Source organism: Pseudomonas sp. HP_01 (assembly GCF_055284355.1).
Genome location: NZ_JBTOPV010000009.1, coordinates 57,442 through 110,745, shown reverse-complemented (window position 1 = coordinate 110,745; position 53,304 = coordinate 57,442). Strand labels below are relative to the sequence as shown.

Annotated in this window: 44 protein-coding genes and 1 pseudogene (1 of these 45 only partly in view); 29 read left to right on the top strand and 16 right to left on the bottom strand. The window is 60.3% G+C overall.

Going from position 1 to position 53,304, the window contains the following annotated elements; all coding sequences use genetic code 11:
• The first annotated feature begins 1,198 nt into the window (after positions 1-1,198).
• The 3 genes from coaD to ggt all read left to right on the top strand — a co-directional run bounded on the left by coaD (position 1,199) and on the right by ggt (position 3,853).
• Positions 1,199-1,678: a pantetheine-phosphate adenylyltransferase gene (gene coaD, locus ACYAR8_RS07485; protein WP_065991094.1), complete on the top strand. Its 480-nt coding sequence runs from the start codon at positions 1,199-1,201 to the stop codon at positions 1,676-1,678.
• A 99-nt stretch (positions 1,679-1,777) separates the two neighbouring features.
• Complete coding sequence (locus ACYAR8_RS07480) at positions 1,778-2,029, top strand: YfhL family 4Fe-4S dicluster ferredoxin (RefSeq protein ID WP_463579512.1); 252 nt, start codon at positions 1,778-1,780, stop codon at positions 2,027-2,029.
• Between the two features lie 81 nt (positions 2,030-2,110).
• Positions 2,111-3,853 (top strand): gamma-glutamyltransferase, encoded by a 1,743-nt coding sequence (ggt, locus tag ACYAR8_RS07475; protein WP_463579511.1) that lies wholly within the window; start codon positions 2,111-2,113, stop codon positions 3,851-3,853.
• Here ggt and ACYAR8_RS07470 read toward each other — a convergent pair.
• From ACYAR8_RS07470 to ACYAR8_RS07460, 3 genes are all read right to left on the bottom strand, one after another.
• A complete protein-coding gene (locus ACYAR8_RS07470; protein WP_074890189.1) occupies positions 3,835-4,170 on the bottom strand; it encodes a multidrug transporter in 336 nt (111 codons plus the stop codon). The two genes, ggt and ACYAR8_RS07470, sit on opposite strands and share 19 nt — an antisense overlap.
• A 177-nt stretch (positions 4,171-4,347) precedes the next feature.
• Complete coding sequence (mutM, locus tag ACYAR8_RS07465) at positions 4,348-5,160, bottom strand: bifunctional DNA-formamidopyrimidine glycosylase/DNA-(apurinic or apyrimidinic site) lyase (protein ID WP_074890186.1); 813 nt, start codon at positions 5,158-5,160, stop codon at positions 4,348-4,350.
• Positions 5,161-5,198: 38 nt separating this feature from the next.
• Positions 5,199-6,065 (bottom strand): HDOD domain-containing protein, encoded by an 867-nt coding sequence (locus ACYAR8_RS07460; RefSeq protein WP_463579510.1) that lies wholly within the window; start codon positions 6,063-6,065, stop codon positions 5,199-5,201.
• Positions 6,066-6,232: 167 nt separating this feature from the next.
• Between ACYAR8_RS07460 and ACYAR8_RS07455 the strand changes: the two genes are divergently transcribed.
• Positions 6,233-7,429 carry a class I SAM-dependent rRNA methyltransferase gene (locus ACYAR8_RS07455; RefSeq protein WP_074890181.1) on the top strand — a complete coding sequence of 399 codons (1,197 nt, stop codon included), beginning with the start codon at positions 6,233-6,235 and terminating at the stop codon, positions 7,427-7,429.
• Positions 7,430-7,747: 318 nt separating this feature from the next.
• Here the strand turns inward: ACYAR8_RS07455 and ACYAR8_RS07450 are convergent, their stop codons facing one another.
• Positions 7,748-8,206 carry an REP-associated tyrosine transposase gene (locus ACYAR8_RS07450; RefSeq protein WP_463579509.1) on the bottom strand — a complete coding sequence of 153 codons (459 nt, stop codon included), beginning with the start codon at positions 8,204-8,206 and terminating at the stop codon, positions 7,748-7,750.
• A 471-nt stretch (positions 8,207-8,677) separates the two neighbouring features.
• On the opposite strand from ACYAR8_RS07450, the gene ilvD reads away from it, so the two are divergent.
• Complete coding sequence (ilvD, locus tag ACYAR8_RS07445; protein ID WP_463579508.1) at positions 8,678-10,525, top strand: dihydroxy-acid dehydratase; 1,848 nt, start codon at positions 8,678-8,680, stop codon at positions 10,523-10,525.
• A gap of 143 nt (positions 10,526-10,668) precedes the next feature.
• On the opposite strand, the gene ACYAR8_RS07440 is transcribed toward ilvD, so the two are convergent.
• On the bottom strand, positions 10,669-11,133 hold the full coding sequence (locus ACYAR8_RS07440; RefSeq protein WP_074890173.1) for a DUF3429 domain-containing protein: 465 nt from the start codon (positions 11,131-11,133) through the stop codon (positions 10,669-10,671).
• Positions 11,134-11,275: 142 nt separating this feature from the next.
• On the opposite strand from ACYAR8_RS07440, the gene ACYAR8_RS07435 reads away from it, so the two are divergent.
• The gene (locus ACYAR8_RS07435; RefSeq protein ID WP_463579507.1) at positions 11,276-12,544 is read left to right on the top strand and encodes a DASH family cryptochrome; all 1,269 of its coding nucleotides are present in this window, start codon (positions 11,276-11,278) and stop codon (positions 12,542-12,544) included.
• 44 nt (positions 12,545-12,588) lie between these two features.
• Here ACYAR8_RS07435 and ACYAR8_RS07430 read toward each other — a convergent pair whose 3' ends face one another.
• Positions 12,589-13,644 (bottom strand): HAD family hydrolase, encoded by a 1,056-nt coding sequence (locus ACYAR8_RS07430; RefSeq protein WP_074890169.1) that lies wholly within the window; start codon positions 13,642-13,644, stop codon positions 12,589-12,591.
• Positions 13,645-14,001: 357 nt separating this feature from the next.
• Positions 14,002-14,514 carry a dihydrofolate reductase gene (locus tag ACYAR8_RS07425; RefSeq protein ID WP_463579506.1) on the bottom strand — a complete coding sequence of 171 codons (513 nt, stop codon included), beginning with the start codon at positions 14,512-14,514 and terminating at the stop codon, positions 14,002-14,004.
• Between the two features lie 254 nt (positions 14,515-14,768).
• Between ACYAR8_RS07425 and ACYAR8_RS07420 the strand changes: the two genes are divergently transcribed.
• The 3 genes from ACYAR8_RS07420 to ACYAR8_RS07410 all read left to right on the top strand — a co-directional run bounded on the left by ACYAR8_RS07420 (position 14,769) and on the right by ACYAR8_RS07410 (position 18,103).
• Positions 14,769-16,148 (top strand): DUF2868 domain-containing protein, encoded by a 1,380-nt coding sequence (locus tag ACYAR8_RS07420; protein WP_463579505.1) that lies wholly within the window; start codon positions 14,769-14,771, stop codon positions 16,146-16,148.
• Positions 16,141-17,526 carry a GTPase/DUF3482 domain-containing protein gene (locus tag ACYAR8_RS07415; RefSeq protein ID WP_463579504.1) on the top strand — a complete coding sequence of 462 codons (1,386 nt, stop codon included), beginning with the start codon at positions 16,141-16,143 and terminating at the stop codon, positions 17,524-17,526. Before ACYAR8_RS07420 ends, ACYAR8_RS07415 begins: the two co-directional genes overlap by 8 nt.
• 121 nt (positions 17,527-17,647) lie before the next feature.
• Positions 17,648-18,103, top strand: coding sequence for a YkgJ family cysteine cluster protein (locus ACYAR8_RS07410; protein WP_074890161.1), 456 nt, complete (start codon positions 17,648-17,650; stop codon positions 18,101-18,103).
• 151 nt (positions 18,104-18,254) lie between these two features.
• On the opposite strand, the gene typA is transcribed toward ACYAR8_RS07410, so the two are convergent.
• Positions 18,255-20,075: a translational GTPase TypA gene (gene typA, locus ACYAR8_RS07405; RefSeq protein WP_074890157.1), complete on the bottom strand. Its 1,821-nt coding sequence runs from the start codon at positions 20,073-20,075 to the stop codon at positions 18,255-18,257.
• A gap of 140 nt (positions 20,076-20,215) precedes the next feature.
• On the bottom strand, positions 20,216-21,670 hold the full coding sequence (gene thiI / locus ACYAR8_RS07400; protein ID WP_463579503.1) for a tRNA uracil 4-sulfurtransferase ThiI: 1,455 nt from the start codon (positions 21,668-21,670) through the stop codon (positions 20,216-20,218).
• A 332-nt stretch (positions 21,671-22,002) separates the two neighbouring features.
• Between thiI and glnA the strand changes: the two genes are divergently transcribed.
• The 7 genes from glnA (at position 22,003) to ntrC (ending at position 28,740) form a co-directional block, all read left to right on the top strand.
• Positions 22,003-23,409 carry a glutamate--ammonia ligase gene (glnA, locus tag ACYAR8_RS07395; protein ID WP_037018763.1) on the top strand — a complete coding sequence of 469 codons (1,407 nt, stop codon included), beginning with the start codon at positions 22,003-22,005 and terminating at the stop codon, positions 23,407-23,409.
• 167 nt (positions 23,410-23,576) lie between these two features.
• A complete protein-coding gene (locus ACYAR8_RS07390; RefSeq protein WP_108121011.1) occupies positions 23,577-24,026 on the top strand; it encodes a cupin domain-containing protein in 450 nt (149 codons plus the stop codon).
• A gap of 28 nt (positions 24,027-24,054) precedes the next feature.
• Positions 24,055-24,621, top strand: a complete 567-nt coding sequence (locus tag ACYAR8_RS07385) for a chorismate mutase (protein ID WP_463579502.1) — start codon at positions 24,055-24,057, stop codon at positions 24,619-24,621.
• Between the two features lie 126 nt (positions 24,622-24,747).
• Entirely contained in the window at positions 24,748-25,290 is a 543-nt protein-coding gene (locus tag ACYAR8_RS07380) for a DUF4124 domain-containing protein (protein ID WP_074890149.1), read from the top strand.
• Positions 25,274-25,918 carry a DUF4124 domain-containing protein gene (locus ACYAR8_RS07375; protein ID WP_074890146.1) on the top strand — a complete coding sequence of 215 codons (645 nt, stop codon included), beginning with the start codon at positions 25,274-25,276 and terminating at the stop codon, positions 25,916-25,918. The genes ACYAR8_RS07380 and ACYAR8_RS07375 overlap by 17 nt, the downstream gene beginning before the upstream one ends.
• 303 nt (positions 25,919-26,221) lie before the next feature.
• Positions 26,222-27,307 (top strand): nitrogen regulation protein NR(II), encoded by a 1,086-nt coding sequence (glnL, locus tag ACYAR8_RS07370; RefSeq protein ID WP_074890143.1) that lies wholly within the window; start codon positions 26,222-26,224, stop codon positions 27,305-27,307.
• Positions 27,304-28,740: a nitrogen regulation protein NR(I) gene (gene ntrC, locus ACYAR8_RS07365; protein WP_074890141.1), complete on the top strand. Its 1,437-nt coding sequence runs from the start codon at positions 27,304-27,306 to the stop codon at positions 28,738-28,740. Before glnL ends, ntrC begins: the two co-directional genes overlap by 4 nt.
• 138 nt (positions 28,741-28,878) lie before the next feature.
• Here ntrC and mgrA read toward each other — a convergent pair whose 3' ends face one another.
• Positions 28,879-29,916: an L-glyceraldehyde 3-phosphate reductase gene (gene mgrA, locus ACYAR8_RS07360; RefSeq protein ID WP_108121007.1), complete on the bottom strand. Its 1,038-nt coding sequence runs from the start codon at positions 29,914-29,916 to the stop codon at positions 28,879-28,881.
• A 127-nt stretch (positions 29,917-30,043) separates the two neighbouring features.
• On the opposite strand from mgrA, the pseudogene ACYAR8_RS07355 reads away from it, so the two are divergent.
• Positions 30,044-30,163 (top strand): annotated as a pseudogene (locus tag ACYAR8_RS07355) (3-ketoacyl-ACP reductase); the annotation flags it as partial.
• Positions 30,164-30,272: 109 nt separating this feature from the next.
• Here ACYAR8_RS07355 and betT read toward each other — a convergent pair.
• Together betT and epsC are read right to left on the bottom strand one after the other, a co-directional pair.
• The gene (gene betT / locus ACYAR8_RS07350) at positions 30,273-32,267 is read right to left on the bottom strand and encodes a choline transporter BetT (protein WP_108121006.1); all 1,995 of its coding nucleotides are present in this window, start codon (positions 32,265-32,267) and stop codon (positions 30,273-30,275) included.
• Positions 32,268-32,873: 606 nt separating this feature from the next.
• Entirely contained in the window at positions 32,874-33,818 is a 945-nt protein-coding gene (gene epsC / locus ACYAR8_RS07345; protein ID WP_416148415.1) for a serine O-acetyltransferase EpsC, read from the bottom strand.
• A gap of 215 nt (positions 33,819-34,033) precedes the next feature.
• Between epsC and ACYAR8_RS07340 the strand changes: the two genes are divergently transcribed.
• From ACYAR8_RS07340 to ACYAR8_RS07285, 12 genes are all read left to right on the top strand, one after another.
• On the top strand, positions 34,034-35,035 hold the full coding sequence (locus ACYAR8_RS07340) for a D-cysteine desulfhydrase (protein WP_108121005.1): 1,002 nt from the start codon (positions 34,034-34,036) through the stop codon (positions 35,033-35,035).
• 230 nt (positions 35,036-35,265) lie between these two features.
• Positions 35,266-36,063: a cystine ABC transporter substrate-binding protein gene (gene tcyJ, locus ACYAR8_RS07335; protein ID WP_074890133.1), complete on the top strand. Its 798-nt coding sequence runs from the start codon at positions 35,266-35,268 to the stop codon at positions 36,061-36,063.
• Positions 36,060-36,728 (top strand): cystine ABC transporter permease, encoded by a 669-nt coding sequence (tcyL, locus tag ACYAR8_RS07330; RefSeq protein ID WP_074890131.1) that lies wholly within the window; start codon positions 36,060-36,062, stop codon positions 36,726-36,728. Before tcyJ ends, tcyL begins: the two co-directional genes overlap by 4 nt.
• 3 nt (positions 36,729-36,731) lie before the next feature.
• Complete coding sequence (tcyN, locus tag ACYAR8_RS07325; protein WP_074890128.1) at positions 36,732-37,475, top strand: L-cystine ABC transporter ATP-binding protein TcyN; 744 nt, start codon at positions 36,732-36,734, stop codon at positions 37,473-37,475.
• Positions 37,476-38,046: 571 nt separating this feature from the next.
• The gene (locus ACYAR8_RS07320; protein ID WP_074890127.1) at positions 38,047-38,781 is read left to right on the top strand and encodes a hypothetical protein; all 735 of its coding nucleotides are present in this window, start codon (positions 38,047-38,049) and stop codon (positions 38,779-38,781) included.
• A gap of 496 nt (positions 38,782-39,277) precedes the next feature.
• On the top strand, positions 39,278-40,519 hold the full coding sequence (locus tag ACYAR8_RS07315; RefSeq protein ID WP_463579501.1) for an SfnB family sulfur acquisition oxidoreductase: 1,242 nt from the start codon (positions 39,278-39,280) through the stop codon (positions 40,517-40,519).
• 37 nt (positions 40,520-40,556) lie between these two features.
• Complete coding sequence (locus ACYAR8_RS07310; protein ID WP_463579513.1) at positions 40,557-41,762, top strand: SfnB family sulfur acquisition oxidoreductase; 1,206 nt, start codon at positions 40,557-40,559, stop codon at positions 41,760-41,762.
• Positions 41,762-43,126: an LLM class flavin-dependent oxidoreductase gene (locus tag ACYAR8_RS07305; protein ID WP_463579500.1), complete on the top strand. Its 1,365-nt coding sequence runs from the start codon at positions 41,762-41,764 to the stop codon at positions 43,124-43,126. Before ACYAR8_RS07310 ends, ACYAR8_RS07305 begins: the two co-directional genes overlap by 1 nt.
• A 276-nt stretch (positions 43,127-43,402) precedes the next feature.
• Complete coding sequence (locus tag ACYAR8_RS07300) at positions 43,403-44,197, top strand: MetQ/NlpA family ABC transporter substrate-binding protein (protein ID WP_463579499.1); 795 nt, start codon at positions 43,403-43,405, stop codon at positions 44,195-44,197.
• A 2-nt stretch (positions 44,198-44,199) separates the two neighbouring features.
• A complete protein-coding gene (locus ACYAR8_RS07295) occupies positions 44,200-45,318 on the top strand; it encodes a methionine ABC transporter ATP-binding protein (RefSeq protein WP_463579498.1) in 1,119 nt (372 codons plus the stop codon).
• Positions 45,308-45,952: a methionine ABC transporter permease gene (locus ACYAR8_RS07290; RefSeq protein WP_074890122.1), complete on the top strand. Its 645-nt coding sequence runs from the start codon at positions 45,308-45,310 to the stop codon at positions 45,950-45,952. The genes ACYAR8_RS07295 and ACYAR8_RS07290 overlap by 11 nt, the downstream gene beginning before the upstream one ends.
• Before the next feature lie 345 nt (positions 45,953-46,297).
• On the top strand, positions 46,298-46,924 hold the full coding sequence (locus ACYAR8_RS07285) for a class I SAM-dependent methyltransferase (protein WP_463579497.1): 627 nt from the start codon (positions 46,298-46,300) through the stop codon (positions 46,922-46,924).
• 78 nt (positions 46,925-47,002) lie between these two features.
• Here ACYAR8_RS07285 and ACYAR8_RS07280 read toward each other — a convergent pair whose 3' ends face one another.
• From ACYAR8_RS07280 to ACYAR8_RS07265, 4 genes are all read right to left on the bottom strand, one after another.
• Positions 47,003-50,149, bottom strand: coding sequence for an efflux RND transporter permease subunit (locus tag ACYAR8_RS07280; RefSeq protein WP_108120999.1), 3,147 nt, complete (start codon positions 50,147-50,149; stop codon positions 47,003-47,005).
• A complete protein-coding gene (locus tag ACYAR8_RS07275) occupies positions 50,146-51,216 on the bottom strand; it encodes an efflux RND transporter periplasmic adaptor subunit (protein WP_463579496.1) in 1,071 nt (356 codons plus the stop codon). Before ACYAR8_RS07275 ends, ACYAR8_RS07280 begins: the two co-directional genes overlap by 4 nt.
• Positions 51,213-52,352: an efflux RND transporter periplasmic adaptor subunit gene (locus tag ACYAR8_RS07270; protein ID WP_463579495.1), complete on the bottom strand. Its 1,140-nt coding sequence runs from the start codon at positions 52,350-52,352 to the stop codon at positions 51,213-51,215. The genes ACYAR8_RS07275 and ACYAR8_RS07270 overlap by 4 nt, the downstream gene beginning before the upstream one ends.
• 567 nt (positions 52,353-52,919) lie before the next feature.
• Positions 52,920-53,304: the final stretch of an ABC transporter substrate-binding protein gene (locus tag ACYAR8_RS07265; protein ID WP_463579494.1), read on the bottom strand. 650 nt of this gene lie beyond the right edge of the window; 385 of the gene's 1,035 nt are visible here — the last part of the coding sequence; its start codon lies beyond the right edge, outside the window; it ends in the stop codon at positions 52,920-52,922.

The following is a 53,304-nucleotide window of genomic DNA, read 5'->3' as shown; positions in this document are numbered from 1 at the left end:
GGCCTCTTCCCGGCTGAAGCCGGTCCCACTATTTGAACGCGGTCATCCTGTAGGACTGGCTTTAGCCGTGTATGCGTTTCGCGCTACACCGCAAATCTGATGGCGCCCACACCGGCCTCTTCCCGGCTGAAGCCGGTCCCACTATCTGAACGCGGCCATCCTGTAGGACTGGCTTTAGCCGGGAAGGCGTCTTGCGTCACACCGCAAATCTGATGGCGCCCACACCGGCCTCTTCCCGGCTGAAGCCGGTCCCACTATCTGAACGCGGCCATCCTGTAGGACTGGCTTTAGCCGGGAATGCATCTCGCGCCACACCGCAGAATTGAGGGTGCCCACACCGGCCTCTTCCCGGCTGAAGCCGGTCCCACTCTCTGAACGCGGCCATCCTGTAGGACTGGCTTTAGCCGGGAATGCGTCTCGCGTAACACCGCAAATCTGATGGTGCCCACATCGGCCTCTTCCCGTCTGAAGCCGGTCCCACTCTCTGAACGCGGTCATCCTGTAGGACTGGCTTTAGCCGGGAATGCATCTCGCGCCACACCGCAAATCTGATGGCGCCCACACCGGCCTCTTCCCGGCTGAAGCCGGTCCCACTATTTGAACGCGGTCATCCTGTAGGACTGGCTTTAGCCGTGTATGCGTTTCGCGCTACACCGCAAATCTGATGGCGCCCACATCGGCCTCTTCCCGGCTGAAGCCGGTCCCACTATCTGAACGCGGTCATCCTGTAGGACTGGCTTTAGCCGTGTATGCGTTTCGCGCTACACCGCAAATCTGATGGCGCCCACATCGGCCTCTTCCCGGCTGAAGCCGGTCCCACTCTCTGAACGCGGTCATCCTGTAGGACTGGCTTTAGCCGGGAATGTATTTGGCGTCACACCACAAAATGTGTGGCGCCCACACCGGCCTCTTCCCGGCTGAAGCCGGTCCCACTATCTGAACGCGGCCATCCTGTAGGACTGTCTTTAGCCGTGTATGCGTTTCGCGTTACACCGTAAATCTGATGGCGCCCACATCGGCCTCTTCCCGGCTGAAGCCGGTCCCACTATTTGAACGCGGCCGCACTGTAGGACTGGCTTTAGCCGGGAAAACGTCGCGCACTACACCGCAAAGCACCACTGCACGCTTCGGCAGCTTGGCCGGCTCAGCGTGCTGCGCTACCATCCAGTCCCCAACGAACTCCGACCAGGACGACGCGATGAACCGAGTGTTGTACCCCGGCACCTTCGACCCAATCACCAAGGGTCATGGCGATCTGGTCGAGCGCGCCTCGCGCCTGTTCGATCAAGTGGTCATCGCTGTCGCCGCCAGCCCGAAGAAGAACCCGCTGTTTCCGCTGGAGCAACGTGTCGCCCTTGCCCGCGAGGCGACCAAACACCTGCATAACGTGGAAGTCGTAGGATTTTCGACCTTGCTGGCGCACTTCGCCCAAGAGCAAAACGCCAACATCTTGCTGCGCGGCCTGCGCGCAGTGTCAGATTTCGAGTACGAATTTCAGCTCGCCAACATGAACAAGCAATTGGCCCCGGACATCGAGAGTCTTTTTCTTACACCGTCCGAACGCTATTCGTTCATTTCATCTACGCTGGTCAGGGAAATCGCAGCGTTAGGCGGTGATATCACCAAATTCGTACACCCCGCCGTGGCCCAGGCGCTGAGCGAACGTTTCAAAGCCTGAGGCCTTGCGTCGAGGTAAGGTGCATACCGAGCGCTAATGCGGCACAATTCGCCGCATTCGTTTTGATATGCCCCGGTGTCGACCGTGGCAGGAGTATCCATGTCCCTGATCATCACCGACGATTGCATCAACTGCGACGTCTGCGAACCCGAGTGCCCGAACGAAGCCATTTCCCAGGGTGAAGAGATCTACGTGATCAATCCCAACCTGTGCACCGAATGCGTCGGCCACTATGACGAGCCGCAGTGCCAGCAAGTCTGCCCCGTGGATTGCATCCCGCTGGATGAAAACCACGTGGAGAGCAAGGACGAGCTCATGGCCAAGTACAACCTGATCACCAGCAAGGTATAACCGAACGCATATCCCTGTCGGCATACGTGCTTTCGCCGAAGACACTGGCTTATAACGCCTGTTGAATTGAGCGAGATACGCATGATCTCTATGCTGGAACGGATACCTGTTTTGTCAGGCGCAGTGTTTTTGCTGTGCGCTTTTTCGGCCAAGGCCAGCCCCGATCACCCTGATCAGGCCGCCATTGCCAGCCCGCACCCCATCGCCACCGCCGCCGGCCGGGAAATCCTGGTCGACGGCGGCAACGCATTCGACGCCGCCATTGCCATCAGTGCGACCCTCGCCGTCGTCGAACCTTACGGGTCGGGCCTCGGCGGCGGCGGCTTTTTCCTGCTGCGCCAATCCGGCGACCCCGTTCAGTATCAGTTTCTGGACGCGCGGGAAAAAGCGCCGCTCAAATCCAAACCCAAGATGTTCCACCGCAATGGGATTCTCCAGCCGGACCTGTCCCTGAACGGACCTCTGGCGGCTGCGATTCCCGGGCTTCCCGCCGCGTTGGTCGAACTCGCCGAACGCTATGGGCGATTGCCACTTTCGATCTCGCTGGCGCCAGCCATCCGGGTCGCCTACCGCGGCTTCACGGTGGACAGCGTTTATCGAGAACGCGCCAGCTGGCGTCTGTTCGCGCTACGTAACAACAAAGAGAGCGCGCGCCTGTTCCTGCGCAACAACGACGTGCCGAATCTGGGTGACGTCATCACCCAGCCGGAGCTGGCGCAGACGCTGGAGCGCATCGCCGACAATGGCCGTCCAGGGTTCTACAGCGGTCTGGTGGCGCAGGCGATGGTCAGCGGCGTGCGTCGCGCAGGGGGCATCTGGAATTACCACGATTTCGAAGAATATGAAGTCATTACGCGTACGCCTCTGCGCTTTCAGATGGCCGACCAGCGGGAGCTGATCAGCGCACCGCCGCCCTCGGCAGGTGGCATCGCTCTGGCGCAAAGCCTGTTCATGCTGCAACAGCTACCATGGCGGGAGTCAGGAAAAATCCAGCAGGCGCATTTTGTGATCGAGACACTGCGCCGTGCTTACCGCGATCGCGTGTTGCTGGGCGATCCGGATTTCGTGCCCAACCCGGTGGCTCAACTGCTTTCCACTGACTACTTGCTGCAGCTGACCACCAGCATCGATCCCCACCGCGCCACGCCCAATAACACCCTGCCCCCCGCGCCGCGTTGGCGTGAGGGCGACAACACCAGCCATTTCGCCGTACTGGATAACCAAGGCAACGCGGTGACGGCGACACTCTCGCTGAATCTGCCGTTCGGCTCAGCGTTTACCGTGCCCGGCACCGGAATCATCCTCAACGATGAGATGGACGACTTCGCCATCGACCCCAAAAGTCAGGGCAACTCGGCCTCAGCCGGCGGTCACGCCAATGCTATCGAGCCGGGCAAGCGGCCACTGTCGAGCATGAGCCCGAGTTTCATCGAAGGCCCGCAGTCGCTCGCCGCTTTCGGCACCCCGGGCGGCAGCCGCATCCCCAGCATGGTGCTGCTGTCGATGCTGCAATATCTGGACGATCAACCGATTGCCAACTGGGCCTCAACGCCGCGCTATCACCACCAGTACACGCCGGATGTGGTCGAGTACGAGCCGGGCACATTCACGGAGAAGGAACTGGCGGACCTGCGCGAGCGCGGTTACGCGTTGAAGGAGACGGCGAAGGATTTCGGCAATCAGCAGGTGCTGTTATGGCACAAGAACAGTGCCCGGGTCGAAGCGGCCAGTGACCCGCGTGGCATTGGCGTTTCGACGACTTTCAAACCCGATGGCACGCTGAAACTGATGCGCGCCTGCGCCGATCAGTCCTGCTTGCCGTAACCGTCGCCGGTGCAACCCAGGCAGCGGACGAATGCCGCCTTGCCCGGATCCACGACCAGCGCCTTGCCGGTGCGGCCAATGCCGCCGCCCGCAGCGGTGAACGGCAATGAAACCACAAACAACCCGGCGCCAATAACAGTCGCGGCGATGAGAATCGGCCGCGCAATCAGCAGGTCGCCGATCATCGCGTAGGCGGGAGGGCTTTCGATTTCGTAGACGGGATCACCGCTGCCAGTCGCGTCTTGAGCCAGTACAGGCGTGATTTGCAAGCCGAAGAACACGGCCAGGGTGGCAGCAAGCATTCGAAACGGGCTCATGGCATGGTCCTTCAGGCTTAGGCAGGTATGGAGCTGTTCACTATAAACAGGGCGAGGGCTTCCGCAAGGGGCGGCGTGCCTCACTGACGACACACGCCTTGTAGGAGGGATCGGATAAACCGTAGCGATCGCGGGGCGGTCAGGGATTCCTGCCAACCGCGCTGCTGACGTCGGGAACTACTTCTGGCACTTCGGGCAGTAAACGCTTGCCCGTTGACCCAGCTTGACCTCACGCAACGTGGTCCCGCACACCTTGCACGGCTGCTCTCCGCGACCGTACGCGAACAGTTCCTGCTGAAAATAGCCGGGCTGGCCGTCCCCGCCGATGAAATCACGCAGCGTCGTACCGCCCCGCTCGATAGCTGCGGCCAGGATGCGTTTGATTTCAGTCGCCAGCTTTATATAGCGTGCCTTGGAGATGCTCCCGGCGGCGCGGCGCGGATCGATGCCGGCGGCAAACAGGGCTTCGGTCGCATAAATGTTGCCGACGCCCACGACGATCGCGTTGTCCATGATGAACGGCTTGACCGCCATCGCACGGCCGCGGGACAGCTCGAACAGGCGCAGGCCATCGAACAGGTCGGTAAGCGGCTCCGGCCCAAGGCGCGCGAGCAATTCATGGTTGAGCGGGTCGAGGCTCCAGAGCATCGCGCCGAAACGACGCGGGTCGGTATAGCGCAAGGCCAGGCCGGATTCGAGTTCGATGTCGACGTGCTCGTGCTTGAGCGGCGGCAGACCGGCGTCCACCAGGCGCAGATTGCCCGACATGCCAAGGTGACTGATCAAGGTGCCGACCTCCGCCTCGATCAGCAGGTATTTGGCGCGTCGCTCGACGGCCACGATTTTCTGCCCCGACAGGCGCACGTCGAGGTCTTCGGGGATCGGCCAGCGCAGGCGGCGATCACGCACGATCACGCGGCTGACGCGTTGGCCCACCAGGTGCGGCGCAATGCCCCGGCGGGTGGTTTCGACTTCAGGTAACTCAGGCATGGGGCAGCTCGATGAAGGGCGGGGGCCGGCGCGCAGGGTCAGTGCGCGCTCAGCTCGCGAATACTTTCCTTGAGGTTTTCGAAGTCGTAGTCGGACAAGCCAACGTAATCGAGAACCAGAGGACCAATGCTGTTCCACTCGTGGTCGACGGGCTCGTTGCCCAGGACGCGGTGGGATTCGCAGACATGCTCGGCCATTTTCAAGATGGCCAGCATGTTTTTCAGCGGCGCGTTGCGACCCGAGTCGTCCTTGAAAATCGCCAGCGCATTGTGGTGATTGGCGATCGCATTGCTGACATGTTCAGGCAGACGCCAGGACTTGGCGGTGAAATAACCGACAACGGCGTGATTGGTGTTCAGCACCCTATTCTCGGTGTCGACCACCCGACACTCGGCGGTGGTGTTGGAATACGCCTCTTCGAGTACGCTCATGTAGTCGGGGAAACGCTTGATCATCAGCGGCACGCCGCAGTCATGAAACAGGCCCAGCGCGTAGGACTCATCGACTGTTTGCGAGCCGATGCGCTTGGCGATCGTCAGACTGGTCATCGCAACGTCCTGAGCGGTATCCCAGAAACGGTTGAGCACGACGATGGTTTCATCGCTCATCTCGCCCTTGATCGACTGCGCGTTGATCAGGTTGATGACCGAGCGGCTGCCGAGCAGATTCACCGCTCGCTGAATCGAGGCGATTTTGTTGGTCAGTCCGTAATGGCTGGAATTGACGATCTTCAGCAGCGCGCCAGAGAGCCCCGGATCCTGAGCGATCAACCGGGCGATCGCACCCAGGTCAGGGTCGGGCATGTACTGCTCCATCTGCAAATCCACCATGATTTGCGGCTGGGGCGGAACGCTGATGCCTTGTAACGCCTGCTGGATCTGCTCGGACGTAAGCTCTTGGGACATAACTTCACACTCGGGGTCAGGGCACGATTCTAACCCCTCGCGCCCATGGGTCGACAACTGGATGACGATTCAACGGATCCGACGGACAGCCAGACGGTAATCGAGGACGGCGCGCCCACCAGCGGGTTCACGCGCTATACTCCCGCTCTTTTTTCCGGAGCGACGTCATGTCCCTGCCTAGCTTGCGCCTCAAGCCCAACGCCGATCGCCGTTTGCGCAACGGTCATTTGTGGGTCTACAGCAACGAAATCGACGTCGCTGCCACCCCGCTCAACGGCTTTGCTCCGGGCGCTCAAGCCATTCTCGAAGCAGCGGGCGGCAAGCCACTGGGCATCGTGGCGATGAGCCCGCAAAACCTGATCTGCGCGCGTTTGCTGTCCCGCGACGTCAAACTGCCCCTCGACAAGTCGCTGCTCGTTCATCGCCTGAACGTCTGCCTGTCGCTGCGCGAGCGTCTGTTCGACAAGCCGTTCTATCGCCTGGTCTATGGCGACTCCGACCTGCTGCCGGGTCTGGTAGTTGATCGCTTCGGCGACATCCTGGTGGTGCAGCTGGCGTCCGCGGCCATGGAGCAGCTCAAGGACGACGTGCTCGCTGCGCTGATTCAAGTGATCAAGCCAAGCGGCATTCTGCTCAAGAATGATTCCGCCGCACGCGACGCCGAAGGGCTGAACCGCTACGTTGAAACCGCGTTCGGCCTGGTGCCGGAGTGGGTCGCGCTGGAAGAGAACGGGGTGAAGTTCGAAGCGCCTGTGATGGAAGGCCAGAAGACGGGCTGGTTCTACGACCACCGCATGAACCGCGCGCGCCTGGCGCCGTACGCCAAGGGCAAGCGAGTGCTGGATCTGTTCAGTTACATCGGCGGCTGGGGCATCCAGGCCGGTGCGTTCGGCGCCAGCGAAGTGTTCTGCGTCGATGCCTCTGCCTTTGCCCTGGACGGTGTGGAGCGTAACGCGGCACTGAACGGCTTCGCGGAAAAGGTCACTTGCATCGAAGGCGACGTGTTTGAGGCGCTGAAGGAGCTGAAAGCGGCGGAAGAGCGTTTCGACGTGATCATCGCCGACCCGCCTGCGTTCATCAAACGCAAGAAGGACATGAAAAACGGCGAAGGCGCCTACCGCCGCCTGAACGAGCAAGCCATGCGCCTGCTCAGCAAGGACGGCATTCTGGTCAGCGCTTCCTGCTCGATGCACCTGCCGGAAGACGACCTGCAAAACATCCTCCTCACCAGCGCCCGCCATCTGGACCGCAATATCCAACTGCTCGAGCGCGGCGGCCAAGGCCCGGACCACCCGGTCCACCCTGCAATCCCCGAAACGCGCTACATCAAAAGCATCACCTGCCGGTTGTTGCCCAACAGCTGATAGCTGATAGCTGATAGCTGAGATAGCGTGACGTAACGAGCCGCCCACTCCTACAGGCCATCTGCAGAACCTGTAGGAGCGTGGCTTGTCCCGCGATCTGCCGGGAACCGGCAGCAAATCAGACGACGGTGATATGCCTGACTGAATGCATTGCAGGATTGCTGTCGCTACGCAACAGATCGCGAGCAAGCTCACTCCTACAGGTACCGTGCATTACATGTAGGAGTGAGCTTGCTCGCGATCCTGCTCTATCTGTAGGAGTGAGCTTGCTCGCGATCCTGCTCTATCTGTAAGAGTGAGCTTGCTCGCGATTCTGCGTTAAAGCCAAATCGCATCCCAAAGCGGATAATCTCCGATCCGTTTCGCCAATCCAGCTCGCAAGGGATTGGCAACGATGTATCTGGCCATCATCAAAAGATCGTCTTCCCGTCGTAATGCTCTATCGTGAAAACCTCTCTGCCAGACTTGCCTGTGCGTCCCTCGCGACTGATTGATTGCGCGAGCGCTTCGTGACTTCATACCCTGCAAAACCCGAGTTAATTCACCTCCCGTCAGTTCAAGCAACCAGTGGATGTGGTCGGGCATGATGACCCACGCTAACGAATCCGCCGCCCCCGAGAACTGAGCCGCGCGGAACTCGTTCACAACCAAACGTCCCAGCTTCCAGTCGTTGAAAATCTGCTCCCGGTTATGGGTAACCGAAGTGACGAGGTAAATCCGTCCCGACTCCGAAAACCTCCCGTTTCTTAGACATTTTCCACGCGGCAATTCCGGCATTAGTCGCTCCCGTTGGTGATTATCAGGAAGGCTAGAACAGTGCCTGAGGGGTAACCGCCAAACAGAGATTCCGGATGTGTCTACAAGATCCTTATCGCGAGCAAGCTCACTCCTACAGTGGTTCCGCACCGGACCTTGCAATCCCGCCGGGACCATTGATCGCGCGAATCAGCAGGCATCTTTGTAGGAGTGAGCTTGCTCGCGAATGCGATAAGATTCCCACCGAGCGTCTCGGCGGCCAGAAAGGTGAATCCACGGCCACCACTTCCCACCATTCCCTCCCGCCCCCACAGGTGTAGAATCAGCGCTATTCATCGCCAGTCATCCCCGGCGGGTTTATGAGCTCAGGCTGGGCGTACGGTGATCCCGTATCGTTCGGTTTCTTCGCTGCATCCGGTCACTGCCTTTTGCACACGACGTCACTAGAAGCTCACTCCCTTCCTCATTCAGCCGATTAGCCGGAGTGCTCCAATGCCTGATTACCGTTCGAAAACGTCCACCCACGGCCGCAATATGGCCGGCGCGCGCGCTTTGTGGCGTGCCACGGGTATGAAGGACGACGATTTCAAAAAACCGATCATCGCCATCGCCAACTCATTCACCCAGTTCGTTCCGGGCCACGTCCACTTGAAAGACATGGGCCAGCTGGTCGCTCGTGAAATCGAGAAAGCGGGCGGCGTCGCCAAGGAATTCAACACCATCGCGGTGGATGACGGCATCGCCATGGGCCATGACGGCATGCTGTATTCGCTGCCAAGCCGGGAGATCATCGCCGACTCGGTCGAGTACATGGTCAACGCCCACTGCGCCGATGCCATCGTCTGCATCTCCAACTGCGACAAGATTACCCCCGGCATGCTGATGGCTTCGTTGCGCCTGAACATTCCGGTGATCTTCGTTTCCGGCGGTCCGATGGAAGCCGGAAAGACCAAGCTCGCCAGCCACGGCCTGGATTTGGTCGACGCCATGGTCATTGCCGCCGACCCGACCGCATCCGACGAGAAAGTCGCCGAGTACGAGCGCAGCGCCTGCCCGACGTGCGGTTCGTGCTCCGGCATGTTCACCGCCAACTCGATGAACTGCCTGGTTGAAGCCCTGGGCCTTGCGCTGCCGGGCAACGGTTCGACGCTGGCGACCCACTCCGACCGCGAGCAGCTGTTCCTGCAGGCCGGGCGCACCATCGTCGACCTGTGCAAAACCTACTACAAAGACAACGACGACTCGGTCCTGCCGCGCAATATCGCCAACTTCAAGGCGTTCGAGAACGCGATGACCCTCGACATCGCCATGGGCGGTTCGACGAACACCATCCTGCATTTGCTGGCCGCTGCCCAGGAAGCCGAGATTCCGTTCGACCTGCGCGACATCGATCGCCTGTCGCGCCGCGTGCCGCAACTGTGCAAAGTCGCGCCGAATATCCAGAAGTACCACATGGAAGACGTCCACCGCGCCGGCGGCATCTTCAGCATTCTGGGCTCGCTGGCCCGTGGCGGCCTGCTGCACACCGACTTGCCGACCGTGCACAGCAAATCCATGGAAGAAGCCATCGCCAAGTGGGACATCACCCAGACTAACGACGAAGCGGTGCATCACTTCTTCAAAGCGGGCCCTGCCGGAATTCCGACCCAGACGGCCTTCAGCCAGTCGACCCGTTGGGAAACCCTGGACGACGACCGCGAGAACGGCTGCATCCGTAGCGTTGAGCACGCTTACTCGCAAGAAGGCGGCCTGGCCGTGCTGTACGGCAACATCGCGCTCGACGGCTGCGTGGTGAAAACCGCCGGCGTGGACGAGTCGATTCACGTATTCGAAGGCAACGCCAAGATATTCGAAAGCCAGGACAGCGCCGTTCGCGGCATTCTGGCGGACGAGGTGAAGGCCGGCGACATCGTGATCATCCGTTACGAAGGTCCGAAAGGCGGCCCGGGCATGCAGGAAATGCTGTACCCGACGTCGTACCTGAAGTCCAAAGGCTTGGGCAAAGACTGCGCGCTGCTGACCGACGGGCGTTTCTCGGGCGGGACCTCTGGCCTGTCCATCGGCCACGCTTCTCCTGAAGCTGCCGCCGGCGGCGCGATTGGTCTGGTTCGTGACGGCGACAAGGTACTGATCGACATTCCGAATCGCTCGATCAATTTGATGATCGACGACGCGGAAATGGCCGAACGTCGCGCCGAGCAGGAAAAGAAAGGCTGGAAGCCGGTTGAGTCACGCCCACGCAAAGTGACCACCGCCCTCAAGGCCTACGCCCTGCTGGCGACCAGCGCCGACAAGGGTGCTGTGCGTGACAAGGCGATGCTCGACAAGCTGATGCCATAAGCATCACCCGCACTGAAAAACACCCCGCAGGTCGGGGTGTTTTTTTGTCTGCCACCCGCTTGGAGTACGCAAGGCTCGAACATGGGTCGAGCATCCAGCCGGGCCTTCAATTTAGCCTCCAACAGAACCGGACACCGGCGGTTTCAGGAGCCAACCGCCACAGTGATCGCGCCCAGAAGCAGGCAAAGACTGGCGACCAACGTCAAACGCAGACGCATCGGCAAATACCAGTCGGGCAGCGTTGTGACTTTCACCAGGCGCCGGTCCTGCCAGTAGTGCGCGACGAAACCGAAAATCAACAACAACAGCCCCAGCGGTGCCGGCAATAACAGAGCGGGCCAGGCGATCAGCGCCGGGATGACACTCCAGATGAACCGCTCGCGACACTGTTCGGCATTCAGGCCTTGCAGGGTCATGGCGAAACCCCAGTGCAGCGCGCCCACAAAGCTCAGGATCACCGCCCCGTAAGCGACCAGCGCGTGCGTCAAGAATGGTCGGTATTCGACTGTAAACAGGATCAACAACAGCAGCCCAACGAACGGCAGCAAACCACCATAACCCAGCAAGGCGACATACCTTGGCGACGAAGACAGCGACAACGCTTTCATTTGAGCCCCTTTCAGTCATTTACTTGAAAGACTATGGCTCAAAAGTGCAATCCTGTTTAGCTTCTCTTGCTCGACCGGAAAAAGGACTACGTCCTGTCACCCACTGATCAAGGCCTTGATCCCTGGGCACTGAGACCTTTACATGAATACGTTGATCTATTGGTTCCGTCAGGACCTTCGGCTTGCCGACAACCCCGCGTTTACCCACGCATGTGAACTTGCCGACACTCTGCTGCCGGTTTACTGCACACCCGTGGCGGCTTCGACGCCATGGGGATTCGAGCGTATCGGTGCCCACCGCCGGTATTTCGAACAGACCGCGGTCAGCGCACTGGCCGGGCAGTTGAGCGCTCGAGGCAGCGCACTGATGCAGATTGAGGGTAATTCCGTTGAACGCCTTGTCGCCCTGGCCCACGACTTGGGTGTCGATACGATCGTCTGCGAACGCATCGCGGCGCCGGAAGAGCAAGCACAGGTGCAAGCTCTTCGGGAGGCGGGACTGACCGTGGAAGATCACTGGCAGTCGACGCTTTTTACACTGGATGAGTTGCCGATGGCGGTCGAGGAGTTGCCCGACGTATTCAGCAGCTTTCGGCGCCTTGTGGAAAAAGCCCACGCTTCTGCCCGCCCCGCCCTACCATCGCCAAAGACAATTCCTGCGCTGCCACAAGGTACGAGCATTGAAGCGGTCAGACTGCAAACGCCTGCGCCCCTGGACTCCCGCTCGGCTTTTCCTTACCAACAGCAAGCATTCCACGGCGGCGAGCACGCGGCCATTGAGCATCTGCAGCAGTATTTCCGTCGGGGTCTGGCGAACAGCTATAAAGCCACGCGCAACAACTTGAGCGCCGTGGACGACTCCACCAAGTTTTCGCCCTGGCTTGCACGGGGTTCGCTTTCAGCGCCGCAGGTCGATCAGGCGCTGAAGGATTTCGAGGCCGAACACGGCGCCAACGACAGCACGTACTGGATCTATTTCGAGTTGCTGTGGCGTGACTACTTTCGCTTGCTGCATCTGAAATACGGCCGGCTTCTCTATCGCGCCAGCGGCCTGAAAGGGACCAGCGAACCTGGCCACAACCCACAGGGGTTTGCGCGCTGGTGTCGGGGTGAAACCGGAGAGGCGTTGATTGACGCGGGTATGCGGGAATTGGCAGCGACGGGCTATCTGTCCAACCGAATGCGCCAGATCGTCGCCAGTTACCTGATCTTCGATCTCAAGGGTGATTGGCGCGCCGGGGCCGCGTGGTTCGAGGCGCAGCTGGTGGATTACGACGTCTACAGCAATCAGGGCAATTGGCTGTACATCGCCGGCTACGGAACGGACCCGAGGGGCGGTCGACGCTTCAATACCACGAAGCAGGCCGACGAACACGATACCGACGGCGCGTACCGCAGGTTATGGGCCTGAAAGAGTGCGGCACGGCAAACCGCCGTGCCGCGCGATGAGACGGCTTACTGAATCTCGTCCGGTTTGACGATCACCCAGTTCTTGTCCGCCGTCACCGGCAAACCTTCCTTGGCCTGAGCCTCGGCGTTGGTCTTCATCATGCCGTTGAGCTGGGTCATGTACTTGTCCTTGCGATTGATCCACAGATGAACGCCGCCTTTGCTGACGTCGACGCTGTGGAACAGCATGTAACCGTCGCTGGTGGGGGTGTCGCCGCCTACCAATACCGGTTTTTTCCACTGATCGATGTAGGTCAGAATCGCTGCCTGCTTGCCGGCCATCCAGGTTGCCGGGGTCCATAGGTAGGGCGTCAGCTCAAGACCGAGGTTAGCCTTTTCATCGTATTTGCCGGCGGTGATCTGCTTGCGGGCGGTGGTCAGTTCACCTGTTTCGCGGTTCTTCAGCAGTGTGGTTACGCCGATGACGTTCTGCGGCTTCACGTTGTAGCCGTACTTGGGATCAGCGGCGACCATGCGCACCAGCTCTTCGGAGGCTGCGGTCATCACATAGACCTCAATGCCGTTTTCCATCAGCTTGTTGTACAGCTCGGCCTGACCGGTAAACACCTTGGGCGGCTGCACTTCTATGGTCTTGACCACATCGCCTTCGTAATACGTACTCGGCACGGGTTTGCCCGAGGCCATCAGCTCGTCGACGTAGCCTTTGAGTTCTTTGAGGGTGAAGCCGGAAAACACCTGCGCGACCCACGGATAGCAGACCATGTCGTCGATTTCGCACAGCCGGTAGTAGTAGCTGAACAGGCTTTCCTTGTGGTCAGCGGTGTCCTTGAACGGGATGAGCTTGAGAGAAGGATCAAGTTTGTCGCGGGTGATCAGCCCTTTATTTTCCATGAACGGCAACAGCGACTCTTCCAGGTCGTAGCGGTAGCTGGTGTTGTCCATGTCGAAAACAGCGAAGTTACCTTTGTTGGCATTTGCCGCAATCATGGCATTGAGCTGCTTGGCGGCGGGCGCGGGCCAGTGGTTCAGCTCGGTGGCCAGTGCCTGTCCGGCAAGGCCAAGACACAGCGCAGTCGCCAAAAGTGTTGGTACGAATTTCATGGTGATCTCCTCCCCTTTTCTGGTTCGAGGAGGACCGTAACAAAAAGCCATGACTGTTTGGATGCGTCAGCGACAGTATCCGTTCTCATGGCGTCACCCTGATCGCCATTCGCGACAGATGACATGAAAACGACGTTTTTGTGACAAGTACGGACGTTAACGTGGCGGCAAAACCTCTAGGAGCGCGGCTTGTCCCGCGATCTGCCGGGGACCGGCAGCAATGGCTACCTGCTTGCCGTATCAGACACGCCGCGTTCGCCGGGTTTACTGCCGGTTCCCGGCAGATCGCGGGACAAGCCTCGCTCCTACAGTTGATCGCATTCCCCTGTAGGAGTGAGCTTGCTCGCGATAGCGATGTCAGACTCGCTCCCAGACTTCGAAACTGTACGCAGGCTTGTCGTCCAGTGCCGGGTTCTCTGTAGTCGACACCAGCGTCCACTTGGCCTCGTCAAATTCCGGAAACCACGCATCGCCTTCGGGACTCAACACCACGCGGGTGAGGTACAGGCGGTCAGCATGCTCAAGGGCCTGGCCGTAGAGCTGCGCGCCGCCGATCAGCATCACTTCGCTGACACCCTGCTCGCGGGCCCACTCTTCCGCGCGGTGCACCGCCGCTTCCAGAGAGGTGAAAACCTCGGCGCCCTCAAGCTGCAAATCCTGTTGGCGGGTGACAACCAGATTCAACCGGCCCGGCAGCGGACGGCCCAGAGAATCCCAAGTCTTGCGACCCATGATGATCGGCTTGCCCAGCGTGGTTGCCTTGAAATATTTGAAATCGCCCGGCAGGTGCCAGGGCATGGAATTGTCGACGCCGATGACCCGGTTTTCAGCGAGTGCGGCGATCAAGCTCAAGGGGAGATGTTTTTTCATGGTGCGAGGATATCAGAGGCCACCCTCTGATTCCTTCACCGGAGTACAAGCCGAATGACCATCGCCGGGAAGGTCCCTATCGCGAGCAAGCTCACTTCTACACTGTGCGCACAGTGCGGGAAATTTCAAACGACGAACCTGCAGGAGTGAGCTTGCTCGCGATGGCGGTTGTCCAAGCAACGCAAACCCTTGGCAATGCGCGATCGCAGCCACACCGGTTATGCTCACCCACGACTTTACCGACGAGACGCCGCGTGACTGCACTGACTCCCCTTGATGAACTCTGGCTGACCGAAGCCGTGCGCCTGCGTGAAGAACACGCCGGCGCGCTCGAAGACGAAGAAGCCAACCGCCGCGCGCGCGCCGCTGCAGGCGACTTGCAAACCCGGATCAAACACCGCGCCCTATGGCTTGCCGAACGCGACGGCATGCTTAAGGCCCTGCATCACTGGAAACAGGGCGCGCGCCTGGCGCTGATACTGCTGGCGGTGTTCGCGGTGGTCAGCGGCGCCGGACTGGCGTTCGCTGCGCTGGGCGACGGACAGACGCCCGTCAATGTGTTCTGGGCGCTGGGCAGCCTGCTCGGGCTTAACCTGATTCTGCTGTTGAGTTGGGCCATCGGTGTGCTCTTCGTCGGGGAAAGTACCGCCGGCTTTGGTCGACTCTGGCTGTGGCTGAGCGAGAAACTGGCGCGCGATGCCCAGGCGGCGCAGCTCGCGCCTGCATTGATATTGCTGCTGCAACGCAAGCGCCTGAACCGCTGGGTGCTGGGCATCTGCGTCAACGGTCTGTGGCTGCTTGCCCTGCTTAGCGCGCTGACGCTGCTGCTCTTACTGATGGCGACACGGCGCTACGGCTTCGTCTGGGAAACCACCATTCTGGGCAGCGACACCTTTGTCAGCCTGACCCGAGGCCTGGGAGCAATTCCCTCGCTTCTCGGTTTCAGCGTGCCCACCGAATCAATGATTCGCGCCAGCGGTGACAATGCGCTCGCCATCGAAAACGCCCGTCAGGCCTGGGCCGGATGGCTGGTCGGTGTGCTGGTGGTGTTCGGTATTTTCCCGCGCCTGCTGCTGACGATGCTGTGTTACCTGCGTTGGCGCGTGGGCCGACGAGGGTTGGCACTGGAGCTGAGCCATCCCGGTTTCGTCGAGCTGCGCGAGCGCTTGATGCCCAGCAGCGAACGGCTGGGCATCAACGATGCAGCGCCTCCCGAGCTTCACGCGGTCACCACCGGTCCGTCGGCGAGCGAAAGCCAGGGCGCGCTGCTGGTCGCCATCGAGCTGGACAATCAGCAGCCGTGGCCACCCGAGCTTCCCGACAGCGTGGTGAACGCGGGCATTCTCGACTCCCGTGAGTCAAGGCGCACACTGCTCGACCAACTGACACGCTATCCACCTGCGCGTCTTGCCATCGCCTGCGATCCACGTCGTTCGCCGGATCGCGGCAGCCTGGCGCTGATTGCCGAACTCGCGCGATGCGCCACCGCGACGCGCATCTGGTTGTTGCCCGCCCCCGCCGGACAGGCGCTGGACGCCGACCGACTGGAAGATTGGCACACGGCGCTGAAGCAGCTTGAACTGAACTGGACCGACAGTGCGCCAGTAACCTGGCTGGAGAGCGGACATGACTGACAAGGACGCGATTCGACCGCTGAAACTGGCTGTGGTCGGCCACACCAACGTCGGCAAAACGTCGTTGTTGCGCACACTCACCCGCGATGTCGGCTTCGGCGAGGTCTCCCACCGCCCCAGCACCACACGCCATGTCGAAGGCGCGCGATTGTCGGTGGATGGCGAGGCGCTGCTGGAGCTGTACGACACGCCCGGCCTGGAAGACGCCATCGCCCTGCTGGACTATCTCGAGCGGCTGGACCGGCCCGGCGAACGCCTTGATGGTCCGGCGCGCCTCGGACGCTTTCTCGAAGGCAGCGAGGCACGCCAGCGTTTCGAACAGGAAGCGAAAGTGCTTCGTCAGCTATTCGCCTCCGACGCCGGCCTGTACGTGATCGATGCGCGGGAGCCGGTGCTGGCCAAGTACCGCGACGAGCTGGCCGTGCTCGCCAGCTGCGGCAAACCGTTGCTGCCCGTGCTCAATTTTGTCAGCAGTGCGCAGCAGCGCGAACCGGACTGGCGTGAAGCGCTGGCGCGTCTCGGCCTGCACGCGCTGGTGCGTTTTGACAGCGTCGCCCCGCCCGAAGATGGCGAACGTCGCCTGTATGAAAGCCTCGCCCTGTTGCTGGAAACCTCACGGGGACGACTTGAGCGTCTCATTGCAGATCAGCAGGCCCAGCGTGAGGCTCGCAAGCAGAGCGCAGCCCGACTGATCTCCGAGCTCTTGCTCGACTGCGCAGCCTGCCGCCGAAGTGTTGCGACGGATTCAGGTCAAGTGCAGGCCGCCATAGACGATCTGCGCAAAGCCGTGCGTCAGCGCGAACAGCGTTGCGTCGAGTCGCTGCTCAAGCTTTACGCGTTTCGTCGAGAAGATGCCTCGGCCAGCGACTTGCCGTTGATGGATGGCCGCTGGGGGGATGACCTGTTCAATCCCGAAACCCTGAAATTGCTTGGCGTACGCGTGGGTGGCGGTATCGCTGCGGGCGCGGCGGCAGGTGCAGGCGTGGACTTGCTGGTCGGCGGCATCACGCTGGGGGCGGCGGCACTGGTCGGCGCGATTGCCGGCGGCGCTCTGCAAACAGCGCGCAGTTACGGCGGCCGGCTGATGGACAAGTTCAAGGGTCAGCGCGAGCTGACGGTCGACGATGCCGTGCTGCGACTGCTCGCGCTGCGCCAACGGCAACTGCTGCAAGCGCTGGAAGTGCGCGGTCATGCCGCGATGGAGAGCATCAAACTGACCGAGCCTCTGGACAAGACCTGGCGCGAAGGCAAGCTGCCGGAGGCACTGCATAAGGCGCGGGCGCATCCGCAGTGGTCGTCGCTGAATCCTGGCGCAAAGCTGAACCAGAGCGAGCGCCAGGAGCAAGTCGAGGACTTGGCCAAGACTGTGCTGGTCTGAAATGGGCGACCGCAATGAGCTGCCAGGCAGCAGCCGATAGTCGCCCCGACGATTTTGCGGTAGGGGAATTGCGCGCGGACCGGTATGATCGCGCGCCCGATACACCCGGAAGCACACGCTCATGAAGCCCACTTTGATCGCCGCTGCAGAACTCGACCGCATCGAGACCTGGCAGAAATACTCCAGCTATATGTGCGGAGGCTGCGTCTCCAGCTGCTGCACGCTGCCTGTTGAAGTGAAGATCAAGGACCTGATCCGCATCGGCATCGTCGACGAGTTCGAACAGGGCGATAACCCGAAGAACATCGCCAAGCGGTTGCAGAAGGACGGGATCGTCGAGCGCTTCAACCAGAAGTCCGGAATCTTCACCCTTCAGCGCATGAGCAACAACGATTGCCTGTACCTGGATCGCAAGAGCCGGCTGTGCACCATCTACGACAAACGCCCCGACACCTGCCGCAACCACCCGAAGATCGGTCCGCGCCCGGGTTATTGCGCGTACAAGCCGAAAGAAGTCGTGCGCGAAAGCACCGGCACGCTGAACTCGAACTCCGGCCGGGTGCCGTTGAAGTTCTAAGCCTCACCTCAGTGGGACCGGCTTTAGCCGGGAAGAGGCTGGATTGAGCGACATCTCCCTCACAGTTTCGACACGGGCCAAGCCAAATCCCACACAAACAAAAACGCCCCCGGCCTTTCGACCGGGGGCGTTTTCGTTCAGCCGGGGCTAGTTACGCCTTGGCTTTCTTGGCAGCGCGGGTACGCTCGCTTTCGTCGAGGATCTTCTTGCGAAGACGGATCGACTTAGGAGTGACTTCACACAGCTCGTCGTCCTGGATGAATTCCAGAGCCTGTTCCAGGGTGAACTTGACCGGTGGAACCAGAGCGATGGTCTCGTCTTTACCCGAAGCACGCATGTTGTCGAGCTTCTTGCCTTTGGTTGGGTTGATACCCAGGTCGTTGTCGCGGCTGTTCAGGCCTACGATCTGACCGTTGTAGATCTCCTGGCCGTGTTCTACGAACAGCTTGCCACGAGCCTGCAGGGTTTCCAGCGAGTAGGTCAGCGCCTTGCCGGTCTCAACCGAAACCAGAACGCCGTTCTGACGGCCGGAGACGTCGCCCGACTTCATGGTGTCGTAACGGTCGAAGATCGAGGTCAGGATGCCTGCACCAGAGGTGAGGGTCAGGAACTCGTTACGGAAACCGATCAGACCGCGAGCCGGGATGTTGTACTCAAGGCGCACACGGCCCTTGCCATCCGGAACCATGTTGGTCAGATCGCCTTTGCGCAGACCCATTTGCTCCATGATGGCGCCCTGGGATTCTTCTGGCAGGTCGATGGTGACGTTTTCAAACGGTTCCTGCTTGACGCCGTCAACGACACGGATGATCACTTCCGGACGACCGACACCCATTTCGAAGCCTTCGCGACGCATGGTTTCGATCAGTACGGACAAGTGCAGCTCACCACGGCCCGAGACCTTGAACTTGTCAGCGGTGTCGCCTTCTTCAACGCGCAGAGCAACGTTGTACAGCAGCTCTTTGTCCAGACGTTCCTTGATGTTACGGGACGTCACGAACTTGCCTTCTTTACCGCAGAACGGCGAGTCGTTGACCTGGAAGGTCATCGAAACGGTTGGTTCGTCAACGGTCAACGGCACCATGGCTTCCACGTTCAGCGGATCGCACAGGGTGTCGGAAATGAACAGCGAGTCCATGCCGCTGATGCAGACGATGTCACCGGCTGCTGCTTCATCGACGTCGATGCGGTGCAGACCGTGGTGACCCATCAGCTTCAGGATACGGCCGTTGCGACGCTTGCCGTCAGCACCGATCGCGACAACCGGAGTGTTCGGCTTGACGCGGCCACGAGCGATACGGCCAACGCCGATAACACCCAGGAAGCTGTTGTAGTCCAGTGCAGAAATCTGCATCTGGAACGCACCGTCACGGTCAACCTTTGGCGCAGGCACGTTGTCGACGATCGACTGGTACAGCGGGGTCATGTCTTCAGCCATGTCGGTGTGTTCCAGACCGGCGATGCCGTTCAGGGCCGAGGCGTAGACGACTTTGAAGTCCAGCTGTTCTTCGGTGGCACCGAGGTTGTCGAACAGGTCGAAGATCTGGTCCAGAACCCAATCCGGACGCGCGCCTGGACGGTCAACCTTGTTGATGACCACGATTGGACGCAGGCCGGCTTCGAACGCCTTCTTGGTCACGAAACGGGTTTGCGGCATAGGGCCGTCTTGAGCGTCGACCAGCAGCAGAACGGAGTCAACCATCGACATCACGCGCTCTACTTCACCACCGAAGTCGGCGTGGCCCGGGGTGTCAACGATGTTGATGTGGTAGCCATTCCAGTTGATCGCGGTGTTCTTCGCGAGAATGGTAATACCGCGTTCTTTCTCCTGGTCGTTGGAGTCCATCACGCGTTCGTCGTTGAGCTCGTTGCGCTCAAGGGTGCCGGACTGGCGCAGAAGCTTGTCAACGAGGGTAGTTTTACCGTGGTCAACGTGAGCAATGATGGCGATGTTGCGTAGATTTTCGATCACTTGTGTATCTCGATCAGAGGATTCGGTCAGCTGCCTGATTGCAGGCAGCTATGAACGGTGGAGCCGGCGAAAGCCGTTACGGCTGACGACTGGTGTCGGGGGGCCGGTGACGCAAGCCACAGGCAAACAGCCCCGGGCACTTAGCTCGGTCGATAAACGCGCACATTGGCATGCCCCTCACTGAGCAGATGATGAGCATGCAGGCGACTCATGACGCCTTTGTCGCAATAGAGCAGGTACTGGCGCGTGTCATCCAGTTCCTTGAAACGGCTGTTCAATGCAAAGAACGGCAGCGTTTGTACTTCAACGCCAGCCAGATCCAGCGGACGGTCTTCAGCGTCATCCGGGTGACGGATGTCGATGACCACTTGCCCGGCCAGCGCCTGACTGACTTCTTCAATCTGAATGTCCTGGCCCAATTCCTCGATCACACGATCGATCGGTACCAGACGAGCGTTTTCCAGCGCACGTTCGAGCACGGACATGTCGAACGATTTTTCTTCGTGCTCGACCCGGTTGCGCTTGGCGGCGGTCTTCGGGTTCACCGAAATCACACCGCAGTATTCGGGCATGTGCCGGGCAAAATCGCCGGTGCCGATCTGATCGGCCAGGTCGATGATGTCCTGTTTGTGACTGGCGATCAGCGGTCGCAGGACCAGCTTCTCTGTCACGCAATCAATCACCGACAGGTTGGGCAGCGTCTGGCTGGATACCTGGGAAATCGCCTCGCCGGTGACCAGCGCGTCGATTTCCAGCCGGTCGGCAATATTGGTCGCAGCGCGCAACATCATACGCTTCAATACTACGCCCATATGACTGTTATCGACTTTTCCGAGAATTTCTCCCAGAACTTCCTCGAACGGTACGCTGACGAACAGCACTCGCTGAGAGCTGCCGTACTTCTTCCAGATGAAGTGCGCGACTTCCATCACGCCCAGCTCGTGGGCACGTCCGCCCAGATTGAAGAAGCAGAAATGGCTCATCAGGCCACGGCGCATGATCTGGTAAGCGGCCACGGTTGAGTCAAAGCCACCGGACATCAGGATCAGGGTCTGTTCAAGCGAACCCAGCGGATAACCGCCCATGCCGTTGTGCTGGCTGTGGATCACGAACAGACGCTGGTCCCGAATTTCGATTCTGACTTCGACTTCCGGCGCCTTCAGCGAAATACCGGCGGCGTTGCACTCACGGCGCAGCTTACTGCCGACGTACTTCTCGACGTCCATGGAGCTGAAGTCATGATGACCTGCGCGCTTGCAGCGCACCCCGAATACCTTGCCGGGGATCGCATCGCCGAAGTGCAGTTTGCACTTCTCGTAGATGTCATCCATGTCGCCCAGCGGATACTGGTCAACCTGCAGAAAGTGCGTGATGCCGGGCATGCAGCTCAGCCGCTCGGTCATCTCGCGCAGGACTTTGGCATCCTCGACCTTTGTTTCGACCTCAAGGTTGTCCCACACGCCATCCACCACCAACGCCGGGTCCAGATCGCGGAGCACCGTACGGATGTTCTTGGCCAGCTGTTTGATGAAGCGCTTGCGCACAGGCCGGCTTTTGATAGTGATTTCTGGGAAGACTTTGACGATTAATTTCATGAAAACAGCGCGCTAGGTCCCGGTCGAAAATGGGGGGCGCGGATTATAGCGGAAATTGCTCAAGGTTTAACCAGTTATCGTACAGTCAATCGTCCACGCACCAAAACGGCCCTGTATACAATTACTTAGCACCACAACGGTGCGCACGTTTTCGAATATGCGACGTTTAACGCGCTAAAAGACTGGTATTCCCGCGGAAAACCCAACACAGGGCACTGGCATGCAAATTGCTCCCTTGTGAGGCAGGTTGCCTTGGTCGAGTATCGCGCCCGGCATCACCCAAATTGAAGGGCCCACTACTACTCAGGCCCTAATCCACCCCGGAGGACAACATGTCGAAGTCGGTTCAACTCATCAAAGATCATGACGTTAAGTGGATTGATCTGCGCTTCACGGACACCAAAGGCACTCAGCACCACGTGACCATGCCGGCCCGCGATGCGCTGGAAGACGACTTCTTCGAAGTCGGCAAAATGTTCGACGGTTCCTCCATCTCGGGCTGGAAAGGCATCGAAGCCTCCGACATGATCCTGCTGCCGGACGACGAAACCGCCGTCCTGGATCCGTTCACCGAAGAGCCTACCCTGATCCTGGTTTGCGACATCATCGAACCTTCGACTATGCAGGGCTACGATCGCGACCCACGCGCCATCGCTCACCGCGCCGAGGAATACCTGAAGTCGACCGGTATCGGTGACACCGTATTCGCCGGCCCTGAGCCAGAATTCTTCATCTTCGACGAAGTGAAATTCAAGTCCGACATCTCCGGCTCCATGTTCAAGATCTACTCAGAACAAGGTTCTTGGATGTCCGACGCGGACATCGAAGGCGGTAACAAGGGCCACCGTCCAGGCATCAAGGGCGGCTACTTCCCGGTTCCGCCATTCGACCACGACCACGAAATCCGCACCGCAATGTGCAACGCTCTGGAAGAAATGGGCCAGGTCGTCGAAGTTCACCACCACGAAGTGGCAACCGCTGGCCAGAACGAGATCGGCGTGAAATTCAACACGCTGGTTAAAAAGGCTGACGAAGTTCAGACCCTGAAATACGTCGTGCACAACGTTGCCGACGCTTACGGCCGCACCGCTACCTTCATGCCAAAGCCTCTGTACGGCGATAACGGTTCGGGTATGCACGTTCACATGTCCATCTCCAAAGATGGCAAGAACACCTTCGCAGGCGAAGGTTATGCCGGCCTGTCCGACACCGCTCTGTACTTCATCGGCGGCATCATCAAGCACGGCAAGGCACTGAACGGCTTCACCAACCCGGCAACCAACTCGTACAAGCGTCTGGTTCCAGGTTTCGAAGCGCCGGTCATGCTGGCCTACTCGGCCCGTAACCGTTCGGCATCGATCCGTATTCCTTACGTCAACAGCCCTAAAGGCCGTCGTATCGAAGCACGTTTCCCGGACCCGGCAGCCAACCCGTACCTGGCGTTCGCTGCCCTGTTGATGGCTGGCCTGGATGGCATCCAGAACAAGATCCACCCTGGCGATGCTGCTGACAAAAACCTGTATGACCTGCCGCCTGAAGAGGCGAAAGAGATCCCACAAGTTTGCGGCAGCCTGAAAGAAGCCCTGGAAGAGCTGGATAAAGGCCGTGCGTTCCTGACCAAAGGCGGCGTATTCAGTGACGACTTCATCGACGCTTACATCGCGTTGAAATCCGAAGAAGAGATCAAAGTGCGCACCTTCGTACACCCACTGGAATACGAGCTGTACTACAGCTGCTGATCCAGTCGCGCCGGCGTAAGCTGCGTGAACAAGAGGCCTCCTTCGGGAGGCCTTTTTTGTTGCTGGCCGGGCATTGCTCGGTCGCTATAAATATGTACCGCAGATGGGAATGACGCTTCCGGCAACCTTGTGTTTTCTGCTTTTCAACAAGCACAAGGATTTCATCCATGTTCAACATCACCCCCGCTTGCCTGCTGCTGGCGATGATCGCCCTTGGCGGATGCACCACTGCGCAAACGTCCAACTCCACTCCAGTCTCAACGGTCGAATCCACCGTGCTGCTCAAAAGCTCAAATTCCTGGGACGGAACAGCCTATGACGCCTACCCCGTCGGCAAGCCTGAGCTGACCGTCCTCAACATCAAGATCCCCGCGAACACCGCACTCAAATGGCACGAGCACCCGATGCCCAATGCGGCCTATGTCGTTTCCGGCAATCTCACGGTCGAAACCCGCGAAGGCGGCAAGTCGATTCTGCTCAAGCCAGGCGATGTGCTGCCTGAAATGATCAACAGGCAGCATCGGGGCCTTACGGGAGACACCGCCGTGGAGCTCGTCGTTTTTTACGCCGGAACACCGGGAATGCCACTTTCTACCAGCCAAAGTGATAAACAGTGATCGCTCGGTCATACGTGAGGACATAACAATGCTTAAACAGCTCCAATTCGCTGCCTTAGCCTGCGGCCTGGTGTCAACCGGCCTTCACGCGGCGCCTGCCCAGCAGCCCCCTGCGCAACTTCAGCCGCTTATTGCGGCCATGGAGCAGCGGCTGGAAATCGCCAATGACGTAGCACGCAGCAAATGGCACAGCGGCAAGCCGGTGCAGGACAGTGAGCGCGAGCGTCAGGTGATTCAGAACGCCGAATCACGTGCGGGTGAATTCAAGCTGGCGGCCGACGACGTACGCGCTTTCATGACCGCCCAGATGGAAGCCAACAAGATGGTGCAATACGCGCGCATTGAGCAGTGGCGTGAAAGCGGCCACTCCCCGGAGACGCCCGATTCCAGTCTCACCGATGGCATCCGGGGTCGGCTGGATACGCTGCTGCCGGTATTAATGCAGAGTTACTCGGCGTTCCAGCCTTACCGCAGCGATGCTAAATGCCCAGCCTGGGTGCAGTCGGAGATCCACCGACAGGCAAGTGATCCCGTCATCGTGACCGCACTGCAAAGAGCGGCAGGCGACCTCTGCCGGACCACGGCAAGCCAGTGAGCAAGCGCGCAGATCCGCTTCTCAACTGACACCGTCGATCAGTATTCCTCTATGCTGACCCACGCCGAGCGATGCATTGAGCGCGGCACCATTGTGGGTTGTCCTGATCGCTGCACTGGAGTGTTCATGCGTCAATGTCTCGCCCTTCTGTTGCTGGTGTTTGCACTGCCCGCTGCCGCGCAGATCTACAAATACACCGATGCCTCCGGGAACACGGCGTACAGCAATCAGCCGCCGAACGGCACCAAAGCCGAAACCGTCGAGCTGCCGCCACTCAACAGCGTCGAGACCGTCGTGCCTGCTGCGCCGCCGCCACTCCCCGCGACGCAGACGCAGACCCAGAGCCAAACCCGGAACCCGCAAAACGCCGCTGCCTATCAGGTGCTCGCGCTGAAAGACCTGCCTCAGGAAGAAGCGCTTCGTGCCAACAACGGCTCGTTCACCGTGGGCGTCGCCATTGAGCCTCGTTTACAGCCCGGGCATCTGCTGCAGTTGATTGTGGACGGCGCGCCCTACGGCCAGCCCACCAACATTCCGCGTCTGCAGGTGATGGAGCTTGAACGGGGCGAGCACAGCTTTTCGGTTCAGGTGCTGGAAAACCAGCGCTCAATCCAGCAAAGCGAGACGGTCAACCTGACGGTGCAGCGAGTCCATGTCGGCAAACCTTAAACACCTTTGCCGGATGGCCATTGCCCTGTGCCTGCTGTTCGGCGTGAGCCAGTCCATCCTCGCTCAGGTGTATACCTACGTCGATGCGGACGGCAATCGGGTCTTTACCGATCAACCTCACCGCAATGCGAAGAAGGTCGACATTGCGCCGACCAACCGGGTCGCCCAGCCCACGAGTGCGCCCGCTCGACCATACAAAGCGAAACCAGCGGCCAGCCCCATCTTTCATTATCAGTTACTGCGCATTCTGGCGCCGGAGCCTGACAGCACGATTCGCGACATTGAGGGCAACCTGAACGTCACCGTCAGCAATGAGCCCGAGTTGCAGCCAGACCATCTGTACCGGTTACTGCTCGACAGCAAGCCCTTTGGTGAGCCGACCCGCAGTCCGGTGTTTCCGCTGACGAACATCGATCGCGGCACTCACCAACTGTCCGTGGAGATCATCGATCAATATGGCCGAGTGCTGGAGCGAACCCCCAATCAGCCCTTCCATCTGGTACGCATCTCCCTGGCCCAGAAGCGACTCGCTCAGCCCTGCAAAACCGATGACTACGGCGTGCGCCCCGAGTGCCCCCTCAAGGACAAGCCGGAAGAAGAATCGAGCTTCTTCCCGTTTTTCCGCTAAAAACTGCCTGACCCGCTATGCTCTATTATGGTGCGCAACCTGAACAAGGTTTCGCCATAAAAGCCCATTTTGGTTCGGCATTCAGGAATCCATGCACTGTCGCCGGGCCTGTCGTGCAAAAAACGCTCGCAATTGCTCAATCCGCGCTTCTTTTCGGAGCCTTGGTTTGGTTTTTGCATTTTGTAATGAATGCGCGAGCACATCACACGTTTCAGCGGTTTCCATACGCTGGCAAAGACCAATCAGAGCCTGCACCAACGGCCCAGCCCGTGTGCATAGAGCCAAAAGAGGTCACCGGGATTCATGACTATCAGCGATGCGTTGCATCGGTTGTTACTCGACAACCTGACCACTGCCACGATTCTGCTCAACTCGGACCTGCGCCTCGAGTACATGAATCCTGCCGCTGAAATGCTGCTGGCCATCAGCGGCCAGCGCAGTCACGGACAATTTATCAGCGAGCTGTTCACCGAATCTGCCGAAGCGCTCAGCTCGCTTCGCCAGGCCGTCGAACAGGCCCATCCGTTTACCAAGCGTGAAGCGATGCTGACCGCACTCACCGGCCAGACGCTGACGGTCGATTACGCCGTAACGCCGATCCTTTCCCAAGCCGAGACCATGCTGCTGCTGGAAGTCCATCCCCGTGATCGCTTGCTGCGGATCACCAAGGAAGAGGCTCAGCTGTCCAAGCAGGAAACCACCAAGATGCTGGTGCGTGGCCTGGCCCATGAAATCAAGAACCCCCTCGGCGGGATTCGCGGCGCCGCACAGTTGCTGGCACGCGAGCTACCGGAGGAGAGTCTCAAGGACTACACCAACGTCATCATCGAAGAGGCCGACCGTCTGCGTAATCTGGTCGACCGCATGCTGGGCTCGAACAAGTTGCCGATGCTGGCGATGACCAACGTGCATGAAGTGCTCGAGCGCGTGTGCAGTCTGGTAGAAGCCGAAAGTCAGGGATGCATCACCATCGTGCGCGACTACGATCCGAGCATTCCCGATGTGCTGATCGACCGCGAGCAGATGATTCAGGCGGTGCTCAATATCGTGCGCAATGCCATGCAGGCCATCAGCAGCCAGAACGAGCTGCGTCTGGGCCGTATCAGCCTGCGCACTCGCGCCATGCGCCAGTTCACCATCGGCCACGTGCGCCATCGTCTGGTCAGCAAGATCGAAATCATCGACAACGGCCCGGGCATTCCGCCGGAGCTGCAAGAAACCATTTTTTATCCCATGGTCAGCGGCCGCCCGGATGGCACCGGGCTGGGCCTTGCCATTACTCAGAACATCATCAGTCAGCACCAGGGGCTGATCGAGTGTGATAGCCACCCTGGCCATACAACATTCTCGATCTTCCTGCCGCTGGAACAAGGAGCAGCGTCGACATGAGCCGTAGTGAAACTGTCTGGATCGTCGATGACGACCGTTCCATCCGCTGGGTACTGGAGAAAGCCCTGCAGCAAGAGGGCATGACCACGCAAAGTTTCGACAGCGCCGATGGCGTGATGAGCCGGCTGGCCCGCCAGCAACCGGATGTGATCATTTCCGATATCCGCATGCCCGGCGCCAGCGGCCTGGACCTGCTGGCGCGCATCCGTGAACAGCATCCGCGCCTGCCGGTCATCATCATGACCGCGCACTCGGACCTCGACAGCGCCGTGGCGTCCTATCAGGGCGGTGCCTTCGAGTACCTGCCCAAGCCGTTCGACGTCGACGAAGCCGTTTCGCTGGTCAAACGCGCCAATCAGCACGCCCAGGAGCAGCAAGGCCTGGCCGTTCCACCCACCCTGACCCGCACCCCGGAAATCATCGGTGAAGCACCGGCAATGCAGGAGGTGTTTCGTGCCATCGGCCGCTTGAGCCACTCCAACATCACCGTGCTGATCAACGGCGAATCCGGGACCGGTAAAGAGCTGGTTGCCCACGCCCTGCACCGCCACAGCCCGCGTTCGGCGTCGCCGTTCATTGCGCTGAACATGGCGGCGATTCCGAAAGACTTGATGGAGTCCGAGCTGTTCGGCCATGAAAAAGGCGCGTTCACTGGCGCAGCGAACCTGCGGCGCGGGCGTTTCGAGCAGGCAGACGGTGGCACGCTGTTTCTCGATGAAATCGGCGATATGCCGGCCGACACCCAGACCCGACTGCTGCGCGTGCTGGCTGACGGCGAGTTCTACCGGGTTGGCGGGCATGTGCCGGTCAAAGTCGACGTGCGCATCATTGCGGCGACCCACCAGAATCTGGAAACGCTGGTCCAGGCCGGCAAGTTCCGCGAAGACTTGTTCCACCGCCTGAACGTAATCCGCATCCACATCCCGCGCATGTCCGACCGTCGCGAAGACATTCCGACGCTGGCACGCCACTTCCTCAGCCGCGCTGCGCAGGAACTGGCGGTTGAGCCGAAGCTGCTAAAGGCGGAAACAGAGGAGTACCTCAAGCACCTGCCGTGGCCGGGCAACGTCCGTCAGCTGGAAAACACCTGCCGCTGGATCACCGTGATGGCGTCGGGTCGCGAAGTGCATGTCAGCGATCTGCCGCCTGAACTGCTGAGCCTGCCGCAGGACGCTGCTCCGGTAACCAACTGGGAACAAGCGCTGCGCCAATGGGCCGATCAAGCGCTGGCACGCGGCCAATCCAGCCTGCTGGACAGCGCCGTGCCGACATTCGAACGCATCATGATCGAGACCGCGCTCAAGCACACCGCCGGCCGTCGTCGCGACGCCGCCGTGCTGCTGGGCTGGGGCCGCAACACCTTGACCCGCAAGATCAAGGAATTGGGCATGAAGATCGATGGTGGAGATGATGACGAGGGTGATGAGGGCTGAACGGATGCAGCCCGTGTATTGATGGGCTAGACCTGAAATTGTAGGAGCCGGGTTGCTGGCGAACGGAACGGTGTCAACGATAGAAACGTCGCCTGACGTGTTGAGTTCGCCAGCAAGCCGGCTCCCACAGCCCCAGCGTCACTCAGCCGAAGACGGCTTCTCCCACAGGTTGATCCCGCCTTCCACCGCAAACCGGTCGATCTCGGCCAGTTCTTCCTGACTGAACTCAAGATTGTCCAGGGCGCCAACGTTCTCGATGATCTGCTCCGGGCGGCTTGCACCGATCAGCGCAGAGGTGACGCGTGGATCGCGCAGCGTCCAGGCCAGTGCCATCTGCGCCAGGCTCTGGCCACGACGCTTGGCAATCTCGTTCAGCGCACGCACGTGCTCGATGTTCTGATCCGACAAATGCGCCGCCTGGAGCGAGCCGCCACCGGGACGGTTGACCCGTGCATCCTTGGGAATGCCGTTCAGGTATTTGTCCGACAGCAGCCCTTGGGCCAGTGCGGTGAAGGCGATGACGCCCGAGCCGAGTTCTTCGGTGGTGTCCAGCAGGTCTTTTTCCACCCAGCGATTGAGCAGGTTATAGGCCGGCTGATGAATCAGCAGCGGCACTTTCCACTCTTTCAGCAGGCCTGCGATTTCCCGGGTTTTCGCGCCCGAATATGACGAAATCCCGATATACAGTGCCTTGCCCTGCTGCACAGCAGTGGCCAGTGCGCTCGCGGTCTCTTCCAGCGGGGTGTCCGGGTCAAAGCGGTGGGAATAGAAAATATCGACGTAGTCCAGCCCCATGCGCTGCAGGCTCTGGTCGAGGCTGGCGAGCACGTACTTGCGCGATCCACCGCCCTGACCGTAAGGCCCCGGCCACATGTCCCAGCCGGCTTTGCTGGAAATGATCAGCTCGTCGCGGTACTGCTTGAAGTCTTCTTTAAGCAGACGGCCGAAGTTGATCTCGGCACTGCCGTAGGGCGGGCCATAGTTGTTGGCGAGGTCGAAATGGTTGATACCCAGATCGAAGGCCGTGCGCAGCATGGCGCGCTGGGTGTCGATCGGCGTGCTGTCTCCGAAGTTGTGCCACAAGCCCATGGAGAGCGCTGGCAGCACAAGGCCGCTGCGGCCTACGCGACGATAGGGAATGCGTTCATAACGGTTTTCGGCAGCGATGTAAGTCATCCAGTCCTCTCTTTCTTGTATGGAAGTCAGGTCACATAACGAACCCGTGAGATTACTCGGATTTCTCTGGGACGAGGGGGTTCACACGAGCGGACGGATGCCACCCTTTCCAGCACCTGACCAACATCCGCCGTTGCAGCGGTTAGGTCAGCCGGAAGCCATCGCCTACGTCGTTTTCTGCTGCGCAAGCCCGGATTCATGCCGGGTGAATGGGCAGGTGGTGCGAGCGAATGGTGGCTTGCCGTAAAAAACCGAATTGCAGAAGCCAGCGTGCCCGCGAAGATTTCGTGTCAGTCCGGTCAGGTGACTGACACGACGCCGTCGCGGGCACGCGTGTTCCTACAAAACAAACAGCCTCAACGCACCAAGTGCAGGAACTGCATGTGGCGCTCGTACTGGTCGAGGATGTCGTTGATGACCTGTTCTTTGGTGTAACCGACCAGGTCGTAGTCCTGGCTGCCCTCACTCAAGTGCACTTCGGCGCGGTAGTAACGGCGGTTGTTGAGCTGTTTGGAGCCCATGCCGCCGCGCGCAAAGGACGGCGTGAAGTAGCCACGCATGGTCACCTGGTACACGAACGGACGCTCTTCACCGTGGCCGATTTCCAGCCCCACGGTGTCGTTGGCCGGATCCGGCTGAGTCACGACGGTCAGACCCTTCTCGACGAACACTGCCGTCACTTCTTCAATCGCCGGGCGCACGGTCTGATCGAGGAAGCGGTAAACCTCATCACGGGACGGGAATGCCACCGCCTGGGTCAGACGCTGACGCCAGCCGCCGCGCCGGGATCCGGAGACCGGTGCCAGTGAATAGAGCTGCGCGATCTTGCGCTGGGACTCCATGTAGAACGCCTTGTGCAGGCCCCACATCATCAGCAATAGAATCAGGGAGAACGGCAACGAGGTCAGTACCACCGCTGACTTCAGCGCATCGATGCTGCCCGAGAACAGCAAGCCGCTGGTGATCAGCGCAGTCATCACGCCCCAGAACACCCGCAGCCATTTCGGGCCGTCTTCGTCCGGGCTGCCGCCTTTGGCGGACAGCGTCGACAGCACCACAGTGCCGGAGTCAGCCGAGGTCACGAAGAACACAAAGCTGATGAACACCGTCACGGCAATGACCGTTCGGCTCCACGGGTATGTCTGCAGCATCAGATACAGGGTCATCGACGGATCGTCGATAGCCGATTGCCCCAATGCCGCCATGCCGTGGTTCAGCACCAGGTCGATGGCGCTGTTACCAAAGATCGACATCCAGGCCAACGTAAAGCCCAACGGGATCAGCAGCACACCGCAGACGAATTCGCGAATGGTGCGACCACGGGAGATACGCGCAATGAACAGACCCACAAACGGCGACCAGGCAATCCACCACGCCCAATAGAACACGGTCCAGCCGCCCAGCCAGTCACTCGGGCCGTCGTACGCGTAGACGTCGAAGCTTTTGACCGGCAACGCGCCGAGGTAATCGCCGATGTTCTGCACCAGCGTATTGAGCAGGTGCTGGGTGGGTCCGGCAAACAACACGAACAGCAGCAGCGCGCAGGCCAGCAGCATGTTGATGTCGGACATGACGCGCACGCCTTTGTCGACGCCCGCAATGGCCACCAGGATTGCCGCGCCCATCATCAGGGTGATCAAACCTACCTGAATCCATTGGGTGTGCGGCACGTTGAACAGGTAGTCCAGCCCGGAGTTCAGGTGCAATACGCCAAAGCCCATGTCGGCACCGAGGCCGAAGATGGTGGCGATAATGCCGAAGCCATCGACCGCATAGCCTATGGGGCCGTTGATGCGCTTGCCGATCAGCGGATACAGCGCTGAACGCAATGCCAGCGGCAGGTTATGGCGATACGCGAAGTAGGCCAGTGCCATGCCGACGAACGCGAACACGCCCCAGCCATGCAGGCCCCAATGCAGAAACAGCAGCTGCATGGCTTGACGCGCCGATTGGGTGGTCCCGCCTTCGCCTTGAGGCGGCTGCAGCATATGGGTCAGCGGCTCGGACACACAGAAAAAGAACAGCGTGATGCTGATCCCGGCGGCGAACAACATCCCGGCCCAGGACAGGTAGCTGAACTCGGGTTCGTCGTGGTCAGCGCCGAGCTTGATCTTGCCGTAGCCTGAAATCGCGGTAACCACCACGAACAACAGATACAGGGTCATGGCCAGCATGTAATACCAGCCAACGGTGTTGGCGGCCCAGTTCTGCGCGGCGAGCAACCAGGCGCCCGATGCTTCCGGGAAGGCGACGACCACCAGTCCGAAGATCAGGATGAAGCTGGCGGCAAAGTAGAAAACAGGGCCGTTCATGCGAACGGAGGTGCTGTTCGGGGCGCTCGAATTATTCATATGAATACCGCCGAGCGGGCGATGGGATCGATCATGCAACGTGTATGCGGCAAAGGTAGGCCTCCTGAGATCAGCGGGCAGCGAACCACCGGTTTAACTTGATTGAACGTTCAATTAAAACACGAAAAGACGGCCGGAGACTAATGCACAGTGGCGTGACGCTCACTCAGGCGAGGGTAGGACGGACAACGAAAGCCTTTCGTTCCGTGGGTTCGGGAGGGTTTTCAAAGCACTGAATAAATTGTGGGAGGCTCGGCGATATGACGACTGACGCCTTCCCGGCTGAAGCCGGTCCACAAGGTGTACGCGGTCAATTAGTGGGACCGGCTTTAGCCGGGAAGAGGCCAGCGTGCGCACCCGAAGATTTGCGACATGACGACTGACGCCTTCCCGACTGAAGCCGGTCCCACACGATGTACGCGGTCAATTAGTGGGACCGGCTTTAGCCGGGAAGAGGCCAGTGTGCGCGCCCGAAGATTTGCGACATGACGACTGACGCCTTTCCGGCTGAAGCCGGTCCCACACGATGTACGCGGTCAATTAGTGGGACCGGCTTTAGCCGGGAAGAGGCCAGTGCGCGCGCCCTTGGAGTTGGGATATGAACGGCTACTTCGGACAGCCGTCCTCGTGCTGCAGACTCGCCTGATTGACGTTGCTGCCCGCCGGGACGCCGCGCGTGAGCCACACGTTGCCGCCAATGGTCGAGCCCTTGCCAATGGTGATGCGCCCCAGAATCGTGGCGCCGGCATAGATCACCACATCGTCTTCGACGATCGGGTGGCGCGCATGGCCTTTGAGCAACTGACCATCCTCATCGGAGGGGAAGCGTTTGGCGCCCAGCGTGACCGCCTGATAAATGCGCACGCGCTCGCCGATGATGGCGGTCTCCCCAATTACCACGCCTGTCCCGTGATCGATGAAGAAGCTCGGGCCGATCTGCGCGCCGGGATGAATATCGATGCCGGTCGCAGAATGGGCCAGTTCGGCGCTGATGCGTGCAAGCAAGGGCAAACCGTTGTGATACAGGTGGTGGGCCAGGCGATGGTGAATCACCGCCAGAATGCCCGGGTAGCAGAGCAACACCTCATCGACACTGCGCGCGGCGGGGTCACCGTGATACGCCGCCAGCACATCGGTATCCAGGATGCGGCGAATGGTCGGCAGCGCGCTGGCGAAATCCTGAATCAGCCGCTCGGCATGCACGTCCGCGCAACTGGCATCCTGGCCTTTCTGTCGCGCGGCGTAGCGCAGTTCAAGCCGCGCCTGGTCGAGCAAGGAATTCAACGCCACGTCGAGGGTATGGCCGACGTAGAAGTCCTCGCTCTCTTCGCGCAGGTCCACCGGGCCCAGCCGCATCGGAAACAGCGCGCCGCACAGCGCATCGAGAATGTCGCGCATGGCCTCGCGGGAAGGCAGCTCGCGGCCGCCCTTCTCGCCGCTGATTCGGCCGTTGCTGGTACGCCAGTCATCACGCGCGGCGCGCAATTCGCCCACAATCCGCTGCAATTGCCAGTGGCCGGTCACGCCCTCGGCGCAGGATTCCGGGGACAGGTCGGGAATAGTGCTCACGCAGATTTCTCCTCAATTCAACGGCGAGTCAGGCTGTAACGGCCGAAGTGGAATCACTCTACGACATCCATTCGCGGCAAAAAAATAACTATTTTCGTGGGGCTTTTGCGCAGGGGGCCAAGGACGGCGGGCGGTTGCCCTGTAGGAAACGTCTGCCTATAGTCCTGCGACTCAATTGCAGACCTGTCGACGCCACCATGATCAAACAACAGCTCGCCCGTTTTAATCGTCTGGAATTGCTCGGCGGTCCGACACCTTTTGAAAAGCTCGAACGCCTTTCGACCTGGGCCGGCCGCGACATTTACGTGAAACGCGACGACATCACGCCGCTGGCCATGGGCGGCAACAAGCTGCGCAAGCTGGAATACCTCGCGGCTGACGCCCTGGCTCAAGGGTGCGACACGCTGATCACCGCGGGCGCCATTCAGTCCAACCATGTGCGCCAAACCGCTGCCCTCGCCGCCCGCCTTGGCCTGGGCTGTGTCGCCCTGCTGGAAAACCCGATTGCAACCGACGACAGCAATTACCTGGGCAACGGCAATCGCCTGCTGCTGGACTTGTTCGATACCAAGGTCGAGCTGGTCGAGAACCTCGACAATGCCGACGACCAATTGCAAGCCCTGGCCAGCCGACTGCGTATGAGCGGCAAGAAGCCGTACCTGGTGCCGATCGGCGGTTCGAATGCCCTCGGCGCACTGGGTTACGTGCAGGCCGGTTTTGAACTGGCCGAGCAGATCAAGCAAAGCGGCCTGTCATTCGCAGCCGTCGTGCTCGCGTCCGGCAGTGCCGGCACCCACAGCGGCCTGGCACTCGCATTGGCTGAAGAACTGCCCGAGCTGCCGGTGATAGGCGTGACCGTGTCGCGCCCGGAAGAAACCCAGGCGCCCAAGGTTCAGCGCCTGGCCGAGCAAACCGTCGAACTGCTGGGCGAATCATTGCCGGCCGCGTTCAAGGTGCAGCTGTGGGATGAGTACTTTGGCCCCCGCTACGGCGAGCCAAATGCCGGCACGTTGGCCGCAATCCGGCTGGTGGCCAGTCATGAAGGGTTGCTGCTGGACCCGGTCTACACCGGCAAGGCCATGGCCGGCCTGCTCGACGGCATTGGCCGGCAGCGCTTTGAAGACGGGCCGATCGTCTTTCTCCACACCGGCGGCGCGCCTGCCTTGTTTGCGTATCAGGACGTCTTCTCGGCGAAATAGAGCCTTCGTCACTCGCCCGCTCAAATGGTGATGCGGGCGCTATATTCTAAAAACTGATAAGCAATCCGCTTTTTATTATTTTTCATGCCTCGCTTCGGGTCTTATGATCGCCGCCAGCCGGCGCGCAGCACCACGCAGGCGACTGAAAAAGCTGGATAAACGCGTGATGCCAACGTAGCTTCGTCGGGTCTGATACTTGCCTGACATTCCAATTAAAACAGGGGTCTTTCATGAACATGTCTGCAATCCGCCGCACCTTTCTGTTGTCGGCCTTCAGCCTGGTGCTGGGCACCGGCCTGGTCAGCCAGGCCATCGCTGGCGAACAGCTGGCAACGATCAAAAAGAATGGAACCCTTAATGTCGGCCTGGAAGGCACTTATCCCCCGTTCAGCTTCGTGGGTGAAGACGGCAAACTGACCGGCTTTGAAGTCGAGTTCTCCGAAGCACTGGCCAAGGAGCTGGGCGTCAAGGTCAAACTGCAAGCCACGCCGTGGGCTGGCATTCTGGCCGCGCTGGAATCCAAGCGTCTGGATGTCGTGATCAACCAGGTGACCATCTCCGACGAGCGCAAGAAAAAGTACGACTTCTCCGAACCCTACACCGTGTCGGGCATTCAAGCGTTGGTGCAGACCAAAGACGTCGGCGTGATCAAAACGGCTGCCGACCTGAAAGGCAAGAAAGTCGGCGTCGGCCTGGGCACCAACTACGAAGAGTGGCTGAAAGCCAACGTGCCTGATGCCATCGTCAAAACCTACGACGATGATCCGACCAAGTATCAGGATCTGCGTGTCGGCCGCATCGACGCCATCCTCGTTGACCGCCTTGCGGCACTGGAACTGGTCGCCAAGACCAAGGACAAACTGGCTGTCTCCGGCGAAGCGTTCTCTCGTCAGGAATCCGGCGTTGCACTGCGCAAGGGCGAGCCTGAACTGCTGGACGCGATCAACAAGGCCATCGACAAGCTGCGCGCGGACGGCACTCTCGCCAAGCTGTCGGACAAGTACTTCAAGGCTGACGTGACCAAATGATCCCAGAGAGCCTTCAGCTCGCGCTGGACTCCGCGCCCTTTCTGCTCAAGGGTGCGTATTACACGGTGGGCTTGAGCCTGGGGTCGATGTTTTTCGGATTGGTGCTGGGCTTCGGCCTGGCACTGATGCGTCTGTCGAAGATCTGGGTCATCAGTGCGGTTGCCAGGGTTTATGTGTCGTTCTTCCGCGGCACACCGCTTCTCGTCCAGCTGTTCATGATCTATTACGGCCTGCCGGACCTGGGCATCGAACTGGACGCGATCACCGCAGCGCTGATCGGCCTGTCGCTGAACATGGCCGCGTATGCCTGCGAAATCCTTCGGGCCGCGATTGCTTCGGTGGACCGAGGGCAATGGGAAGCCGCTGCGAGCATCGGCATGACGCGCGCCCAGACCATGCGCCGCGCCATCTTGCCGCAAGCGGCACGCACCGCATTGCCGCCACTGGGCAACAGCTTCATTTCGCTGGTCAAGGACACGGCGATGGCCGCCACCATTCAGGTGCCGGAAGTGTTCCGCCAGGCGCAGTTGATCTCTTCGCGGACGCTGGAAATTTTCACCATGTACTTCACCGTTGCGGTGATCTACTGGGTGCTGTGCAGCATCCTGGCGCATTTTCAAAATCGCCTGGAAGCACGGGCCAACCGCCACGATGTGGAGTCCTGAGGCATGATCACGGTTGAAAAACTGACCAAGCAATTCAAGGGCAACGAAGTGCTCAAGGGCATTGACCTGAAGGTCGAGCCTGGCGAGGTGGTGGCGATTATCGGGCCTAGCGGCTCAGGCAAAACCACCCTGTTGCGCTGCCTGAATCTGCTGGAAGTACCTACGAGCGGCAGCATTGTCGTGGGCGACATCAAAGTCGATTTGAGCCGCCCGCTGAGCCAGCAGCAGGGACTGATCCGGCAACTGCGCCAGCACGTCGGGTTCGTCTTCCAGAACTTCAATCTGTTCCCCCATCGCACCGCGCTGGAAAACGTCATCGAAGGCCCGACCGTGGTCAAGAAGATGCCGCGCGAGCAGGCCATCGAGCTGGGCCGCGCGCTGTTGGCGAAAGTCGGCCTCGCGGGCAAAGAGGACGCCTATCCGCGTCGTCTGTCCGGCGGCCAACAACAGCGCGTGGCGATTGCCCGTGCGCTGGCTATGGAGCCGGAGGTCATTCTGTTCGATGAACCGACGTCGGCGCTGGATCCCGAGCTGGTGGGCGAGGTGCTGAATACCATTCACGCCCTGGCCCTGGAGAAACGCACGATGGTGATCGTGACTCACGAGATGAGCTTCGCGCGGGATGTCGCCAACCGGGTGATCTTCATCGACAAGGGCGTCATCGTTGAGCAGGGTGAGGCGAAAGAGCTGTTCGCCAACCCCAAAGAGGAACGCACAAGGCAGTTTCTTGAACGCAGCAGGAATTAGTCCGACACGTTATGTGTTCAAAACGGCGCCAACAGGCGCCGTTTTCTTTGCCGTTCATATTTAGAAAAGCGTTGATTCACTAAAAGTCCCACTGTTTCGATGCCGGTTAAGCGTCACCCATCTATCTATTTTTTCTATACGAACAGCGCTCACTCTCCCCGCTTCCCCGCAACGTAGATTGACCATTTCTTCGCCCGTAAATAACTGCCGCTGACACTTTTCATCCGCCTTCCGGTCGCAGAACAGGGCGCGCCCGGCGGCTCAGGTAGGACCACAGTCGGAACTCCCTCTCATAACCAACGCCCGACTGTAGGAACTTTCTGCATTTGCTTCACACACACTTTAAAAACTTGAATGCCGTTGACACAAACACCGCAACACAATTAGCTGAAATCGCTCTCTGTCTATTTTCTTTTCAAAACGGCAACCCACTAATTGCCACCGTTTGTAATGTTTGCCATGCCTGTGCGTCCCGGCGTGTACTAGTGCCAGTCGTTTCCACGTTGCAGTTGCGATGAATTAATCACCTGACTTGCCTTGATCCAGGCACACATTCGAAGAGTATTAAAAGATGATCCATACCCCAGTAATGACGCAGTCTTTCAAGTTGATGGCCCCCTATCTTCCGCAGTCGAACAAGCACGGGATTGGCGCCCTTGCGGCGGCCGATCTGCAGGTACACATCGACCCCTGGCCAGAGATGGACTGCGGTGACTTGATCGAATTGTTTTGGGGAGGCTGTTATGCCGCGTCAAAACTTTTATCGGAGTCCGACATCGGGCACACATCCGTCCTACATGTACCCGAAAGTTTTCTTCGAAGTGGAAAAGTTAAAACCTACTATCGCGTTACCAAGATTGGCAGCGAACCCATTAAATCTCCTGGCGCCAAGCTGTGGGTCAAACTGGAGACTCCCGGCGGTCAATTGGTCAGCGGCGAGGACGATGAGAATCAGGGACTGGCACCGGTGACCTTCGCCGAGTCGCTCATGCAGGACGGTTTGACTGCCCGCCACTTCGATGAGGGCGTTCAACTCACTCTTGACGCTTATCCCAACATGGATGCCTACGATGAGATCACCCTGCGCTGGGGCGACCTGCGCCTGGACCTGCCAGCGCTCACACAGGACGACGTCGGCAAGCCCTTAATCGTTGATGTACCGGCGGCATTGGTGCGCGAGGCCGGCGAGGATCCTCATCTGGAGGTGAGCTACTGTGTGATTGACCGGGTTGGCAATAACTCGCGCTGGGCGCCGGCGCGGCTGATCAAGGTATCGACCGAGGTGATCGATGGGGCCGAAGCTTGATATCGGCCCTGTCCAGAATGTTGTCGCGGCGCACCATTGGCGCGCTGCGACAGGTCTGCCGCCCACCGCCTTCCGTCTTGCAATCGTGAACGACTCCACAGATCTGCCCCGGAGAAGAAACTTCCCACATCATCTGCAACAGCGTCCTACAGCTTGCCCCCTCGCCGCGGGAAAACGAGGTGCTAGCCTGCGGTGAAACCCTTCACGAGGTGTTCGCCATGCCCTGCAGACATATCGTCAAGTACATGATTCTCGCGCTGGCCTTCGGCTCATGCCTGACCTACACCCAAGCCACGGCACTGGCGACGGCCGCCGCCATTTAGCCTTCTATGCTTATTCCTAAATGTGAGTTTATTTAATTTTTATACACGCTTAGGGTATATGCACCGGACCACCGGACCATCGTCAATTTTCTCGCCGCCAACGCGGTATTGATTCGAGGTTCGAATGGTCAAGCACAACGACCCCAGTGCTCGCGCTCGTGAAGGTCACCACCATGACTGATCTGAACGCCCTTCCTGTCCAGCACACCCTGGACGTGGCTCCTCCCCTGCTCCCTGCCAACGTACTGCACAATGACGCTGACGCCATTGCGGCGGCCCATGAGCTGGCCGCCGTCGTGCGCACCCAGGCCGCCACGCGAGACCGCGAGCGGCAATTGCCCTGGTCGGAAATCGAGCTGTTTACCCGCAGTGGTCTGGGCAGCATCTCGGTGCCGCGCGCCTGTGGCGGGCCACAAGTGTCATTCGTCACAGTGGCCGAGGTTTTCGCCATCCTGTCGGCGGCTGACCCTGCAGTCGGCCAGGTTCCACAGAACCACTTCGGCATCCTCTATTCGCTGCTTGGCAGCGCAACCGAGGCGCAGAAACACACCCTCTTCGCCAGCGTTCTCGGCGGCGCACGCATCGGCAATGGCGGTCCCGAGCGCGGGACAAAAAATACCCTAGACATCCGAACGCGCCTGACCGCCGACGGTGATCATTTTTTGCTCAACGGCCGCAAGTTCTACTCGACGGGCGCGCTGTTCGCCCATTGGGTGGCGGTCAAGGCCATCAATGACGACGGCAAACAGGTGCTGGTGTTTGTGCCGCGCGGGACACCGGGGCTGCACATCATCGACGACTGGTCCGGCTTCGGTCAGCGCACCACCGCCAGCGGCAGCGTCCTGCTGGAAAACGTGCGCGTGAGTGGTGAGTTGGTCGTTGATAACTGGAAGCTGGGCCTGGCGCCGAACATTCAGGGGGCGGTCTCGCAGCTGATTCAAGCAGCCATTGATGCAGGCATTGCCCGGGAAGCCATCGACGAAAGCATTCGTTTTGTGCGCGAGCGTTCACGCCCGTGGATCGACGCCAATGTCGAACGTGCTGGCGATGATCCCTATGTGATCGCCGACATCGGCAAGTTGAAGCTCGAACTGCACGCCGCCGAAGCACTGTTGCGCAGGGCTGGCCGCGCGCTGGATGAAATCTCTGCGGCGCCCATCGACGAACACTCCGCGGCGCGGGCCTCCATAGTGGTCGCCGAAGCCAAGGTGCTGACCACACAGATCGCCCTGCTCGCCAGTGAAAAACTGTTCGAGCTCTCGGGCAGTCGCGCGACGCTGGCCGAATTCAATCTTGATCGTCACTGGCGCAACGCGCGGGTTCACACCCTCCACGACCCGGTGCGCTGGAAGGTTCACGCCGTCGGCGCCTGGCACCTGAACGGCACCCTGCCTGCCCGTCATTCCTGGATATAACCAGAGCACTGGAAGCACACCTATGAGCCTTCAAACCTTGCCGCGTGGCACGCAGGCGACCGCCGTGACCGCGATCATTCGTGACGACGCCGAGGCGCTGCGCATCGCCCGCACGCTGGCGGAAGATTTCAAACAACAGAGCGTCACCCGTGACCGTGAACGTCGCCTGCCCCATAAGGAACTGGAAGCGTTTTCCCGCTCGGGGCTGTGGGGCATCAGCGTGCCGAAGGCCTTTGGTGGCGCAGGCGTGTCCAGTGTCACCCTGGCCGACGTCATTCGCATCATCTCCGCCGCCGACGCCTCACTGGGGCAGATTCCGCAGAATCATTTTTACGCGTTGGAGGTGCTGCGGGTGAACGGCAGCCCGGCGCAGCAGGCGCGGCTGTACGCCGAGGTCCTCGCCGGTCAGCGCTTCGGCAACGCGCTGGCCGAACTGGGCACCAAAACCGCCCACGACCGCACTACTCGCCTGAGCCACGACGGCAGCGGCTGGCGCATCAACGGTCGCAAGTTCTACGCCACCGGCGCGCTTTACGCCCAACGCATACCGACCTCGGTGGTTGATGACAATGGCGTGCAGCAGCTGGCATTCGTGCCCGCGAACGCCGCCGGGCTGAGCGTGATCGACGACTGGAGCGGCTTCGGCCAGCGCACCACGGGCAGCGGCTCGGTGGTGTTCGATAACGTATACGTGGAGGCCGATGACGTGGTGCCGTTTCAGACGGCGTTCGAGCGCCCGACGACGGTCGGCCCGCTCGCACAAATCCTCCATGCCGCCATCGACACCGGCATCGCTCGCGCGGCCTTTGAAGACGCGCTGCATTTCGTACGCACGCGCACGCGGCCATGGATCGACTCCCGCATCGAGAAAGCCGTCGATGACCCGCTGACGCTGCACAGCTTCGGCAAGCTCGGCATTGGTCTGCACGCCGCCGAAGCCCTGCTCGAACGTTCCGGGGAATACCTTGATCGGGCGCAGGCCGAGACCACGCCCGAAAATCTGGCACAGGCATCGATTGCGGTGGCTGAAGCACGGGCGATCAGCACCGAAATCTCGCTGGAGGCCGGCAGCACCTTGTTCGAACTCGCCGGTTCCCAAGCCACGCTGGCGGAGCACGGCCTTGACCGTCACTGGCGCAACGCGCGGGTCCACACGCTGCACGACCCGGTGCGCTGGAAGTATCACGCCATCGGCAATTACTACCTCAATGACGTCAACCCGCCACGTCGGGGGACGATCTGATGAGCAAGAAAAAGATCCTGCTCAATGCGTTCAACATGAACTGCATCGGCCACATCAATCACGGTTTCTGGGCCCACCCCCGGGACACGTCGACCCAGTACAAGACCCTCGAATACTGGACGGATCTGGCGCAGTTGCTGGAGCGCGGGCTGTTCGACGGTTTGTTCATCGCGGACATCGTCGGGGTCTATGACGTCTATCAGAAGTCGGTGGACGTCACCCTGAAGGAGTCGATCCAGCTGCCGGTGAATGATCCGTTGCTGCTGGTATCCGCCATGGCCGCCGTGACCAAAAACCTCGGCTTCGGCCTGACGGCCAACCTCACCTACGAGGCGCCGTATCTGTTCGCCCGGCGCATGTCGACGCTGGATCACCTGACGCGCGGACGCGTGGGCTGGAACATCGTCACCGGGTATCTGGACAGTGCCGCACGCGCGATGGGCCTGACCGAGCAGATCGAACACGACCGCCGCTACGACCAGGCCGATGAGTACCTGGAGGTGTTGTACAAGCTGTGGGAAGGCAGTTGGGAGGACGACGCGGTGATCGAGGACCGTCAGGCGCGCATCTACGCGCAGCCGGAAAAGGTCCATTACGTGCGGCACAGCGGCGAGTTCTATCAGGTGGAGGGTTATCACCTCTGCGAGCCGTCGCCGCAGCGCACGCCGGTGTTGTTTCAGGCCGGCAGTTCCGAGCGCGGTTTGCAGTTCGCCGGCAGCAATGCCGAGTGCGTGTTCATCAGCGCGCAGAACAAACCCGCGACCCGCGAGCAGGTCGACAAGGCCCGCGCCAGCGCCGTGGCCGCCGGCCGTAACCCGGATGACATCAAGGTGTTCATGGGCCTCAACGTCATCGTCGGCGCCACCGAAGAAGCGGCGCGGGCCAAACATGCGGAGTACCTGACCTACGCCAGCGCCGAGGCAGGACTGGCGCATTTTGCCGCGTCCACCGGCATCGACTTCGCCGACTACGATCTCGACGAGCCGATCCAGCATGTGAAAGGCAACGCCATTCAGTCAGCCACGAAGATCCTCAAGAACAACGACTGGACCCGCCAGAAGTTGCTCGATCAGCACGCCCTGGGCGGCCGTTACATCACGCTGATCGGCTCGCCCGGGCAAGTCGCCGACGAGCTGGAATCGTGGATCGCCGAAACCGGGCTGGACGGCTTCAACCTGACCCGCATCGTCACTCCGGAGAGCTATGAGGATTTCATAGACCTGGTGATCCCGGAACTGCAACGACGGGGCTCGTACAAGACCGCGTACGAACACGGCACCTTGCGCGAGAAGCTGTTTGAAGGCGGCGCGCGACTGCCGGAACGGCACGCGGGGGCGAGCTATAGAACACAGACCAACCTGTAGGAGCGCGCTTGGTCTGGGCCGCATCCGGACGAACGCGCTATGTCAGCCACCGTATGTGTGCCTGAACCGCCGCCTTCGCGAGCAAGCTCACTCCTACAGGTTGTGTTTGCTGCGCCAAAGCGTGGCGTCTGGACGACAGGGAGTCGCCCACAGAGGCAGTAATTTATTCACACATGACGTGAGCGAGCTCGGCCCCTGTAGGAGTGAGCTTGCTCGCGAGACGGCTTCACAGACACCCAAGCATTCAAACCAGACCACTGAACCGGATTACACGCCATGACCAAAACCCTCCTCACCCTCGCGCTGTCCCTGGGCCTGTTTGCCAACTTCACCCACGCTGCCGATCAACCGCTCAAAGTCGGCACCACCGCCGCCTTCGCCATCCCGCTGGAGGCCGCCGTCGCCGAAGCCGAGAAACAAGGCCTGAAGGTCGAGCTGGTGGAATTCACCGACTGGATCGCGCCCAACGTGAGCCTCAATGCTGGTGACATCGACGTGAATTATTTCCAGCACATTCCGTTTCTGGAGAACGCCAAGGCCGCGTCCGGCTTCGATCTGGTGCCCTACGCGCCGGGCATCATCAACAACGTCGGGTTGTATTCGAAGAAGTACAAAAGCTTCGATGAGCTGCCAAACGGCGCCACCGTCGCTATCGCCAATGACCCGATCAACAGCGGTCGCGGCCTGCAGCTGTTGGCGAAGGCCGGCTTGATCACCCTGAAACCGGGCGTGGGCTACAAGGCCACCGAAGACGACATCACCGCCAACCCGAAGAAGATAAAGCTGATTCAGGTCGAAGCCGTGCAGTTGGTGCGCGCCTATGACGATGCCGATCTGGTGCAGGGCTACCCGGCCTACATTCGTCTGTCGAAGACCTTCGATGCCGGCTCGGCGATTCTGTTCGACGGCCTCGACCACCCGGAATACGTGATTCAGTTCGTCATCAAACCGGACCACAAGGATGACCCGCGCCTGGCCAGGTTCATCGACATCTACCAACACTCACCGGTCGTGCGCGCCTCCCTGGATAAGGTCAATGGCTCGCTGTATCAGGTTGGCTGGAAGAATTGATCATGAGTGCATCCGCGCAACGCGTTTTAGCGCCTGGGGGTGATGCCCCCCATGCCGCCGTACAAGCCGAACTGCATCCGCAAAAGCAGCACGCCCATGTGCGCTTCATCAATCTGGGCAAGGTCTATGAAGGTCCGCAAGGGCAGGTGCCGGCACTTCAGGACATCGATCTGGATATCCAGCGCGGCGAGGTGTTCGGCATCATCGGCCGCAGCGGCGCAGGCAAATCATCGCTGATCCGCACCATCAATCGTCTGGAGAAACCCAGCACCGGGCGCGTGCTGATCGATCAGGTGGACATCGGCGACTTCAACGAGGACACGCTGGTGGCGCTGCGCCGACGCATCGGCATGATCTTTCAGCACTTCAATCTGATGTCAGCCAAAACCGTTTGGCAGAACGTCGAATTGCCGCTGAAAGTGGCCGGCGTGCCGAAGGAACAGCGTCAGCGCAAAGTCGCCGAATTGCTGGAGTTGGTAGGGCTGGAAGGCAAGCACAAGGCGTATCCGGCGCAGTTGTCGGGCGGGCAGAAGCAGCGCGTCGGCATCGCCCGGGCGTTGGTGCATGATCCGGCGATTCTGCTGTGCGACGAGGCGACGTCCGCACTCGACCCGGAGACCACGCAATCGATTCTCGGCCTGCTGCGCGAGATCAACCAGCGCCTGAGCCTGACGATCATTTTGATCACCCACGAGATGGCGGTGATCCGGGAAATCTGTGATCGCGTGGTGGTGCTGGAAAAAGGCGAAGTGGTCGAGCAGGGCCCGGTCTGGCAGGTATTCGGCAATCCGCAGCATGAGGTGAGCAAGACGCTGCTGGCGCCCCTGCAACACGCGCTGCCGGAGGATGTGCAAGCGCGTCTGCAGTCGCACCCTTCCGAGTATCACGCCAGCGTTGTGCTGGATCTGCAATTCACCGGCAGCGAGCCTGACCTGTCAGCGTTGTTCAGCGCCTTCGGCGGGCAGGTGAGCCTGCTGCATGGCGGCGTCGAACGCATTCAGGGGCGAGCGCTGGGTCATCTGTTGCTGGCGATCAGTCATTCGCCACTGTCGGTTGAGGAACTACTGATTCGCGCCCGTAAACATGCGCAGCAGGCGGAGGTAGTGGGTTATGTGGCTTGATCGTCTGTGGCAGGGGGTTATCGATACATTCCTGATGGTCGGCGTGTCGTCGCTGATCGCGTTGATGCTGGGCATTCCGCTGGCGGTGATTCTGGTCACCAGCGGCAAGGGCGGCATCTTTGAAGCGCCCACCATCAATAAGGTGCTGGGTGCGTTCGTGAATATTTTCCGTTCAGTGCCTTTCCTGATTCTGATGGTCGCGCTGATCCCGTTCACGCGGCTGATCGTCGGCACGACCTACGGCGTGTGGGCGGCGGTGGTGCCACTGACCATTGCGGCGACGCCGTTCTTTGCGCGCATTGCGGAAGTCAGCCTGCGCGAAGTCGATCACGGTTTGATCGAAGCAGCACAGGCGATGGGCTGCCGCCGCTGGCACATCGTCTGGCACGTGCTGCTGCCCGAAGCACTGCCGGGGATTGTCGGCGGATTTACCATCACGATAGTGACGATGATCAATTCATCGGCCATGGCGGGCGCGATTGGCGCCGGTGGATTGGGGGATATCGCTTACCGATATGGCTATCAGCGGTTTGACACGCAAGTGATGCTCACCGTGATCGTGTTGCTGGTGGTATTGGTGGCGGCGATTCAGTTGGGCGGGGATCGGTTGGCGTTGCGGCTGAACAAGCGCTAGCACGCAGCGATTGCCGACGTTGCATTGGCCATTTACTGCCGCTTCGCGCCAGATCGCGAGCAAGCTCACTCCTACAGGTTTGTGCCACGCCTCCCGAATCCGTGTCCGATGCAAATCAACTGTAGGAGCAATCGGAGGTTACGACGGTCGCGAAAGCGGTGGGTCTGTGACCTGGATGCTGACTGACACGACGCATTCGCGAGCAAGGTGGAGCGCCACCCCAGTCACCCCTACAGGTTCGTCCCCGCACCAGCCTTTACGTCAGGCGCCAATCTGATGCCAGAGCGGCGTTGAAGTCCGCGAGCGGAGTATATTGGCGGCCTTATTCGCCCAGACACTCGCCCCATGAAACTCGACTCAGAAGACCTCGCCCAGATCACGGCCACCACCCTCGGCAATTACAACGATGTCGCCGAGGGTTTTCGCGAAGGGACCCGCGACCATGATGTGAGCCAGAACATTGATGCGTTGCTGCGCAATATCACCGGCCCGGCGCCGTTCCAGATTCTCGATTTCGGGTGCGGACCAGGGCGTGATCTTCAGACATTTTCTGCCATGGGCCACATCGCCACCGGCCTGGATGGCTCCGAACGCTTCGCCGACATGGCCCGTGCCGACAGCGGCTGCGACGTGCTCCATCAGAACTTCCTTGAGCTGAACCTGCCCGCCGAACGGTTCGACGGCATATTCGCCAACGCCTCGCTTTTCCACGTCCCCCGTCAGGAGTTGCCTCGGGTGCTGCGCCAACTGCGCGCCGCGTTGAAGCCCGGCGGCGTGTTGTTCAGCTCCAATCCCCGTGGCGACAACCAGGAAGGCTGGAAAGGCGAGCGCTACGGTGCCTTTCATGACCTGGCGTCATGGACCGTACTGCTGACTGAAGCCGGGTTCATTGAGGTCGAGCACTACTACCGACCGCCGGGATTGCCGAGGGACCAGCAGCCGTGGCTGGCGAGTGTCTGGCGCAAGGCTTGAAGGGTTTCAGGCTTTTCACGCAGCAAAAGATTCGTCACCAACAAGGCGAGCCGGAACAGATTCCGGCTCGCCTTTATTTTATCGAGCAGGCGTCGGCTTTTCGTCCGCGCCGCCTTGGTCGCGCTCATTCTCCGCACTCTTTTCCTGCTTCTCCCGCTCAGCTTTCTGACGCTCCTCGTCACTCGGCTCCTTGATCTTGTACCAGGCCACGTAAAGCGCTGGCAGGAACAGTAGCGTCAGCAGGGTCGCGATGATGATCCCGCCGATCATCGCGTAAGCCATCGGCCCCCAGAACACTTCGCGGGCGATGGGGATCATGCCCAGGCTTGCCGCGGCAGCGGTGAGCAGAATCGGCCGACGGCGGTGCTCGGTCGCTTCCGCCACCGCATCCCACGGCAGATAGCCGGCCACTTCATACTCATGAATCTGCGTCACCAGAATCACCGAGTTGCGGATGATGATGCCAATCAGCGCCAGAATGCCGAGGATCGCCACAAAGCCCATGGGCGTTCCGGTCGGCACCAGCGCCAGCACCACGCCTATCAGCCCCAACGGCGCCACGCTCGCAACGATGAACATCTTCTGCACGCTGTGCAGCTGGATCATCAGGAACGTGGCCATCAGGAAGATCATCAACGGCACGACCTTGGCGATTGGCCCTTGGGCCTTGCCGCTCTCCTCCACCGTACCGCCCGTGGCGACCTTGTAGCCCACCGGCAAACCGGCAGCGAACTTGTCGATCTCGGGCTTGAGTTCCTTGACCAGATCGGTCGGCTGCATGTCGTCGCTCACTGCCGCCTTGAGCGTAATCGTCGGTTTACGATCACGACGCCACACCAGCGGCTGTTCCAGTTCATAGCGCACGTTGGCAAATGCCAGCAGCGGAATCGATGTGCCCTGGGGCGTAACGATCTGCAGGTTCTGCAGGGTTTCCGGCGATCCGCGCTCGGAATCCACCGCGCGGCCGACGACGTTGATCAGATAGATATCGTCGCGCACCTGAGTCACCGCCGAGCCGGTCACGATGCTGTTCATCAACTGTGCGACGTCCTCGGACGACAAGCCCAGTTGCCGCGCCTTGTCTTGATTGATGTCGATACGCAGGACTTTACCCGGCTCGTTCCAGTCGTAAATCATCTCGCCGATATGCTGGTTTTTGTCCAACAGCGTGGCGAGTTCGATGGCGTGCTGGCGCACTTCATCAATGTTTTCGCCGCTGACCCGGTACTGAATCGGACGCCCCACCGGCGGCCCCATTTCCAGTGCCTGAACGTAGGTGCCGATGCCGACGAAATCATCACGCAGGCGTTTTTTCAAACGCTCGGTCAACGCGCCGCGCTCTTCCAGCCCTTTGCTGACGATGACCAACTGCGCGTAGTACGGGTTCTCCAGCTGCTGATCCAGCGGCAGGTAGAAACGCACCGCGCCTTCGCCGATGTACGTGCTCCAGCTGACGATGTCGGGATCGTCCTTGAGGGTCGCCTCGAGCTTGTCCACCGCGCGGCGGGTCTCGTTGATCGACGCGTTCTGCGGCAGGTTGAGGTCGACCAGAATCTCCGGGCGGTCCGATGACGGGAAGAACTGGTTCTGCACGAAGCGCATGCAGAACAGCGACGTGGCAAACAGCAAAATCGTGATGATGATGGTCAACCAGCGGTGACGCATGGCCCAGAACATCGAGCCGTTGAAGGCCCGTGCGATGCGTCCGGGCTTGGCGTTCTCGTCGTGCTTTTTCACGTTCTCGCTGAGGATGTGCACGCCGATCACCGGGGCGAACAGCACCGCGACGACCCACGACACCAGCATCGCGACAGCGATCACCGCAAACAGTGTGAAGGTGTATTCCCCCGCCGAGCTGGCGTTCAGGCCAATCGGCACGAAGCCCGCAACCGTCACCAGCGTACCGGTGAGCATCGGGAAGGCCGTCGAGGTGTAGGCGTAGGTCGCGGCCTGAGCTTTGGTTTCGCCTTTCTCAAGGCGTGACACCATCATCTCCACCGTGATCATCGCGTCATCGACCAACAGGCCGAGGGCAATAATCAGGGCGCCCAGGGAAATACGCTGCATGGTGATGCCGCTGTATTCCATGAACACAAAGACCATCGCCAGCACCAGCGGAATCGAGCAGGCAACCACCAGACCGGCGCGCATGCCGAGGCTGATGAAGCTGACGATCAACACGATCACCACCGCTTCGAACAGCGCGCTGGTGAAACCACCGACGGCTTTCTCGACCACTTGCGCCTGATCGGAAACCACATTCACGCCGACGCCAATCGGCAGGTCGGCGGTCGCGGCGGTCATGCGCTCGTGTAACTGCTTGCCGAACTCCTGAACGTTGCCGCCTTTCTTCATGGCAATGGCCAGCCCAATCGCTGGCTTGCCATCGAAGCGGAACAGCGGCTTGGGCGGATCGACGTAGCCGCGGGTGATTTCAGCGATGTCGCTCAAGCGATAGAAGCGATCATTGAGGCGCAGGTTGACGTTTTCCAGGTCTTTTTCCGACGCGAACTGGCCGGAAGTGCGCACTGAAATGCGCTCAGGACCCGCCTCGATGACCCCGGCAGGCGTCACGGTGTTTTGCGATTGCAGGCTTTGCACGACCTGACGCTGATCCAGCCCCAGCGCCGCCAGCTTGCGGGTGGAGAAGTTCAGGTACAGCACCTCGTCCTGCTCGCCGATCATTTCGACTTTGCCCAGGCCCGGCACGTCGCGGATCTGGACGCGCACTTGCTCCACATAGTCGCGCAGCTGGCGCAGGGTCAGGCCGTCAGAGGTGAAAGCGTAGATCGAGCCGTAAACGTCGCCGAACTCATCATTGAACGCCGGGCCTTGAATACCTTGGGGAAATTGCCCGCGAATGTCGTCGATCTTCTTGCGCACCTGGTACCAGATGTCAGGAATGGCCTCAGCGCTGGTGGTGTCGCGCAGGTAAACCATAACAGTGGACTCGCCCGGCCGGGTGTAGCTCTTCACGTAGTCGAGGGAATCGAGCTCTTCGAGCTTTTTCTCGATGCGGTCAGTCACCTGCTCAAGGGTTTCATCCACCGTCGCGCCCGGCCAGCGGGTTTGTATGACCATGGTCTTGATGGTGAACGAAGGGTCTTCTTCACGGCCCAGGTTCATGTAGGAAAACACGCCCATCAGCAGGCCGACGAACATCAGGTACCAGACGAAAGACTGATGCTTGATCGCCCAATCGGAGAGGTTGAACGTCCCTTTCATCGTGGGCTTTCCTTATCGACTTTGATTTTCTGCCCCGGCTTGAGGCTGTTGACGCCGGCGGTCACAACGCGATCGCCATCGTTGACGCCACCGGCCAGTACCACGGAATCATCACTGCGGCTGACGACCGTGACGACGCGTGGGGAAACCGTCTGATTCTGCATGTCGATGACCCAGATCTGCGTTTTGCCGTCGACCTCCTGCACGGAGGTGGCGGGCAGCTCGATGCGCGGTTTGATCGCCGAGCTGAGGGTCACGCTGATCGCTGTACCCAATCGGAAGGCCGCCGGCGTGTCCGCCAGGGTCAAACGTGCGCGACGGGTGCGCGTGGTGCTTTCGGCCTGAGGCTCGAGTTCTCGAACGGTTGCGGTGGTGTTGATCTCCGGCTCCAGCTGGCTGGCGACTGTGAACACCACGTCGCTGGGCAGTTGATCGCCCAGTTGCGCCGGCAGGTCAATGACCGCTTCCTTGATGTCCGGGCGCGCCAGTGTCACCACCTGCTCGCCTGCGCTGACCACTTGGCCGGCCTCGACTTTCCATTGGGTGACCACGGCATCGTGATCGGCGCGTAGCTCGCTGTAGCTCAACTGATCCTTGGCCTGTTGCATCGCGGCCTTGGCCTGATCATAGGAAGACTGAGTGGTTTTCAGGTCGGTGACTGCGACATCCAGCGCGGCCTGGGCGCCAACGCCGCGATCAAACAACTCATGCTGCCGCCGTGCATTGGCCTGGGCGTTGATCAACTGGGCCTCGACCCGGGCCAGATCGCCCTGGGTCGAGCGCACCTGGTTCTGTTGGTCCGTCGGGTCGAGCACGGCGAGCAGGTCGCCCTTCTTGACCTGAGCGCCGACATCGACACTGCGCTGGGCGATGCGACCCGAAACGCGAAAGCCCAGGGTGCTTTCATAGCGCGCGGCAATGTTGCCGGCGAAGCGACCCAGGCTTTCTTGGGCCTGTGGCTTCACCTCGATGAACAGGACCGGCCGAACCGGCTCCGGTGGCGGTTCTTCCTTGCTGCAGGCGCTCAACAGCAGACCGGCCAACACAACCCCTGACAAGCGCTTCATTGCTGGGCTCCTGCCGATTGCTTCGCGGGCTCGGGGTGCACGTCGGCGAGTTCGACTTGCATATCGGGGTGCAATAACTGATTACCGGCAACGACCACTTTTTCACCATTCTTCAGACCGTCGACGATGATCACCTTGCCTGTGAGGTAGCGCCCAACGGTCACGCTGCGCAGGCTGACCTTGTTGTCGCCATCGACCACCCAAACGGCAGGTTTGCCGAGCTGATCGCCCAGGCCTTTGGTCAGCGCTGACCATGGCAGCTCGACGCTGGTCTTGGCCGGTACGGTCAGGGCGGCACTGACCACCGAACCCAGGTCCATGCCCGGCGGCAGTGAGCTGAGTGAGATTTTCACTTGCAGCGTGCCCGTCTGCGCTGAAACGGCCGGGGTGACTTCGCGGACTTTACCGACGGCCTTGACCTTGGGGTTGTCCAGCAACGTCACTTCGACCGGCTGGTCGGTGGGCGGGTTGACGAACAGCGATTCGTAAACGTCGAACACGGCGTCACGCTCGCCATCGCGGGCCAGGCTGAAGATCGGCGCCGTTGGCTGCACGACCTGGCCCACCTCAGCCTGCCGCGCGGTAATGATACCGGGCGCATCGGCGATCAATGCGGTGTAACTCAGCTGCTCGCGGGCGTTGGCCAGTTGCGCCTGAGCGGCTTTGAGCGCGCTCTGACTGCCGCGCAATTGCGCCTGGGCTGAATCGTATTCACTGCGGCTGGTGTAGCCCTTGGGCAGCAGTTTTCCCTGGCGCACGAAGGCCGCAGAGGTCTGTTTCACGCGCGCCTGCTCAGCGGCAACGGCAGCGATAGCGGAGTCGACGTTGGTCTGCAGGTCTTTGGGGTCGAGTTTGGCCAGCACTTGTTTGGCCGACACCCGATCGCCGACATCGACCGAACGCTGAATGATCTTGCCGCCCACGCGGAACGAAAGCTGCGTCTGCACCCGCGCCTGCACATCCCCGGTCAGCGCGACCGCGGCGGCGTATTCACTGGTTTTGACGTCCTGGATCTGGACGCGGGGCAACACCGGGTCCTGGGGCTTTTCCTTGTCACAGCCGGCGAGAACGGCCAGGCTCAAACCGATGGAAAGAACGGTCAGACGACCAAGAAACAGAGAGGGTTGGGCGGGCATGCAAGCTCCTTGTGCCAATGCCGTTGCGACACCGCGCCGCCGGACGCCATTGCGATGTGCTCATGCGACTGTGAGCGTAGATCAGGGTTCCTTGGGGTAACGAACTCTGCCGGGCTCTATGTCGCACGCCAATTTACGCTAGAGCGCGCCTGTTCGCGATGGGGGATGGTCTGTTACATCGATGTTGGCAGACACAATGCATTCGCGGGCAAGGTGGAGCGCCACCCCGGTCGCTCCCACAGGTACACGGCGTGCCCAGCATCTGCGTCTGACGTAGATCGGTCTGGTGCCCGCGGCGAATATCTTCGACGGACGCCAATCTCCTGTAGGAGCAATCGGAGGTTACGACGGTCGCGAAGGGGTTGGGTCTGTGACATCAATGTTGGCGGACACACCGCATTCGCGAGCAAGCTCACTCCTACAGGTACACGCCGCGCCAAGCATCTGCGCCGGACGCAAACTCCCCTGTAGGAGCAATCGGAGGTTACGACGGTCGCGAAGGCGGCGTGACTGACACACCGCCTCCCCTGGCTGGCCTATCTAGACAGCCCGATCAAACATCGAGGATCAACTCCCCGCGCCGCCGTGGGCTTCTTCGAAGAAGAAATCCTTCCAGCTGTCAGCCTTGTTTTTCAGCACACCCAGCTCGTGCAGTTTTTCGGCGTAGATGAACGTGCGCTGGGGCACGACGGTGAAGTCGATCTCAGGGTCGGAGACGATCTTCTCCACCAGCGGCAACGGCAATTTCGATTTCTCGACGTCGATGTAGGTCTTCGCCGCCGCAGGTTTGTCGGCTTTGATGATTTTCTCGGCCTCGGCCAGGGCGTCGTAGAACGCTTTGTAGGTCTTCGGGTTTTCGTCGTGGAATTTCTGAGTGGTGTAGAGCACGTTGAACGTCGCCTGGCCGCCCAGCACATCGTACGAACTCAGCACTTTATGAACCTTGGGGTTT

Coding starts and splice junctions, on each gene's coding strand:
- coaD (WP_065991094.1), top strand. CDS start 1,199: ATGAACCGAGTGTTGTACCCCGGCACCTTCGACCCAATCACCAAGGGT.
- ACYAR8_RS07480 (WP_463579512.1), top strand. CDS start 1,778: ATGTCCCTGATCATCACCGACGATTGCATCAACTGCGACGTCTGCGAA.
- ggt (WP_463579511.1), top strand. CDS start 2,111: ATGATCTCTATGCTGGAACGGATACCTGTTTTGTCAGGCGCAGTGTTT.
- ACYAR8_RS07470 (WP_074890189.1), bottom strand. CDS start 4,170: ATGAGCCCGTTTCGAATGCTTGCTGCCACCCTGGCCGTGTTCTTCGGC.
- mutM (WP_074890186.1), bottom strand. CDS start 5,160: ATGCCTGAGTTACCTGAAGTCGAAACCACCCGCCGGGGCATTGCGCCG.
- ACYAR8_RS07460 (WP_463579510.1), bottom strand. CDS start 6,065: ATGTCCCAAGAGCTTACGTCCGAGCAGATCCAGCAGGCGTTACAAGGC.
- ACYAR8_RS07455 (WP_074890181.1), top strand. CDS start 6,233: ATGTCCCTGCCTAGCTTGCGCCTCAAGCCCAACGCCGATCGCCGTTTG.
- ACYAR8_RS07450 (WP_463579509.1), bottom strand. CDS start 8,206: ATGCCGGAATTGCCGCGTGGAAAATGTCTAAGAAACGGGAGGTTTTCG.
- ilvD (WP_463579508.1), top strand. CDS start 8,678: ATGCCTGATTACCGTTCGAAAACGTCCACCCACGGCCGCAATATGGCC.
- ACYAR8_RS07440 (WP_074890173.1), bottom strand. CDS start 11,133: ATGAAAGCGTTGTCGCTGTCTTCGTCGCCAAGGTATGTCGCCTTGCTG.
- ACYAR8_RS07435 (WP_463579507.1), top strand. CDS start 11,276: ATGAATACGTTGATCTATTGGTTCCGTCAGGACCTTCGGCTTGCCGAC.
- ACYAR8_RS07430 (WP_074890169.1), bottom strand. CDS start 13,644: ATGAAATTCGTACCAACACTTTTGGCGACTGCGCTGTGTCTTGGCCTT.
- ACYAR8_RS07425 (WP_463579506.1), bottom strand. CDS start 14,514: ATGAAAAAACATCTCCCCTTGAGCTTGATCGCCGCACTCGCTGAAAAC.
- ACYAR8_RS07415 (WP_463579504.1), top strand. CDS start 16,141: ATGACTGACAAGGACGCGATTCGACCGCTGAAACTGGCTGTGGTCGGC.
- ACYAR8_RS07410 (WP_074890161.1), top strand. CDS start 17,648: ATGAAGCCCACTTTGATCGCCGCTGCAGAACTCGACCGCATCGAGACC.
- thiI (WP_463579503.1), bottom strand. CDS start 21,670: ATGAAATTAATCGTCAAAGTCTTCCCAGAAATCACTATCAAAAGCCGG.
- glnA (WP_037018763.1), top strand. CDS start 22,003: ATGTCGAAGTCGGTTCAACTCATCAAAGATCATGACGTTAAGTGGATT.
- ACYAR8_RS07390 (WP_108121011.1), top strand. CDS start 23,577: ATGTTCAACATCACCCCCGCTTGCCTGCTGCTGGCGATGATCGCCCTT.
- ACYAR8_RS07385 (WP_463579502.1), top strand. CDS start 24,055: ATGCTTAAACAGCTCCAATTCGCTGCCTTAGCCTGCGGCCTGGTGTCA.
- ACYAR8_RS07380 (WP_074890149.1), top strand. CDS start 24,748: ATGCGTCAATGTCTCGCCCTTCTGTTGCTGGTGTTTGCACTGCCCGCT.
- ACYAR8_RS07375 (WP_074890146.1), top strand. CDS start 25,274: ATGTCGGCAAACCTTAAACACCTTTGCCGGATGGCCATTGCCCTGTGC.
- glnL (WP_074890143.1), top strand. CDS start 26,222: ATGACTATCAGCGATGCGTTGCATCGGTTGTTACTCGACAACCTGACC.
- ntrC (WP_074890141.1), top strand. CDS start 27,304: ATGAGCCGTAGTGAAACTGTCTGGATCGTCGATGACGACCGTTCCATC.
- mgrA (WP_108121007.1), bottom strand. CDS start 29,916: ATGACTTACATCGCTGCCGAAAACCGTTATGAACGCATTCCCTATCGT.
- betT (WP_108121006.1), bottom strand. CDS start 32,267: ATGAATAATTCGAGCGCCCCGAACAGCACCTCCGTTCGCATGAACGGC.
- ACYAR8_RS07340 (WP_108121005.1), top strand. CDS start 34,034: ATGATCAAACAACAGCTCGCCCGTTTTAATCGTCTGGAATTGCTCGGC.
- tcyJ (WP_074890133.1), top strand. CDS start 35,266: ATGAACATGTCTGCAATCCGCCGCACCTTTCTGTTGTCGGCCTTCAGC.
- tcyL (WP_074890131.1), top strand. CDS start 36,060: ATGATCCCAGAGAGCCTTCAGCTCGCGCTGGACTCCGCGCCCTTTCTG.
- tcyN (WP_074890128.1), top strand. CDS start 36,732: ATGATCACGGTTGAAAAACTGACCAAGCAATTCAAGGGCAACGAAGTG.
- ACYAR8_RS07320 (WP_074890127.1), top strand. CDS start 38,047: ATGATCCATACCCCAGTAATGACGCAGTCTTTCAAGTTGATGGCCCCC.
- ACYAR8_RS07315 (WP_463579501.1), top strand. CDS start 39,278: ATGACTGATCTGAACGCCCTTCCTGTCCAGCACACCCTGGACGTGGCT.
- ACYAR8_RS07305 (WP_463579500.1), top strand. CDS start 41,762: ATGAGCAAGAAAAAGATCCTGCTCAATGCGTTCAACATGAACTGCATC.
- ACYAR8_RS07300 (WP_463579499.1), top strand. CDS start 43,403: ATGACCAAAACCCTCCTCACCCTCGCGCTGTCCCTGGGCCTGTTTGCC.
- ACYAR8_RS07295 (WP_463579498.1), top strand. CDS start 44,200: ATGAGTGCATCCGCGCAACGCGTTTTAGCGCCTGGGGGTGATGCCCCC.
- ACYAR8_RS07290 (WP_074890122.1), top strand. CDS start 45,308: ATGTGGCTTGATCGTCTGTGGCAGGGGGTTATCGATACATTCCTGATG.
- ACYAR8_RS07285 (WP_463579497.1), top strand. CDS start 46,298: ATGAAACTCGACTCAGAAGACCTCGCCCAGATCACGGCCACCACCCTC.
- ACYAR8_RS07280 (WP_108120999.1), bottom strand. CDS start 50,149: ATGAAAGGGACGTTCAACCTCTCCGATTGGGCGATCAAGCATCAGTCT.
- ACYAR8_RS07275 (WP_463579496.1), bottom strand. CDS start 51,216: ATGAAGCGCTTGTCAGGGGTTGTGTTGGCCGGTCTGCTGTTGAGCGCC.
- ACYAR8_RS07270 (WP_463579495.1), bottom strand. CDS start 52,352: ATGCCCGCCCAACCCTCTCTGTTTCTTGGTCGTCTGACCGTTCTTTCC.